The 42,266-nt window shown below is 70.2% G+C and carries 33 protein-coding genes and 1 tRNA gene (1 of these 34 only partly in view); 16 read left to right on the plus strand and 18 right to left on the minus strand.

The features are described 5' to 3' along the window. Nucleotides 1–96, plus strand: the 3' portion of a protein-coding gene (locus tag ACFYNP_RS34295; RefSeq protein WP_388791100.1) for a hypothetical protein. It extends 276 nt beyond the left edge of the window; the window shows 96 of its 372 coding nt (coding positions 277–372); its start codon lies off the left edge, out of view; its stop codon occupies nucleotides 94–96. A 52-nt stretch (nucleotides 97–148) separates the two neighbouring features. Here ACFYNP_RS34295 and ACFYNP_RS34300 read toward each other — a convergent pair whose 3' ends face one another. Further along, nucleotides 149–1,048 carry an acyltransferase domain-containing protein gene (locus tag ACFYNP_RS34300; RefSeq protein WP_388791102.1) on the minus strand — a complete coding sequence of 300 codons (900 nt, stop codon included), beginning with the start codon at nucleotides 1,046–1,048 and terminating at the stop codon, nucleotides 149–151. 227 nt (nucleotides 1,049–1,275) lie between these two features. On the opposite strand from ACFYNP_RS34300, the gene ACFYNP_RS34305 reads away from it, so the two are divergent. Continuing rightward, nucleotides 1,276–1,545 (plus strand): DUF6343 family protein, encoded by a 270-nt coding sequence (locus ACFYNP_RS34305; RefSeq protein WP_388791104.1) that lies wholly within the window; start codon nucleotides 1,276–1,278, stop codon nucleotides 1,543–1,545. A gap of 40 nt (nucleotides 1,546–1,585) precedes the next feature. On the opposite strand, the gene ACFYNP_RS34310 is transcribed toward ACFYNP_RS34305, so the two are convergent. The 5 genes from ACFYNP_RS34310 to rpsA form a co-directional block, all read right to left on the minus strand. Then, a complete protein-coding gene (locus tag ACFYNP_RS34310; protein WP_388415412.1) occupies nucleotides 1,586–2,011 on the minus strand; it encodes a tetratricopeptide repeat protein in 426 nt (141 codons plus the stop codon). Between the two features lie 86 nt (nucleotides 2,012–2,097). Then, a complete protein-coding gene (locus tag ACFYNP_RS34315) occupies nucleotides 2,098–2,484 on the minus strand; it encodes a DUF3592 domain-containing protein (RefSeq protein WP_388791106.1) in 387 nt (128 codons plus the stop codon). A gap of 197 nt (nucleotides 2,485–2,681) precedes the next feature. Next, a complete protein-coding gene (gene coaE / locus ACFYNP_RS34320) occupies nucleotides 2,682–3,281 on the minus strand; it encodes a dephospho-CoA kinase (RefSeq protein WP_388791108.1) in 600 nt (199 codons plus the stop codon). Between the two features lie 161 nt (nucleotides 3,282–3,442). Continuing rightward, nucleotides 3,443–4,381, minus strand: a complete 939-nt coding sequence (locus ACFYNP_RS34325) for a PAC2 family protein (RefSeq protein ID WP_161246415.1) — start codon at nucleotides 4,379–4,381, stop codon at nucleotides 3,443–3,445. A 259-nt stretch (nucleotides 4,382–4,640) separates the two neighbouring features. Then, the gene (gene rpsA, locus ACFYNP_RS34330) at nucleotides 4,641–6,140 is read right to left on the minus strand and encodes a 30S ribosomal protein S1 (RefSeq protein ID WP_100574468.1); all 1,500 of its coding nucleotides are present in this window, start codon (nucleotides 6,138–6,140) and stop codon (nucleotides 4,641–4,643) included. 374 nt (nucleotides 6,141–6,514) lie between these two features. Here rpsA and ACFYNP_RS34335 point away from each other — a divergent pair, with 374 nt between their 5' ends. Both ACFYNP_RS34335 and hrpB read left to right on the plus strand, forming a co-directional pair. Then, nucleotides 6,515–7,354, plus strand: a complete 840-nt coding sequence (locus ACFYNP_RS34335) for a class I SAM-dependent methyltransferase (protein WP_388791110.1) — start codon at nucleotides 6,515–6,517, stop codon at nucleotides 7,352–7,354. A 184-nt stretch (nucleotides 7,355–7,538) separates the two neighbouring features. Next, entirely contained in the window at nucleotides 7,539–10,034 is a 2,496-nt protein-coding gene (gene hrpB / locus ACFYNP_RS34340) for an ATP-dependent helicase HrpB (RefSeq protein WP_388791112.1), read from the plus strand. 59 nt (nucleotides 10,035–10,093) lie between these two features. On the opposite strand, the gene ACFYNP_RS34345 is transcribed toward hrpB, so the two are convergent. From ACFYNP_RS34345 to polA, 4 genes are all read right to left on the minus strand, one after another. Continuing rightward, nucleotides 10,094–11,089: a DUF3068 domain-containing protein gene (locus ACFYNP_RS34345; protein WP_388791114.1), complete on the minus strand. Its 996-nt coding sequence runs from the start codon at nucleotides 11,087–11,089 to the stop codon at nucleotides 10,094–10,096. Nucleotides 11,090–11,205: 116 nt separating this feature from the next. After that, a complete protein-coding gene (locus ACFYNP_RS34350; protein WP_107488360.1) occupies nucleotides 11,206–11,361 on the minus strand; it encodes an SPW_0924 family protein in 156 nt (51 codons plus the stop codon). Between the two features lie 136 nt (nucleotides 11,362–11,497). Next, nucleotides 11,498–13,219, minus strand: a complete 1,722-nt coding sequence (locus ACFYNP_RS34355) for a lytic transglycosylase domain-containing protein (protein ID WP_388791116.1) — start codon at nucleotides 13,217–13,219, stop codon at nucleotides 11,498–11,500. Between the two features lie 439 nt (nucleotides 13,220–13,658). Continuing rightward, on the minus strand, nucleotides 13,659–16,373 hold the full coding sequence (gene polA, locus ACFYNP_RS34360; protein ID WP_388415387.1) for a DNA polymerase I: 2,715 nt from the start codon (nucleotides 16,371–16,373) through the stop codon (nucleotides 13,659–13,661). Nucleotides 16,374–16,616: 243 nt separating this feature from the next. Between polA and ACFYNP_RS34365 the strand changes: the two genes are divergently transcribed. From ACFYNP_RS34365 to ACFYNP_RS34400, 8 genes are all read left to right on the plus strand, one after another. Next, complete coding sequence (locus ACFYNP_RS34365; protein ID WP_388791118.1) at nucleotides 16,617–18,908, plus strand: FdhF/YdeP family oxidoreductase; 2,292 nt, start codon at nucleotides 16,617–16,619, stop codon at nucleotides 18,906–18,908. 98 nt (nucleotides 18,909–19,006) lie between these two features. Next, nucleotides 19,007–19,474, plus strand: a complete 468-nt coding sequence (locus tag ACFYNP_RS34370; protein ID WP_388415600.1) for a PaaI family thioesterase — start codon at nucleotides 19,007–19,009, stop codon at nucleotides 19,472–19,474. A gap of 137 nt (nucleotides 19,475–19,611) precedes the next feature. Then, on the plus strand, nucleotides 19,612–20,076 hold the full coding sequence (locus ACFYNP_RS34375) for a hypothetical protein (RefSeq protein ID WP_388791120.1): 465 nt from the start codon (nucleotides 19,612–19,614) through the stop codon (nucleotides 20,074–20,076). A gap of 411 nt (nucleotides 20,077–20,487) precedes the next feature. After that, nucleotides 20,488–21,705: a branched-chain amino acid ABC transporter substrate-binding protein gene (locus ACFYNP_RS34380; protein ID WP_388415597.1), complete on the plus strand. Its 1,218-nt coding sequence runs from the start codon at nucleotides 20,488–20,490 to the stop codon at nucleotides 21,703–21,705. 97 nt (nucleotides 21,706–21,802) lie between these two features. Beyond that, on the plus strand, nucleotides 21,803–22,732 hold the full coding sequence (locus tag ACFYNP_RS34385) for a branched-chain amino acid ABC transporter permease (RefSeq protein ID WP_388415378.1): 930 nt from the start codon (nucleotides 21,803–21,805) through the stop codon (nucleotides 22,730–22,732). Nucleotides 22,733–22,737: 5 nt separating this feature from the next. Continuing rightward, nucleotides 22,738–24,531: a branched-chain amino acid ABC transporter permease gene (locus ACFYNP_RS34390; RefSeq protein WP_388791122.1), complete on the plus strand. Its 1,794-nt coding sequence runs from the start codon at nucleotides 22,738–22,740 to the stop codon at nucleotides 24,529–24,531. A gap of 5 nt (nucleotides 24,532–24,536) precedes the next feature. After that, nucleotides 24,537–25,397 carry an ABC transporter ATP-binding protein gene (locus ACFYNP_RS34395; RefSeq protein WP_388415591.1) on the plus strand — a complete coding sequence of 287 codons (861 nt, stop codon included), beginning with the start codon at nucleotides 24,537–24,539 and terminating at the stop codon, nucleotides 25,395–25,397. After that, entirely contained in the window at nucleotides 25,394–26,110 is a 717-nt protein-coding gene (locus ACFYNP_RS34400; RefSeq protein ID WP_388415375.1) for an ABC transporter ATP-binding protein, read from the plus strand. The genes ACFYNP_RS34395 and ACFYNP_RS34400 overlap by 4 nt, the downstream gene beginning before the upstream one ends. A 74-nt stretch (nucleotides 26,111–26,184) precedes the next feature. Here the strand turns inward: ACFYNP_RS34400 and ACFYNP_RS34405 are convergent, their stop codons facing one another. Then, nucleotides 26,185–26,838 carry an ANTAR domain-containing response regulator gene (locus ACFYNP_RS34405; RefSeq protein WP_382588970.1) on the minus strand — a complete coding sequence of 218 codons (654 nt, stop codon included), beginning with the start codon at nucleotides 26,836–26,838 and terminating at the stop codon, nucleotides 26,185–26,187. 100 nt (nucleotides 26,839–26,938) lie between these two features. Here ACFYNP_RS34405 and ACFYNP_RS34410 point away from each other — a divergent pair. Beyond that, nucleotides 26,939–27,013, plus strand: a tRNA-Leu gene (locus tag ACFYNP_RS34410). Between the two features lie 107 nt (nucleotides 27,014–27,120). Then, nucleotides 27,121–27,912, plus strand: coding sequence for a helix-turn-helix domain-containing protein (locus ACFYNP_RS34415; protein ID WP_388791124.1), 792 nt, complete (start codon nucleotides 27,121–27,123; stop codon nucleotides 27,910–27,912). 55 nt (nucleotides 27,913–27,967) lie between these two features. On the opposite strand, the gene pyk is transcribed toward ACFYNP_RS34415, so the two are convergent. Both pyk and ACFYNP_RS34425 read right to left on the minus strand, forming a co-directional pair. Next, the gene (pyk, locus tag ACFYNP_RS34420) at nucleotides 27,968–29,404 is read right to left on the minus strand and encodes a pyruvate kinase (protein ID WP_388415370.1); all 1,437 of its coding nucleotides are present in this window, start codon (nucleotides 29,402–29,404) and stop codon (nucleotides 27,968–27,970) included. Between the two features lie 179 nt (nucleotides 29,405–29,583). Continuing rightward, nucleotides 29,584–30,276 carry an SIMPL domain-containing protein gene (locus ACFYNP_RS34425; RefSeq protein WP_388791126.1) on the minus strand — a complete coding sequence of 231 codons (693 nt, stop codon included), beginning with the start codon at nucleotides 30,274–30,276 and terminating at the stop codon, nucleotides 29,584–29,586. Nucleotides 30,277–30,609: 333 nt separating this feature from the next. On the opposite strand from ACFYNP_RS34425, the gene ACFYNP_RS34430 reads away from it, so the two are divergent. After that, a complete protein-coding gene (locus tag ACFYNP_RS34430; RefSeq protein ID WP_388415366.1) occupies nucleotides 30,610–32,430 on the plus strand; it encodes a bifunctional metallophosphatase/5'-nucleotidase in 1,821 nt (606 codons plus the stop codon). A 75-nt stretch (nucleotides 32,431–32,505) separates the two neighbouring features. Here ACFYNP_RS34430 and ACFYNP_RS34435 read toward each other — a convergent pair whose 3' ends face one another. The 5 genes from ACFYNP_RS34435 to ACFYNP_RS34455 form a co-directional block, all read right to left on the minus strand. Beyond that, nucleotides 32,506–33,915: a lysine N(6)-hydroxylase/L-ornithine N(5)-oxygenase family protein gene (locus ACFYNP_RS34435; RefSeq protein WP_388415364.1), complete on the minus strand. Its 1,410-nt coding sequence runs from the start codon at nucleotides 33,913–33,915 to the stop codon at nucleotides 32,506–32,508. Continuing rightward, nucleotides 33,912–35,549: a pyridoxal phosphate-dependent decarboxylase family protein gene (locus ACFYNP_RS34440; RefSeq protein WP_388791128.1), complete on the minus strand. Its 1,638-nt coding sequence runs from the start codon at nucleotides 35,547–35,549 to the stop codon at nucleotides 33,912–33,914. Before ACFYNP_RS34440 ends, ACFYNP_RS34435 begins: the two co-directional genes overlap by 4 nt. Before the next feature lie 291 nt (nucleotides 35,550–35,840). Then, on the minus strand, nucleotides 35,841–38,369 hold the full coding sequence (gene pepN, locus ACFYNP_RS34445) for an aminopeptidase N (protein ID WP_388791130.1): 2,529 nt from the start codon (nucleotides 38,367–38,369) through the stop codon (nucleotides 35,841–35,843). A 426-nt stretch (nucleotides 38,370–38,795) separates the two neighbouring features. Beyond that, nucleotides 38,796–39,104, minus strand: coding sequence for a chorismate mutase (locus ACFYNP_RS34450; protein ID WP_100574485.1), 309 nt, complete (start codon nucleotides 39,102–39,104; stop codon nucleotides 38,796–38,798). 5 nt (nucleotides 39,105–39,109) lie between these two features. Next, complete coding sequence (locus tag ACFYNP_RS34455) at nucleotides 39,110–39,997, minus strand: helix-turn-helix domain-containing protein (RefSeq protein ID WP_388791144.1); 888 nt, start codon at nucleotides 39,995–39,997, stop codon at nucleotides 39,110–39,112. 127 nt (nucleotides 39,998–40,124) lie between these two features. Here ACFYNP_RS34455 and ACFYNP_RS34460 point away from each other — a divergent pair, with 127 nt between their 5' ends. Beyond that, on the plus strand, nucleotides 40,125–41,921 hold the full coding sequence (locus tag ACFYNP_RS34460; protein ID WP_388791132.1) for a beta-galactosidase family protein: 1,797 nt from the start codon (nucleotides 40,125–40,127) through the stop codon (nucleotides 41,919–41,921). Nucleotides 41,922–42,266: the final 345 nt, after the last annotated feature.

The following is a 42,266-nucleotide window of genomic DNA, read 5'->3' on the forward strand; positions in this document are numbered from 1 at the left end:
TGCACCGGCAAGGACACCGTCTACCTCGGCAGCAGGCTCGCCAACAACGTGGCCCCCAAGGCCCTGCCGTGGCGCAGCTACAGCTTCGTGCACTGAGCCGTTCCGCCTCGGTACGACGGTGAGGCGAGCCGTGTCCTGCCCGCCGTCACTACAGCTCGAACCACCCGTGGCCCACGTACCAGTGGCCGCCGTCCAGGAGGTGACGGGCGACCGCGCGCTCCAAGCCGGTGCGCTGCGGAAGCCGGTCCACGGGCAGCTCCGGGTCGCCGAAGACGAAACCGACGGGTTCACCGTCGGCCGGCTCGTCATCTCTGTAGACGGTGCGGAACAAACTCTGGAAGCGGAGAATGTTGGAGCTCTCGGGAAGATGGTCGCGCAGCTGCTCGTCGAGCAGCCAGGAGTGGCAGGAGGCCACCCGGTAGGGCTCTTCGGGGAAGTGGCGCGCGAAGAACGTACGGGCCCGCGCGATGGAATCGGCGCACGCCTCGGGCGTCAACGGGCCCCGGTAGTCCGGGATGTGCAGGTGCAGGCAGGGATCGCCGGGCCGCACGTCGAGGCCCGCTTCCCGCACGGCCAGGCTCGTGCGCTCGCCCAGCCGTGCGCGCTGGAACTGGAGCCTGCCGAGCTGGTAGATCTCCCCCCGGAAGTGCAGCCGGAGCCAGCCCGGCGCGGCCAGACCGCCGCTCCCCCTCCGCCGGTGGTGCAGCGCGATGTGCCGCCCGAGGTCGGCGAGCGTACGACGGGCGATGTCCTCGGGGATGCCGCGCTCCCGGTGGTAGGCCCGGGTGTACGGGAGGGCGGCGACGGCCGCGTACACCGGGAACCAGCGCTCCAGATCGGCGCCCGATCCCTCAGGAAGGGCAGGGAGTTCGGGGCGGATGCCGACGGTGCCGAGGTCCTGGACGAGCAGGCGCGCGGATCGCTCCAGGAGTTCACCGAGCTGCGGATCGGCGGTGAACCGGGCGGCCAGCGCGGTCAGTTCATTGATGTCCTCGTGCGGCACGGCGAGGTCGAGCAGCGTCTCGGGGAGGTCGTCGAGGAGCGGCATGCGCGCCACACTAGCCACCCCGCACACCACGCGCCGCCCCTTTCCGGACGCGCCCCGGCGCCCTCTGCGGTCTCCCCCGGCGCGAGGGCCCGGAGCGGGCGGACCGGGCACCGGGGATCCGCCACGCACATCCGGGGCCCCGCACACGTCAGGGCGCCGCGGATCCGATGCCCCTCGCGGCTTTCGCGCCCGTTCCAGGGGGTACACCCTTTATAGAGGCGATCATCATGCTGCGTACCGGTAACGAACCGATCACCGCCCGCAGCCCCCTGCGGATGCGGCTCTGGCTGAGCATCTGGGGTCTGGTCTGGACCCTGGGCGGCACCGCGGGCTTCGCGCTGGAGGGGCGGCCGGGGTGGATGGCGGCGTGCGCGGCGCTTTCGGCGGTGATCGTCGTCGACCTGGTGATGATCATCCGCCATATCCGGCAGGGCCCGCACTACCAGCCGGGCCGCGACGTCCCTCCGTACGAGCCGCCTCGCACGCGCATGCCGTGAGCCGCGACCGACGGTCTCCGCGCTTGACGTGGGGGACGCGCTACGCGCCGCCGGCGCTTCCTGCCTCATCGTCGAACCGTGCCGCCGCGAGGTACTCGGGCTTCGGGTCCAGCGCCGCCGCCAGGCGGAAGTGCCGCTTGGCCTGGTCGGGGCGGGCCTCGCGCTCGTAGGTGCGGGCCAGTGCGAAGTGGGCGAAGGCGTTGTCGGGCTCGCGTTCCAGGACGAGCTGGAACTCCAGCTCCGCGGAACGGAGTTGGGCCGCGGCGAAGAAGGCGCGGGCCCTCAGCAGACGCGCCGCCGTGTTCTCGGGGTGGGCCGCGATGACCGAGTCGAGGAGCTTCACGGCACCACGCGGGTCCCGGGCGGCCAGGAGCTGCTCGGCCGCGCGGTAGTCGATGACGTGTGTCTCGGGGGTGCTTTCGGCCACGTGCCTGTCCTTTCCCTCGCTGCGCGATGACAACGCCATGCCCAGCTCCGGTATTCCGTACGCATCCGTACGCAGACGAACGCGATCGCGCGTGGACGTGTACGCGACCGTGCCCGCCGTACGGTTCAGAGCGCGGCGGCCGCAAGGGTCAGGCCGAGCAGCACGATCGCTCCGCCCGCGGCCATGAACACCCGGTCCACGGCGGTGCGTTCACGGCCCAGGACGACGACGGTACGCGGGTCCTCGGGGTCGTAGGCCAGCCGCACGCTGCTGCCCGGCGGTAGCGGCTCGCGGCGGCTCGGCGGGACCGGCGAGGGCAGTTCGAGCACCTGGCCATCGGCTGTCTCGAACTGGAGCAGCGGACGCGCCGAACCCTGCGGCGCCGGTTTCACCAGCGCCCACGCGTGCGCTCCGGCCCGCTCGGCGCGCCGGGTCTCCCGCAGCCCGTACGCCCCGGCGAGCAGCGCCACCAGACCGCCGATCACCGTAAAACCCGCCAGTACGAAGAGCACGGTCGGATCGTATTGCGCGCCGGGCGCGTACGGCGGGCCAAGTCGGCGAAACCCAGCTTGATGAGGGAATTCCTACGGTTCGTTTACGCGCCGGGGCCGCCATTCCGGCCGGCTCTCTCCGCCCGGGGCAAAGAGGGCCGCGCTACCGGGCAGCACACCACCCAGGTCCGTGCAGACCGCAGCGCTGCGGGGTCTCCCTAGCGACCCGCCCGCTCCACCAGCTCCGCCCACACCTTGCGGACCTGCGGTTCCAGCGCTGCCAGTGGGCCGTCGTTGTCGATGACCAGGTCGGCCACGGCCAGGCGCTGCTCGCGGTCGGCCTGGGCGGCCATGCGGGCGTCCGCCTCCTGGGGCGTCATGCCGCGCAGGCGCACGAGCCGGTCGCGCTGGGTCTGCGGGGCCGCGTCGACGACCACCACCAAGTCGTACAGCGGTGCCAGACCGTTCTCCGCCAGGAGGGGGACGTCGTGGATGACGACGGAGTCGGGTCCCGCGGCCGCTTCGAGCTCGGCGGAACGGGCGCCGACCAGCGGGTGCACGATTCTGTTCAGCGTCGCCAGCTTCTCCGGGTCGGAGAAGACGACGGCACCGAGGCCGGGGCGGTCGAGGGTGCCGTCCGCGGTCAGGATGGCGGGGCCGAACGCCTCGACCACCGCCGCCAGGCCCGGAGTTCCGGGCTCGACGACCTCGCGCGCGATCTTGTCCGCGTCGATCAGTACGGCTCCGTAGGAGACGAGCAGCCGTGACACTTCGCTCTTGCCGGCGCCGATACCGCCGGTCAGGCCCACCTTCAGCATGAGCGGAAGCTTAGGCGCCCGCCGCCGCGCGGCGCCCACCCCCTCCGAAGGCCCACCCCTTCACGAAGACGGCCGGCCACTCCGAAGGCGGCCGGCCCCGCGCCCTGACGAAGGGCTCGCGCCCTTGCGAAGGGGGTGTGCCCTTATGAAGGGGGTGTGCCTTACGCGTCGCCCTCGCGCTCCGCGAGGAAGCGCTCGAACTCGCGGCCCAGCTCTTCCGCCGACGGCAGATCCGCCGGCTCGGCGACCAGGTTGCCGCGGGACTCGGCGCCCGCGACCGCGTCGTACTGGTGCTCAAGGCCCTGCACCAGGCTGACGAGTTCCTCGTCGCCCTCGCCGATCTGACGCTCGATCTCGGTCTGGGTGCGCTGCGCCTCGGTACGGAGGCCGTGCGCAACACTGGGCAGCACCAGGCCGGTTGCCGCCGTGACGGCCTCCAGGGCGGTCAGCGCCGCGTCCGGGTAGGCCGAGCGGGCCACATAGTGCGGCACGTGTGCCGCGACGCCCAGGACGTCGTGCCCCGACTCCATGAGCCGGTACTCGATCAGGGACTCGGCACTGCCGGGCACCTGCGCCTCGTCGAACGGCGAACGGTGACCGGGCATCAGGTCCGTACGGTTGCCGTGCGGGGTGATGCCTACGGGGCGGGTGTGCGGCACGCCCATGGGGATGCCGTGGAAGTTGACCGAGAGGCGCACGCCGAGCCGCTCGACGATCTGACGGACAGCGAGCGCGAAACGCTCCCATTCGACGTCGGGCTCGGGGCCCGACATCAGCAGGAAGGGCGCGCCCGTGGCGTCCTGCACCAGGCGCACCTCAAGGGCGGGCACCTCGAAGTCCGTCCAGCGGTCGCGCCGGAACGTCAGCAGGGGGCGGCGGGCGCGGTAGTCGACGAGCCGGTCGTGGTCGAAGCGGGCCACCACCTGGTGCGGCAGCGTGTCAAGCAGCTTCTCCACGATCTGCTCACCGGTCTCACCCGCGTCGATGTAGCCGTCGAAGTGGTACAGCATGACCAGGCCTGCCGACTCCTGCGCGAGCGCCATGTCGACGACGGCGAGGCCCTTCGGCTCCCATTCGTACAAACTCTGCGGATCAAGCACGATTACCGCTCCTCCTCGTGTTCACCAGGAAGAACGACCGCCGGGACGCGAGCATTCCCGGCCACGCCGCATTCACCGGAAAGCCGTGCCCGCAGCACGTTCAACCGGCATGGCCCACCAGCGGAGTTGAGGCGAACGCCGCCCCGATGCAGCCGGGCCGCCCCTAGGGGAGCGGCCCGTCGTGAAGGCATGAAGTAAGGCCCGCCCCCCATGGGGAGCGGGCCTTACTTTCAGCTATCTACCGGCTGGGGTCAGAGCGTCAGCTCTGGCCGCCCGCCAGCTTCTCGCGCAGGGCAGCCAGCGCCTCGTCCGACGCCAGGGCGCCGGAGTTGTCGTCCGACTCCGAGGAGTACGAACCGCCGGAGACGCCCGCCGGGGCACCGGCCGGGGCGGCAGCGCCCTCGGCAGCGGCGGCCTCGTCGGCCTCGCGGGACTTGATGACCTGGGCCTGGTGCTGCTCGAAGCGCGACTGCGCCTCGGCGTACTGACCCTCCCACGCCTCGCGCTGGGTCTCGTAACCCTCAAGCCAGTCGTTGGTCTCGGGGTCGAAGCCCTCGGGGTAGATGTAGTTGCCCTGGTCGTCGTAGGACGCGGCCATGCCGTACAGGGTCGGGTCGAACTCGACCGACGCCGGGTCGGCACCGAAGGACTCGTTGGCCTGCTTCAGGGACAGCGAGATCCGGCGACGCTCAAGGTCGATGTCGATGACCTTGACGAAGATCTCGTCGTTGACCTGGACGACCTGCTCCGGGATCTCCACGTGGCGCTCGGCCAGCTCGGAGATGTGGACCAGGCCCTCGATGCCCTCGTCGACGCGCACGAACGCACCGAACGGAACGAGCTTGGTGACCTTACCGGGGACAACCTGCCCGATCTGGTGCGTACGGGCGAACTGCTGCCACGGGTCTTCCTGGGTCGCCTTCAGCGACAGGGAGACGCGCTCGCGGTCCATGTCGACGTCGAGGACCTCGACGGTGACTTCCTGGCCGACCTCGACAACCTCGGACGGGTGGTCGATGTGCTTCCAGGACAGCTCGGAGACGTGGACGAGACCGTCGACGCCACCCAGGTCCACGAAGGCACCGAAGTTGACGATCGAGGAAACGACGCCGGAGCGGACCTGACCCTTCTGCAGGGTGGTGAGGAACGTCTGGCGAACCTCGGACTGGGTCTGCTCAAGCCAGGCACGGCGGGACAGGACCACGTTGTTGCGGTTCTTGTCCAGCTCGATGATCTTCGCCTCAAGCTCCTTGCCCACGTAGGGCTGGAGGTCGCGGACGCGACGCATCTCGACGAGGGAGGCCGGCAGGAAGCCGCGGAGGCCGATGTCGAGGATGAGACCACCCTTGACGACCTCGATGACGGTACCGGTGACGATGCCGTCTTCTTCCTTGATCTTCTCGATGGTGCCCCAGGCACGCTCGTACTGAGCGCGCTTCTTCGAGAGGATCAGGCGGCCTTCCTTGTCCTCCTTCTGGAGAACCAGGGCCTCGATCTCGTCGCCGACCTTGACGACCTCGTTCGGGTCGACGTCGTGCTTGATCGAGAGCTCGCGGCTCGGGATCACACCTTCGGTCTTGTAACCGATGTCGAGCAGGACCTCGTCCCGGTCGACCTTCACGATGACGCCGTCGACGATGTCGCCGTCGTTGAAGTACTTGATCGTCTCGTCGATCGCGGCGAGGAAGGCTTCCTCGTTACCGATGTCGTTGACCGCAACCTGCGGAGTGGTGGCGGTGGTCTCGGTGCTGCTCGTCATGTGGGAAAGGGCTCCGGTTACGGACAGAAAGTCGTAGGTACTGCCACGCCGAGAGCCCGTATCGCCTCTGCAGAAGCCGGACAGCCTGGGAAGCGCCGATCCGGGTCGGTCCGGATGGCGCCTCGACAACCGAGGGGACATACAACAGATGGAAGCGCGCCTGCTACGTCTGAGGTGCGCAGGCTCGCAGCGCAACTTGTAGCATACGGGGGCAGCCGGACACGGTCAATGCGCGAAGGCGCACACCCGGGGCGGATCCCCGCATTACCGGCACAACTAAGGTTCCCCGAGGCCACGATGGGCCCCGCAGACCTCTTTCGAGAACCTTCGCGAAGACGAGGTCGCGTTCCGCGCAAACTACAACGACGGACACGATGAGCCAAGAGATCCAAGCGTACGAGTCCGAGGACGGGCCCGATTTCGAGCCGCAGGCGACCCGGCGTACCGCCGACGACACGGAGAGCAGCCGCGCCAGCCGAGGCTGGTGGGACCGCAACGCCGACGAGTACCAGACCGACCACGGAGCGTTCCTCGGCGACGACCGGTTCGTCTGGGGCCCCGAGGGCCTGGACGAGGCGGACGCCCGTCTCCTCGGCCCCGCCGATTCCCTCAAGGGCCTCGACGTCCTGGAGATCGGCGCGGGCGCGGCCCAGTGCTCACGCTGGCTGGCCGCCCAGGGCGCCCGACCGGTCGCCCTCGACCTCTCGCACCGCCAGCTCCAGCACGCGCTGCGCATCGACGGCGGCACGTTCCCGCTGATCGAGGCGGACGCGGGCGCCCTGCCCTTCGCGGACGCCTCCTTCGACCTGGCGTGCTCGGCCTACGGGGCCGTCCCCTTCGTCGCGGATCCGGTGAAGGTGTTCCGCGAGGTGCGCCGGGTGCTGCGGCCCGGCGGCCGCTGGATCTTCTCGGTCACCCACCCCATCCGCTGGGCCTTCCCCGACGAGCCGGGCCCCGAGGGCCTGTCCGTCGCGGCCTCCTACTTCGACCGCACGCCCTACGTCGAGCAGGACGACAGCGGCACCGCGGTCTATGTGGAGCACCACCGCACGCTGGGCGACCGGGTGCGGGACGTGGTCGCGGGCGGCTTCCGCCTGCACGACCTGGTCGAGCCCGAGTGGCCGTCCTGGAACGCCCAGGAGTGGGGCGGCTGGTCCCCGCTGCGCGGCAACCTGATCCCCGGAACCGCGATCTTCGTGTGCGTACGGGACTGACGCACCCGCGCGAGAAGGCATACGTGTCCGAAACCGACGCGGCCGCGCGAGAAGTGCCGACGCGCCGCCCGCTCCGCGGCGGGCGGCCCGGCCGGCCGCGCGTTACCCACGGTCAGTCATACGAGCACACCGCGCCTGTGGACGGAGCGGCGCACGGCCCGGCGGGACGTACGACACTGAGCGCATGATCCGAACCGCCGCACTCGACACCCTCCCCGTACGCGAGGCCGTGCCCGAGCTGCTCGCCGCACTCGACGGGCACGGCACCGCCGTGCTGTGCGCCCCGCCCGGCACCGGCAAGACCACCCTCGTGCCGCTCGTGCTCGCGGGGCTCCTCGGAGCCGGTCCGGTGCGCCGGGTGATAGTCGCCGAGCCGCGCCGGATCGCGGCGCGGGCGGCGGCGCGCCGGATGGCGTGGCTGCTCGGGGAGCGGACGGGCGAGCGGGTCGGCTTCACCGTGCGCGGGGAACGTTCCGTCGGCGCCGGCACCGTCGTCGAGGTCGTCACGACCGGCGTACTCCTCCAACGGCTCCAGCGCGACCAGGAGTTGAGCGGAGTCGACGTGGTCGTGCTCGACGAATGCCACGAGCGCCATCTTGACGCGGACACCGTCGCCGCCTTCCTCCTCGACGTACGGGCCGCCCTGCGCCCGGAGCTGCGGCTGCTGGCCGCGTCGGCGACGACGGACGCCGAGGGCTGGGCCCGGCTGCTCGGAGACGCGCCGGTCGTCGAGGCGGCCGGGGTCGCCCACCCCGTGGAGGTGGTGTGGGCGCCGCCCAGCCAGCCGGTCCGGCCGCCGCACGGGATGCGTGTGGACCCGGCGCTGCTCTCCCATGTGGCCGCCACGGTGCGCCGCGCGCTGGCCGAGCGGGACGGCGATGTGCTGTGCTTCCTGCCCGGCGTCGGTGAAATCACCCGCGTGGCACGGCAGTTGGGCGAGCTGCCCGGCGTCGAGGTGCTCCAGGTGCACGGCCGCGCCCCCGCCGCCGTACAGGACGCGGTGCTCGCCGGCTCCGCCGACGGCCGGCGGGTGGTGCTCGCCACCGCGGTCGCCGAGTCCTCCCTGACGGTGCCCGGCGTGCGGGTGGTCGTGGACTGCGGGCTCGCCCGCGAACCACGGGTCGACCACGCCCGGGGGCTCGGCGCGCTGACGACGGTACGGGCCTCGCAGGCCGCGGCCCGCCAGCGCGCGGGCCGGGCCGGACGCGAGGCACCGGGCGCGGTCTACCGCTGCTGGACCGAGGCGGAGCACCTCCGCCTGACCCGCTTCCCGGCACCCGAGATCAAGGTCGCCGACCTGGCCGCCTTCGCCCTTCAGGCCGCCTGCTGGGGTGACCCGTCGGCGGAAGGACTCGCCCTGCTCGACGCCCCGCCGGGCGGCGCGATGGCCGCGGCCCGTTCCGTCCTCACGGCGATCGGCGCGGTGGACGACCGGGGCCGCGCCACCGACCGGGGCGCTCGCATGGCCCGCCTCGGCCTGCACCCCCGGCTCGCCCGGGCGCTGCTCGACGGCGCGGCGGAGGTCGGCGGCCGCCGGGCCGCGGAAGTGGTGGCCCTGCTCAGCGAGGAGCCACCACGGGAGTACGGGGACGACTTGGCGGCGGCCTGGCGCACCGCGCGCCGGGGCGGCGACGGGTATGCGGCCCGCTGGCTCCAGGAGGTCCGGCGTCTGGCCTCCTCCGCCGGAAACCATCCCGAGCGCGGCTCCGACGAGTCCGCCGCCGGACTCGTCGCGGCGCTCGCGTTCCCGGAACGGGTGGCACGGGCCCGCGGCGGCGGCTCCTTCCTGATGGCGTCCGGCACCGGTGCCGAGGTGGCGCAGGGCTCGGGGCTCGCCACGGCCACCTGGCTGGCGGTGGCCGTCGCCGACCGGCCCGTGCAGGCTGCCTCGGCCCGGGTCCGGCTCGCCGCCGTCATCGACGAACAGACCGCCCGGCTCGCGGCGGGGCACCCGCCGGCGGAGGGCGAGGAGGTGCACTGGGAGGACGGTGACGTCGTCGCCCGGCGCGTGGCGAGGCTCGGCGCGATCGAGCTGTCCGTACGCCCGCTGAAGCACCCGGACGCGACGCTCGTACGGGACGCGCTGCTCGACGGCCTGGCGCGGGACGGCCTGGGCCTGCTGCGCTGGACTCGTGACGCACAGGGGCTGCGGGAGCGGCTCGCGTTCCTGCACCGGGTGCTCGGGGAGCCCTGGCCCGATGTCGCCGACGCGGCGCTGCTCGCCCGGCCCGACGCGTGGCTGGAGCCCGAGCTGTCACGGGCCCGGCGCCGGGCCGACCTCGGCCGGATCGAGGCGGGAGCGGCGCTCAACCGGCTGCTGCCGTGGGCGACCGGGGAGGCGACCCGGCTCGACGAGCTGGCCCCCGAGCGCATCCAGGTGCCGAGCGGGTCACGGATACGGGTGGAGTACGGGGGTGAACAGCCGGTCCTCGCCGTCAAGTTGCAGGAGATGTTCGGCCTGGACGGCACGCCGACGGTGGCCGGTGTGCCGGTGCTCGTCCATCTGCTCTCCCCCGCCGGCCGGCCCGCCGCCGTCACCGCCGACCTCGCGAACTTCTGGCGCGACGGCTACCGGGCGGTCCGTGCCGAGCTGCGCGGCCGCTATCCCAAGCATCCCTGGCCGGAGGATCCGACGGCGGCGGAGCCGACGCGCTTCACGAAGGCGCGGCTCAGTCGGTGAGGGGCGGCCCGGGATGAACCGGCGAGGAATCCAGGGACCGGCCCGTCCGGGGGCCCGGCTCAGGCGATGACGGGATCGAGCCGCTCGGTGACCGCGGGCGGCGGGTCGCTGGGGCGGCGGCTGCGCGCCTCCAGCCAGAGCGAGAGGGCGAGCAGCACCAGGGCGAGTCCGAGGAATCCCCAAGGGAGATAGGAGGTGAGCAGCAGGACCAGGACCCGGTTCTTCTTGACCAGGTCGACGGTGTAGTTGACGTAGTCGTCGCGCATCTTGACGTCGCCGGCGAACACGGTGACCTTGTCGCGGCCCCCGAGGAGGGTGCCGCCGCGCATCTCCTCCTGGTTGATCTCCTCACCGTTGACCGGGGCGCCGGTGACGGGGTCGATCCAGAACTTGCGGGTGGTGGTGTACCAGAGGGAGGTTCCGGTGGTCTTCTCCAGGGTGCTGGAGTCGATGCCCGGCAGCGGCATCTTCTTCGGGTACGGGACCTTGGTCCACGGGACGGTCTGCTCGAAGTAGTACACGTCGAGGCCGTGGAACTTCTGGGTGCCCTTGTAGTGGATGGGTGCGGAGGTGCGGGCCTGGAAGTCGAAGTACTCGTAGTCGCGCTTCTCGGTCAGGAAGGGCCACTTGAACTCGATGCCCTTGCGCTGCACGGGGTCGCCGTCGACCATCTCGCCGGTGGCGTGCACGGGCGCCTGGCTGTGGGCGTCGAAGATGTAGCGCTCGGGGATCTGGGAGACCATCTTGCCGTCGGGGCCCTGCACGTAGGAGAGGGTGTCCCACACCACGACGTCCTTGCCGGCGCTCTTCCCGATCTCCTTGGCCGCCTCGACGTTGCCCTTGAGCGTCTGGACGACGGTCACCTTGGGGACCGTTTTGGACTGCATGGTGGCGTAGTCGATGAGGGTGGCGTTCTTCGCTTCGAGGACCGCCTCCTGGTACTGGCTCGGCGGGATCTTCGCCAGACGCGGGAAGGCGTACCAGCGCAGCAGCGGTGACAGGGCGCCGAAGAACACGGCGAGGGCGAGCAGGACGAGACTGGCTTTGCGTCGCATGGACCTGCTCTCCTTCTGTCTGCGTCGACGGCTGCCCGCGTCGACGAGCTGTCCGCATCGACGAGCTGTCCGAGTCGGCGGGCCGCGTGGGGCGGCGGGCTGTGTGGGGCGCGGCTCTACTTGGTCTGGGTGATCTTCCCGGGGGCGCTGGGCACCGTGGTCAGCAGGGGCTTCGGCGAGGTCTTGCCCTCGGGAGCGCCGATGGCCGAGACCGTCAGGACGATGGCGAGGGCGGCGGCCAGCCCGATCGCGGCGGCTATCAGGGCACGCATGCTCGGCCTCCGGGAGCTGATGGGGCGTCAGGAGTGGGCACCGTAGCAACGCCGGGCCGAGATGAGAACACGTCGAACAGCCCCTCTGCCGTCGGACGGCGAAGGGGCTGCTGGGGGACGCGGGACCGGCGGGCGCCTAGGAGGCGGCGGCCACCTTCAGTTCGAGGGTGAGCGTGGCGCCGCCCTCGGTCGTGAGGCGGAGCAGGAACGTGCCGGTCTGGGCGTCCGCGTACATCTTCGGCAGGACCAGGAGGCCGTTGGCGTCGGTCTTCAGGTCCTTCAGTTCGCGGACCGGGTTGCCCTTGGCGTCCTTGAAGTACGGGCCCTTGTCGTTGACCTTGGGGACCTGGGGCGCGGCCTTCGGGTCGGCGTCGGCGGCCGGGGACACGATCATGGCCGCCGAGGCCGCCACACCGGAGGCGACGCCGGTCTTGTAGGTCGCCTTGACCGAGACCTGGTTGGCGAACTCGCCGGACGGCGTGGCCGTCAGTGCCTTGGCGTCGGCGCGGACCAGCCGGTCGGCCTGCCGGGCGACGACCGTCGCCTTCCACTCGACGGCGGCCAGCGTGGAGGTGGCCAGCGTGGCCCGCACGGTGAACGTGCCGGTCTTCTCGCCCGCCTTCAGGGCCGGGGCCGCGGCCGTGCCGTCGGCCGCGGTGGGCACCGTGACGGAGGTGGCGCCGCCGGCGAAGCGGGTGTCGGTGTCGCCGACGATCTCGAACTTCACCGGGACCTTCGCCATCGCCTTGCCGGACGCGTCCTTCACCCGTGCCGTCGGCCGGCCGCCGAAGGGACCGCCCGCGAACGCGGTGAGCTCGTCGGCGCCGGTGTTCTCGAACGTCGTCGCCCGCGGCACGGGCGGCGTGCTGGGGTCGCCGCCGGGCTTGGTGGGCGGCACGGGCGGTTTGACCGGCGGGACGGGCGGCTTCGGCTTGGGGGCCGGAGGCGTGGGGTCCGGCTTGGTGCTGGGCGGCGATACCGGCGGGAGAGGCGTCTGCCTGGCGGGGGTGCGACCACCGGTCGTCCGGTCACTGCGGTGGCCGGGCAGCGTGCCCGTGCCGTCGGGGACCTCGTGGGTGCCGCGCCGGTAGAAGTCGAACCAGTTGGTGACCGTGGTCAGGTACTCCTGCGACTGGTTGTAGCTCAGGATCGCCTTGTCCAGGTCGGCCTTCACCGCGACGTCGCGGCCGTTGCCGCACAGGTAGAACCCGGCCGCGAGCGCCGCGTCGTAGACGTTGTTGGGGTCCTTGACTCCGTCGCCGTTGCCGTCCTTGCCCGAGGACGCCCAGGTGGACGGGATGAACTGCATCGGGCCGACCGCACGGTCGTGCACCTTGTCGCCGTCGTAGACGCCGCCGTCGGTGTCGGTGATGTTCGCGAACCCGGCGCCGTTGAGCACCGGGCCGAGGATCGGGGTGAGCGTGGTGCCGTTGACGCTGACGCGGCCGCCGTTGGCGTGCCCGGACTCGACCTTGCCGATGCCGCCGAGGAGTTCCCAGGGCAGGTGGCAGTTCGGCCGGTCCGTGGCGAGCGTGGCCGCCGCCTTCTTGTACGCGTCGAGGACGGTGGCGGGTATCCCCTGCTGGTCACCGGTGGGCAGCGTGCCCGTCGACGCGTTCGGCGGCGGCGTCGGCGACACCAGCGGCGGAAGGTCGGTGTAGTACGGGGAGTTGCCGGAGGCCGGGGCTTCCGGGGTGGGAGTGGGCGTCGGCGTCGCGTCGGAGGCCGTCTGGTCGGTGGGGGTGCTCGCGTGCACGATCCCCGGCGCCTGCGACGCGGAAAGCGCCGCGACCGCCAACGCGGCCACCGCCGTGGTGCCCGCTCCCTTGCGCAGTCGTCGGCCCATGTGCGGTGCCATACGTCAAGTCCCTCCCCGTACTCGGCTGTCCGCGCTCCCCAGCGCGAGACTCACGTGACACTACGGCAACCAATGGCGCCATGACACCGTGGGCTGACCGGTTTTCACTGATTCGCCACCAGCGCGTCGCCGACGGGTGGGGAGGGGGCGGGCTCCGAATACCGAACGCCGTTGGTCGCTGGCGCACAAGTGCCGGACGCCAGCCGAAAGTTGAAATCGGTCATCTGTCATCCCACACCCCCCGGCTAACGCACCGCTAACGGCCACCCCGCCCCGCGTACGTCATGAGTCCGCCCCGCATACGCCCCACCCCGCACGCCCCCCACCCCGCATACACCCCACCCGGCCCGGGGACCCCCGCCCCCGGGCCGGCACAACCGGCGTACAAGGTGAGCCAAGTAGGACCAGGAGACCCCATGTGTCCAGGGGCCCAGTGGCCCTAGTGGGCCGCCGACTCCCAGTCGTGGCCCGCGCCCACCGACACGTCCAGCGGGGCGCGCAGTTCCACCGCACCCGCCATCTCGTGGCGGACCAGCGCCTCGACCTGCTCGCGCTCGCCCGGCGCGACCTCCAGGACGATTTCGTCGTGGACCTGGAGCAGCAGCCGTGAGGTGAGGCCCGCGTCGGTCAGCGCGCGGTCCACGTTCAGCATCGCGACCTTGACGATGTCGGCGGCCGTGCCCTGGATGGGGGCGTTGAGCGCCATGCGCTCGGCCATCTCGCGGCGCTGGCGGTTGTCGCTGTTGAGGTCCGGCAGGTAGCGGCGGCGGCCCAGCATCGTCTCCGTGTAGCCGGTCGCGCGGGCCTCTTCGACGGCGCGCTGGAGATAGTCGCGTACGCCGCCGAAGCGCTCGAAGAAGGTGTCCATCAGACCGCGGGCCTCGCCCGCTTCGATGTTGAGCTGCTGCGAGAGGCCGAAGGCGGACAGGCCGTAGGCCAGGCCGTAGGACATCGCCTTGATCTTGCGGCGCATCTCCGGGTCGACCTGGGTCTTGTCGACGCCGAAGACCTGGGAGGCGACCGTGGTGTGGAGGTCCTCGCCGGAGGTGAACGCCTCGATGAGGCCCGCGTCCTCGGACAGGTGGGCCATCACGCGCAGTTCGATCTGGCTGTAGTCCGCGGTGAGCAGCGATTCGTAGCCCTCGCCGACGACGAAGCCCCGCCGGATGGCGCGGCCTTCGTCGGTGCGTACCGGAATGTTCTGGAGGTTGGGGTCGGTGGAGGACAGGCGGCCGGTCGCGGCGACGGTCTGGTTGAACGTGGTGTGGATGCGGCCGTCCGTCGCGATGGTCTTGATGAGGCCTTCGACGGTGACGCGCAGTTTGGCCTGTTCGCGGTGGCGCAGCATGAGGACGGGCAGTTCGTGCTCGGTCTGGGCGGCGAGCCAGGCGAGAGCGTCGGCGTCCGTGGTGTAGCCGGTCTTGGTCTTCTTCGTCTTGGGCAGGGCCAGTTCGCCGAAGAGGACTTCCTGGAGCTGCTTGGGCGAGCCGAGGTTGAACTCGTGGCCGACCGAGGCGTGCGCCTCCTTCACGGCCTGCTGCACGGCGCCGGCGAACTGCTGCTCCATGGCTTCCAGGTGGGCGCGGTCGGCGGCGATGCCGTTGCGTTCCATGCGGGCGAGGAGCAGGGAGGTGGGGAGCTCGACGTCGGTGAGCAGTTCGGCGGCGCCGACTTCCTTGAGGCGTTCGGTGAACGCGGCGCCGAGGTCGAGGACGGCTCGGGCCTGGGTCATGAGGGCGGCGGCTTCGGCTTCGTCGTCCGCGCCGAAGGCGAGCTGGCCGTCGGCGGCGCCGGCCGGGGTGAGTTCGCGCCCCAGGTATTCGACGGACAGGGCGTCGAGGGCGAAGGAGCGGCGGCCGGGCTTGACGAGGTAGGCGGCGAGCGCGGTGTCCATGGTGACGCCGGCGATGGTCCAGCCGTGTTCGGGGAAGACCCGCATGGCGGCCTTGGCGTTGTGCATGACCTTGGGCCGCTCGGCGTCGGCGATCCAGGCGGCGAAGGCCCGCTCGTCGGCTTCGTCGATCTGGGCCGGGTCGAACCAGCCGGCCGCGCCGCCGGCGGCGGCCAGGGCGATCTCGGTGACGCTGCCGGAGCCGAGGGCCCAGGTGTCGACGGTGGCGACGCCCAGGATCTGGGTGGCGTGCTCGGCGAGCCAGGGGGCGAGCTCGCCCGCGCCAAGGACGGTGCCGTCGACCTCGACGCCGGCGGCGGGCGCCGGGGCGGTCTCGGCGTCGGCGGCGCCGGGGTCGACGGCGAGCAGGCGCTCGCGCAGCGAGGGGTTGCGGATCTCCAGGACGTCCAGGACGCCGGTGACCGCACCGCGGTCGTAGGGGGCGCGTTCCAGTTCGGCCGGGCCCTTGGGCAGCTCGACGTCCTTGACCATCTCGGTGAGGCGGCGGTTGAGCTTCACCGCGTCGAGGTGCTCGCGGAAGTTCTGTCCGGCCTTGCCCTTGACCTCCTCGGCGCGCTCGACGAGCGAGGCGAACGAACCGAACTGGTTGATCCACTTGGCGGCGGTCTTCTCGCCGACGCCGGGGATGCCGGGCAGGTTGTCCGAGGGGTCGCCGCGCAGGGCCGCGAAGTCGGGGTACTGCTGCGGGGTGAGGCCGTACTTCTCCTCGACCTTCTCGGGGGTGAAGCGGGTCAGCTCGGAGACGCCCTTGGTGGGGTAGAGGACGGTGACGTTCTCGGAGACGAGCTGGAAGGAGTCGCGGTCGCCGGTGACGATGAGGACTTCGAAGCCGGCCGCCTCGGCCTGGGTGGCGAGGGTGGCGATGATGTCGTCGGCCTCGAAGCCGTCGGTGGCGAAGCGGTCGACGTGCATCGCGTCGAGGAGCTCGCCGATCAGCTCGACCTGGCCCTTGAACTCGTCGGGGGTCTTCGACCGGTTCGCCTTGTAGTCGGGGAACTCGGTGGAGCGCCACGTCTTGCGCGAGACGTCGAACGCCACCGCGAAGTGGGTGGGCGCCTCGTCACGCAGGGTGTTCGCGAGCATGGACATGAAGCCGTAGACCGCGTTGGTGGGCTGGCCCGTCGCGGTGGTGAAGTTCTCCGCGGGCAGCGCGAAGAACGCCCGGTACGCCAGGGAGTGCCCGTCCATGAGGAGCAGGCGCGGTCGGTTGTCCGGGGTCTTCTTCGATGCTGTCTCAGCCATGCCCACGATCCTGCCACGCCCCACTGACAATCCTGGCCAGTCCCGCCCCCGGCCGCCCGGCCCGGACGCGGTGCGACCTGCCGGGCGCGGCTGTCGGTGGCGCGTGGCAGGATCGGTGGTGTACGCATCCCGCGGCCGCCTGGCTGCCCGCGGGTGCCCGCACCACAGGTCCGCACGCCGTGCCCGCCCGCCGTTCCGGTCGGCACAGCCGCACGACGTGTTCGCTCGAAGGGGAGCAGCGCCATGGCCAGCAAGCCGCCCACAGGTGATCCGGTCCAGGACGCGCCGCAGGTCGAGGCGCCCAAGCACGCGGCGGCCGGGCTGCCCGCGATCGGGCACACGCTCTTGATGGCGCAGCAGCAGATGGGGGTGCGGCGCACCGCGCAGACCTTGTTGAAGGTCAACCAGAAGAACGGCTTCGACTGTCCGGGCTGTGCGTGGCCGGAGGGCGACAAGCGGCATACGGCGGAGTTCTGTGAGAACGGCGCGAAGGCGGTGGCGGAGGAGGCGACGCTGCGCCGGGTGACGCCGGACTTCTTCGCGGCGCATCCGCTGTCGGACCTCGCCGCCCGCAGTGGGTACTGGCTGGGTCAGCAGGGCCGTATCACGCAGCCGATGTATCTGCCGGAGGGTGCCGACCGGTACGAGGCCATCACGTGGGAGCGGGCTTTCGAGATCATCGCCGAGGAGCTGACCGCGCTCGACTCCCCCGACGAGGCGCTCTTCTACACCTCGGGGCGTACCAGCAACGAGGCGGCGTTCCTGCTCCAGTTGTTCGCCCGCGAGTTCGGCACGAACAATCTGCCCGACTGTTCCAACATGTGTCACGAGTCGTCGGGTTCGGCGCTGACGGAGACCATTGGCATCGGCAAGGGCAGTGTGTCCCTGGAGGATCTGCACCGGGCCGATCTGATCGTGATCGCCGGCCAGAATCCGGGGACCAACCATCCCCGGATGCTGTCGGCGCTGGAGAAGGCGAAGTCGGCGGGCGCGAAGATCATTTCGGTGAATCCGCTGCCGGAGGCGGGACTGGAGAAGTTCAAGAACCCGCAGACACCGCAGGGCATGCTCAAGGGCGCCGCCCTCACCGACCTGTTCCTGCAGATCCGCATCGGCGGCGACCAGGCCCTGTTCCGTCTCCTCAACAAGCTGATCGTCGAGACGGAGGGCGCCGTCGACGAGCTGTTCGTGCGCGAACACACCCATGGCTTCGAGGAGTTCGAGGCCGCGGCCAAGGAGGCCGACTGGGACGCGACGCTCAAGGCGACGGGCCTGACCCGTCCCGAGATCGAGCAGACGCTCACGATGGTCCTCGCCTCGCGGCGCACCATCGTGTGCTGGGCGATGGGCCTGACCCAGCACAAGCACTCGGTGCCGACGATCCGCGAGGTCGTCAACTTCCTTCTGCTGCGCGGCAACATCGGGCGTCCCGGCGCCGGGGTGTGTCCGGTGCGCGGCCATTCCAATGTGCAGGGCGACCGCACGATGGGCATCTTCGAGCGCCCCGCGCCCGCCTTCCTGGACGCGCTGGAGAAGGAGTTCGGCTTCGCCCCGCCCCGCCATCACGGCTATGACGTCGTACGGTCCATCGAGGCGCTGCGCGACGGCAGGGCGAAGGTGTTCTTCGCGATGGGCGGCAACTTCGTGGCGGCCACGCCCGACACCGACGTCACCGAGGCCGCGATGCGCCGGGCCTCGCTCACGGTGCATGTCTCCACCAAGCTGAACCGTTCGCACGCGGTCACCGGCCGCCGGGCGCTGATCCTGCCGACGCTCGGCCGCACGGACAAGGACGTGCAGAAGAGCGGCCGCCAGTTCGTGACCGTCGAGGATTCGATGGGCATGGTGCACGCCTCCCGCGGCAACCTCACCCCGGCCAGCCCCCATCTGCTGTCGGAGCCGGCCATCGTGGCGCGGATGGCACGGGCCACGCTCGGCGCCGAATCGGCCGTCGACTGGGCGGAGTTCGAGCGGGACTACGCCGCGATCCGCGACCGCATCGCCCGGGTGGTGCCGGGGTTCGCGGACTTCAACGCCAAGGTCGCCCACCCCGGCGGCTTCCAGCTCCCGCACGCCCCGCGCGACGAGCGGCGCTTCCCGACGGCCACCGGCAAGGCCAATTTCACCGCCGCCGCGGTGGAGGCGCCCGAGCTGCCCGAGGGCCGGCTGCTCCTTCAGACACTGCGCTCGCACGACCAGTACAACACCACCATCTACGGTCTGGACGACCGCTACCGGGGCATCAAGGGCGGCCGCCGGGTCGTCCTCGTCAACCCGCACGACGCCCGTCAACTGGGCCTGGCGGACGGCTCGTACACGGATCTGGTGAGCGAGTGGAAGGACGGGGTGGAGCGGCGGGCGCCGGGCTTCCGCGTGGTGCACTATCCGACGGCGCGGGGCTGCGCCGCCGCCTACTACCCGGAGACCAATGTGCTGGTGCCGCTGGGTTCGACGGCCGACGTCAGCAACACTCCGGCGAGCAAGTCGGTGGTCGTGCGGTTCGAGCGGGCGGCCGGGGCGGGGAATGAGAGCTGAGCCCTAAGCGTTTGCTCAGTCATCTGGTATGACGGTGCGGACACAGCCGTGACGGGTGTGGACACAGCACAGTGACGCAGATGAACGGAGCCGGGCCCATGGGCGAGCAGCACAGCGTGAAGTTTCCGCAGGAAGTCGTCGAGGAGTACGCGGCCCTCGGCGTCGATCTGCCCGCCATGTTCTCCGCCGGGGACCTGGGCACCCGCATGGGCGTGCAGATCGTGGAGGCCTCCGCCGAGAAGGTCGTGGGCACCATGCCCGTCGAGGGCAACACCCAGCCGTACGGGCTGCTGCACGGCGGCGCCTCGGCGGTGCTCGCCGAGACGCTCGGCTCGGTCGGCTCGATGCTGCACGGCGGCATCTCCAAGATCGCCGTCGGGGTGGACCTGAACTGCACCCACCACCGCGGGGCGCGCAGCGGCCTGGTCACCGGGGTCGCCACTCCCGTGCACCGCGGGCGCTCCACGGCGACGTACGAGATCGTCATCACCGACGAGCAGGACAAGCGGGTGTGCACGGCCCGGCTGACCTGCCTGCTGCGGGACGCGGAGGGCCTCAAGGGCTGACCCCCGGGGCGGGGCACCGCCGCGCCACGCAGTGGTCAAGTCCCTTGGGTGGCGGGCGGGTTGAGCATGGGCATGGCCGGCGAGTCGGGCACTCGCCGGCCATTGTCACGTCGTGGGGCGCGTTCTAACGTCGAGTCATGACGAGCCGAGCGCGGCCCCGGGCACGAGTACGGATCGCATGGGCGTGCGCGACGCTCGCCGCGGCGGGAGGCCTCGCGGGATGCTCGTCCTCCGGCGACACCACCCCGCACGGCGCCCCCGCCCCGGCCGCGTCGCCCCTCAACTCGCCGTCACCGCACGCCACTTCACCGGCCGAGCTGTGCACGCATCTGATCACGTACTGGGCCAAGCAGGAGCTGGACGAGGGGCAGGGCTCGGGCCTCGACTACCAGGAGAAGGGCCTGTCCGACGGGCAGAACGCCATCCTCTTGACCACGCTGGCCGCGGCCCGCACCGAGCGCGCGGCCCACGGCGCGGCCGCCGGTGACCGGCTCATCGAGCAGCGGGCGCAGCGGGGTTGCGCCGAGCGCTATCGCAACGGGACGCCCACGACCGACCCCTGGGCGCAGACGAAGCTGCCCACCCCCTCCGGCTCGCCGTAACACAGCGTAACGATCATCGGGGTCTCGACAGGCGGGAACCGGCCCGGGGACAGCGCTCTCCCGACCAGCGCCCGACTTCCGGACGCACACCGGCCTGTCAGCAGCATGATCCCCTCAAGCCCCTTAGCGGAACTGGGTGTTCTCATCATGCGAGAAATCCCGCCTCCCCCAAATGTCCACATTGCCCGCACTGCACCGCCAAGGTTTGGCCTTGGCATAACAAGAAAGTCACATCCTGTCCCGGCTGCTCCCCACCCCCCTCGGCTGCGCTTAGAGTCACGGCCAGTCACCGCGCCGCCGGGTGCGACTGCTGCACGGCCCTTACCGATCAGTACGGCCCGGCGACCGACACGGCACCTCACTCACGAGGAGGCCGCGCCAGGGAAAGGACCCATCGTGCGACACCGTTCCTTGCTCATCCTCACTACAGTGCTCACCACAGGCGCACTCACGCTCACCGCCTGTGGTTCGCGCGACAAAAGCGGCGGCGACGACAGCAGCGGCAAGAAGCAGACCGTCGTCATCGGCGTAGACGCACCCCTCACGGGTGACCTGTCCGCCCTCGGCCTCGGCATCAAGAACTCCGCCGACCTCGCCGCCCAGACGGCGAACAAGCAGAACCTCGTCCCCGGCGTCGAGTTCAAGACCCAGCCGCTCGACGACCAGGCCCAGCCGTCCGTCGGCCAGCAGAACGCCACCAAGTTCATCGGCGACAAGACCGTCGTCGGCGTCGTCGGCCCCCTGAACTCCAGCGTCTCGCAGTCCATGCAGAAGCCGCTGAACGACGCCGGGCTCACCCAGATATCCCCCGCCAACACGGGCACCGAGCTGACCCAGGGCGACGGCTGGAAGACCGGCAACAAGGTCCGCCCCTACAAGACCTTCTTCCGCACCGCCACCACCGACCAGGTCCAGGGCGCCTTCGCCGCCAACTACCTGTTCAAGAACGCCAAGATCGACACGGTCTACCTCATCGACGACCAGAAGACCTACGGCGCCGGCCTCGCCGCGTCCTTCAAGGACACCTTCACCAAGCTCGGCGGCAAGATCGTCGGCTCCGACCACGTCAACCCCGACGACCGCGACTTCAACGCCATCGTCGCCAAGGTCAAGACCACCGGAGCCAAGGCCCTCTACTACGGCGGCGAATACCCCGCCGCCGGCCCCCTGAGCCAGCAGCTCAAGGACAGCGGCACCAACATCCCGCTCATGGGCGGCGACGGCATCTACAGCGCCGACTTCATCAAGCTCAACAAGAAGGCCAACGGCGACCTCGCCACCTCCGTCGGCAAGCCCGTCGAGCAGCTCGACTCCGCCAAGAGCTTCATCGCCAACTACAAGGCGGCCGGCTACAAGGACGCCTACGAGGCCTACGGGGGCGGCACCTACGACGCCACCTGGGCCATCATCCAGGCCGTCAAGGACGTGGTCACCGCCAACAGCGGCAAGCTCCCCAGCGGCGACCTGCGCGCCAAGGTCCTCGACGCCGTCGGCAAGGTCAAGTTCGACGGAGTCACCGGCCCCGTCTCCTTCGACCAGTACGGCGACACCACCAACACCATGATGACCGCCTACAAGGTCACCGACGGCGCCTGGAAGCCCGAGCTCAGCGAGGCCTACAAGCCGTAACCCGGCGGCATCCCGCCACACGCACACAGGACCGCGCGGGAGCGCCACCAGCGCTCCCGCGCGGTGCCATATCCGATCACTTCACGGAGGCCCCGCGGTGCACGAACTGCCGCAACAGCTGGCCAATGGACTCATCCTCGGCGCGATGTACGGACTGATCGCGATCGGGTACACGATGGTCTACGGCATTGTCCAGCTCATCAACTTCGCCCACGGCGAGATATTCATGGTCGGGGGCTTCGGGGCTCTCACCGTCTTCCTCGCACTCCCCTCAGGCTTCTCCCTCCTCGCCGCCATCCCCCTCATGATCATCGGCGGCGTCATCGTCTCCGTACTCGTCGCCACCGCCGCCGAACGCTTCGCCTACCGGCCCCTGCGCAACGCGCCCCGCCTGGCCCCCCTCATCACCGCCATCGGCCTCTCCCTCGCCCTCCAGCAGGCCGTATGGAAGTGGTACCCCGAAGCCAAGAAGGACCGTTCCTTCCCCCAGTTCAACGGCGATCCCTTCCACGTCCTCGGCGCCAACATCCAACGCGGCGACCTCTTCATCCTCATCGCCGCCCCCGTCTGCATGATCGCCCTCGGGTTCTACGTCACCAAAACCCGCACCGGCCGCGGCATGCAAGCCACCGCCCAGGACCCCGACACCGCCAAGCTCATGGGCATCAACACCGACCGCATCATCGTCATGGCCTTCGCCATCGGCGCCGCGTTCGCCGCCATCGCCGCCGTCGGCTACGGCCTCCACAACGGCCAAGTCGGCTTCCGCATGGGCTTCATCATGGGCCTCAAAGCCTTCACCGCAGCCGTACTCGGCGGCATCGGCAACATCTACGGAGCCATGCTCGGCGGCATCGTCCTCGGCCTCGCCGAAGCCCTCGCCGTCGGCTACGTCGGCAACATCCCCAGCATGGAACTCTTCGGCGGCGGCGCCTGGAAGGACGTATGGGCCTTCGTCCTCCTCATCGTCGTCCTCCTCGTGCGCCCCCAAGGGCTGCTCGGCGAACGCGTCGCGGACAGGGCGTGAACACCATGACCACCAACACCACCCACCGCGACAGCGGCACCCCGCTCATCCCGCTGCCCACCAGCCTCGCCCGGCACACCGTCACCGCCGGCGCCGCCATCGCCCTCATCGGCACCTTCATGGCCTGGACCTGGACCAGCGACTTCCCCGGCGACCTCACCGTCGACGGCTACCCCGGCGGCCTCCAGCTCCTCACCCTCACCGCCGCCGCCCTCACCCTCCTCTTCGCCCTCTCCACCTACGGCATCCCAGGACTGCGCTGGCTCACCCCCGCCGGCACCAACGCCCCCCTGCGCCTCCTCGCCCTCGCCACCTTCGGCACCACCGGCTACACCCTCGGCGCCATATCCGACGAACTCGGCGGCATCGTCAACCTCGAACCCGGCGCCTACGTCTCCGGCATCGGCGCCCTCATCGCCCTCATCGCCGCCTTCGCCCTCCCCGGCGACACCCCCGGCACCGACACCACCGGCGACAACCCCTGGCGACGCATCCGCCACACCCTCGCCGCCCCCAGCCCCCGCCCCGCCCAACCCCTCCCCGACTGGGCCGGCATCCTCATCATCGTCGCCGCCTTCGCCATCGGCCTCTACGTCTTCGCGTACGGCATCGACACCGCCTACACCGAACTGTTCATCGGCTTCCTCATCACCGCCGGCTTCACGTTCGCGGCCCTCACCCAAGCAGGCCTCCTCGCCCGCCTCGCCGCACTCACCGCACAACACCGCACCATCACCCTCAGCGCCGCCTTCGTCGCCGCGATCTGCTTCCCCTTCACCCAGTCCAGCGACGAATACGCCCTCATCGGCGCCAACATCCTCATCTTCGCCACCGTCGCCCTCGGCCTCAACGTCGTCGTCGGCCTCGCCGGCCTCCTCGACCTCGGCTACGTCGCCTTCCTCGGCGTCGGCGCCTACGCCGCAGCCCTCGTCTCCGGCGCAAGCCAATCCAGTCTCGGCGTCCACTTCCCCTTCTGGGCCGCCATCCTCGTCGGCGCCGGCGCATCCCTCGTCTTCGGCGTCCTCATCGGCGCCCCCACCCTGCGCCTGCGCGGCGACTACCTCGCCATCGTCACCCTCGGCTTCGGCGAGATCTTCCGCATCACCATGAACAACCTCAACGGGAACAGCGGACCCAACGTCACCAACGGCTCCCGCGGCATCCCCGCCATCCCCGACATCACCATCTTCGGATACGACCTCGGCATCAGCCACGACGTCGCCGGCTTCACCCTCGGCAAACCCGGCAACTACTACCTCCTGATGCTCGTCATCACCCTCGTCGTCGTCACCGTCTTCCGCCGCAGCGCCGACTCCCGCATCGGCCGCGCCTGGGTCGCCATCCGCGAAGACGAAACCGCCGCCACCGCCATGGGCATCAACGGCTTCCGCGTCAAACTCATCGCCTTCGCACTCGGCGCCACCCTCGCCGGACTCGCCGGCACCGTACAGGGCCACCTCACCAGCACCGTCACCCCCGAGCAGTACCAATTCGCCGGCTCCGTACCCCCCAACTCCGCCTTCCTCCTCGCCGCCGTCATCCTCGGCGGCATGGGAACCATGAGCGGACCCCTCATCGGCGCGGCCCTGCTCTACCTCATCCCGGCCAAACTCCAATTCATGCAGGACTACCAGCTCCTCCTCTTCGGAGTAGCCCTCATCGTCCTCATGCGCCTGCGCCCCGAAGGCATCATCGCCGACCGCAGGAAGAAGCTCGAATTCCACGAGACCGGCCAACTCGACACACCAGAAATCAGCATCACCGACACACCCGTCGGCGTCACCAAGGCGGGGGCGTGACCAGCATGACCACCACACCCAACACCGTCCTCCACGCCAGCGGCGTCACCATGCGATTCGGCGGCCTCACCGCCGTCCGAAACGTCGACCTCACCGTCAACAGCGGCGAAATCATCGGCCTCATCGGACCCAACGGCGCCGGAAAAACCACCTTCTTCAACTGCCTCACCGGCCTCTACGTCCCCACCGAAGGAAAAGTGACCTACAAAGGCACCCTCCTTCCCCCCAAACCCCACCTCGTCACCCAGGCCGGCGTCGCCCGCACCTTCCAGAACATCCGGCTCTTCCCCAACATGACCGTCCTGGAAAACGTCCTCGTCGGCCGCCACACCCGAACCAAAGAAGGCCTCTGGTCCGCCCTCCTGCGCCTCCCCGGATTCACCAGAGCGGAAAACGCATCCCGCGAACGCGCCATGGAACTCCTGGAATTCACCGGCCTCGCAGAAAAAGCCGACCACCTCTCCCGCAACCTCCCCTACGGCGAACAACGCAAGCTCGAAATCGCCCGCGCCCTCGCCAGCGAACCCGGACTCCTCCTCCTCGACGAGCCCACCGCCGGCATGAACCCCCAGGAAACCCGCGCCGCCGAAGAACTCATCTTCGCCATCCGCGACCAAGGCATCGCCGTCCTCGTCATCGAGCACGACATGCGCTTCATCATGAACCTCTGCGACCGCGTCTCCGTCCTCGTCCAAGGCGAAAAACTCGTCGAAGGCACCCCCGACATCGTCCAGGCCGACGAACGCGTCATCGCCGCCTACCTCGGCACCCCCTTCGAAGGCGCACCCGGAGACGAGGAACTCGCCGAAGTAGAAGCCGCCGAAACGGCGCAGAGCACCACCAGCACCGAGGGAGACACCCAGTGACCGCACTCCTCGAAGTCGAGGACCTCCGGGTCGCCTACGGCAAAATCGAAGCCGTAAAAGGCATCTCCTTCAGCGTCGAAGCAGGACAAGTCGTCACCCTCATCGGCACCAACGGCGCCGGGAAAACCACCACCCTGCGCACCCTCTCCGGCCTCCTCGAACCCCTCGCCGGAAACATCACCTTCGACGGAAAACCCCTCAAGAACGTCCCCGCACACAAAATCGTCGCCCTCGGAATGGCCCACTCCCCCGAAGGCCGCCACATCTTCCCCCGCATGACCATCGAGGACAACCTCCGCCTCGGCGCCTACCTCCGCGACGACAAAACAGGAATAGAAAAAGACATCCAGCGCGCCTACGACCTCTTCCCCATCCTCGGAGAACGCCGCAAACAAGCAGCCGGCACCCTCTCCGGCGGCGAACAACAAATGCTCGCCATGGGCCGCGCACTGATGTCCCAGCCCAAACTCCTCATGCTCGACGAACCCTCCATGGGCCTCTCCCCGATCATGATGCAGAAGATCATGGCCACCATCACCGAACTCAAAGCCCAAGGCACCACCATCCTGCTCGTCGAACAGAACGCCCAAGCCGCGCTCTCCCTCGCCGACCAGGGCCACGTCATGGAAATCGGCAAGATCGTCCTCTCCGGAACCGGACAGGACCTCCTCCACGACGAATCGGTCCGCAAGGCCTACCTCGGCGAAGACTGAACCCAGCGCCGCACGCAAAGGGCCCGCACCCGGAACTGCCACCGGATGCGGGCCCTTTGCATGCGCGTCGGGAACTACTCCCCCTTCGCCGCCTTCTTCTCCTCGGCGTCCTCGATAACCGCCTCGGCCACCTGCTGCATCGACATCCGCCGATCCATCGACGTCTTCTGAATCCAACGGAACGCCGCCGGCTCCGACAACCCGTACTGCGTCTGCAACACCGACTTCGCCCGGTCCACGAGCTTGCGCGTCTCCAGGCGCTGCGAAAGGTCCGCGACCTCCCGCTCCAGCGCCTTCAACTCCGTGAACCGCGACACCGCCATCTCGATCGCCGGCACCACGTCGCTCTTCGAGAACGGCTTCACCAGATACGCCATCGCGCCGGCGTCCCGGGCCCGCTCCACCAGGTCCCGCTGACTGAACGCCGTCAGCATCAGCACGGGGGCGATCGACTCCTTCGCGATCAGCTCCGCCGCGGAGATCCCGTCCAGGACCGGCATCTTCACATCCAGGATCACCAGGTCCGGCTGGTGCTCCCGGGCCAGCTCGACGGCCTTCTGCCCGTCACCGGCCTCGCCCACGACCGCGTAGCCCTCTTCTTCGAGCATCTCTTTGAGATCGAGACGAATGAGGGCCTCGTCCTCGGCGATGACGACGCGCGTCGTCATCGGCGGGACGTGCGTCGCGTCGTCGTCTGCGGTGGGCTGGGGCGACTCGGGGGCGGTCACGGGGGCTCCTCGGTTTAAGGCAGGTGCAGCTCGCCATGAGCCTACCTAGCTGCGGTATGGTGGACGCGCAACGGGTCAAGGGTAACCTTTGATTCGGTGGGCCCCGGTAGCCCAATTGGCAGCAGGCAATGGATTCAAAACCCATACAGTGTCGGTTCGAGTCCGACTCGGGGCACTTTTCCTTCGATTCGAAGGTCACGGCGTAACAAGCGGAGCTTCACGTTCGCGTGAAGCTCCGCTTTTTGCTACGTGGAGCAACACGCCGTCACACAAAGTGCCCGCATGAGCGTTTACGGCACAGAGGTTCGGCAGAGGGCGCTTACCTTGCTGCGTGAGGGCGCGAGGAACGCCGACGTGGCTCGGCAGCTCGACGTACCGGTCGGCACGATCGGGAGCTGGTGGCACTACGACCGCGCCAGACGCGGCGTGTGTCCGGGGGCAAAGCCAGAGATCAAGTGTCCGCGCTGTGACGGCGCGCCTCTGGCAGCCTCCGCGTACGCCTACCTGTTGGGTCTCTATCTGGGCGACGGGCACATCTGCCAGTACATCAAGCACCGCGTTCCCAGCCTGAGGATCACCTGCGCCGACTCATGGCCAGGGTTGATGGCGGAGTGCGAACGCGCTCTCCGCACGGTCTTCCCCCACAATTCGGTGTGCCGGGCCCGGAAGGACGGGTGCCATGACGTCAAGGTGACGTCACGTCACTTGTACTGCCTGTTCCCGCAGCACGGCGCCGGCAAGAAGCACGATCGCCCCATAGTTCTGGCTTCCTGGCAGGAAACGATCGTGCGCGACCACACCTGGCCGTTCATCAGAGGGCTGATCCACTCCGACGGCTGTCGCATCACCAACTGGACCGAGAAGGTCATCGGCGGTGAACGCAAGCGCTACGAGTACGTCCGGTACTTCTTCACCAACACGTCCACGGACATCCTGGGCCTCTTCACCGATGCCCTGGACCGAGTCGGCGTGGAGTGGCGCCCTGCGAACCAGGCCAGGCGCGCCCAGAACATATCCGTCGCCAAGCGGAACTCGGTCGCCCTGATGGACCACCACATAGGCCCCAAGTACTGAACACCGAACCCAGGGGCCCCCTGCGAGGGGTGGGGCAAGGGGCCGTGGCCCAGGGTTACTTGGGGCTGTCGTCCTCGCCGATGTGGTGGACGCGGACCAGGTTCGTGGAGCCCGCGACGCCCGGAGGGGAGCCTGCCGTGATCACGACGACGTCGCCCTTCTGACAGCGGCCGACCTTCAGGAGCATCTCGTCGACCTGCGCCACCATCTCGTCGGTGGATTCGACGTGAGGTCCGAGGAACGTTTCCACACCCCACGTGAGGTTGAGCTGGGAGCGGGTGGCCGGCACGGGGGTGAAGGCGAGCAGCGGGATCGGGGAGCGGTAGCGGGAGAGGCGTTTGACGGTGTCGCCGGACTGGGTGAAGGCGACGAGGAACTTCGCGCCGAGGAAGTCGCCCATTTCGGCGGCGGCTCGGGCGACGGCGCCGCCTTGGGTGCGGGGCTTGTTGCGGTCGGTGAGGGGCGGGAGTCCCTTGGCGAGGACGTCTTCCTCGGCCGCTTCGACGATGCGGCCCATCGTCTTGACCGTCTCGATGGGGTATTTGCCGACGCTGGTTTCGCCGGAGAGCATGACCGCGTCCGTGCCGTCGATTACGGCGTTGGCGACGTCGCTGGCTTCGGCCCTGGTGGGGCGGGAGTTGTCGATCATCGAGTCGAGCATCTGGGTGGCGACGATGACCGGTTTGGCGTTGCGCTTGGCGAGTTTGATGGCGCGCTTCTGGACGATGGGGACTTGTTCGAGGGGCATTTCGACGCCGAGGTCGCCGCGGGCGACCATGATGCCGTCGAAGGCGGCGACGATGTCGTCGATGTTGTCGACGGCCTGGGGTTTTTCGATTTTGGCGATGACGGGGAGGCGTCGGCCCTCTTCGTCCATGATGCGGTGGACGTCGTGGATGTCGCGGCCGCTGCGGACGAAGGAGAGGGCGATGATGTCGGCGCCGGTGCGCAGGGCCCAGCGGAGGTCTTCTTCGTCCTTGTCGGAGAGGGCGGGGACGGAGACGGCCACGCCGGGGAGGTTGAGGCCCTTGTGGTCGGAGACCATGCCTCCTTCGATGACGAGGGTGTGGACGCGGGGGCCGTCGACGCTGGTGACTTGGAGGGTCACTTTGCCGTCGTCGACGAGGATGCGTTCGCCGGTGGTGACGTCGGCGGCGAGGCCTTGGTAGGTGGTGCCGCAGTGGTGTCGGTCGCCTTGTGTGTCGGGTTCGACGGTGATGGTGAATTCGTCGCCGCGTTCAAGGAGTACGGGGCCTTCGGTGAAGCGGCCGAGGCGGATCTTCGGGCCTTGAAGGTCGGCGAGGATGCCGATGTTGTGGCCGGTCTCTTCGGAGGCTTTGCGGACGTGGTGGTAGCGCTGTTCGTGCTCGGCGTAGGTGCCGTGGCTGAGGTTGAAGCGGGCTACGTCCATTCCGGCTTCGACCAGGGCTTTGATCTGGTCGTATGTGTCGGTGGCGGGGCCCAGGGTGCAGACGATTTTGGCTCGGCGCATGGTTCGAGCCTAGGGCTTACCGGTGGGTAGAGATTTGGACTGGGGTTACTGCTCAACAACCTTTGCGTGAAGGGTGGTTGACAAGTGTTGAATTGTGCGCGGGGGCGCTCCGATGAGCATGTCGGGGCGCCCGGCGCGGGTGGGCGTCACGGGCTGTGTTCGGGTGCTCTGTTCGGTGGTTACAGCTTGGGCGGGGTCATGAGGAAGCGGGCGTTGACGCGGGCGTGGACGGACTGGCGTTGGGGTTCGAGGTCGAGGGTGGGGGCGGGTTCGGCGGCGCCGGGGGCGGCGGCGCGGAAGGCCATGCCGCCTGCGGCGGGGAGGCCGTAGGGGGTGGGGTTTTCGGCGCCGGGGTCGGAGAGTTCGACGAGGGCGGCGAGGGTGGCGCCGAGGGCGTCGGCGTATTCGCGGGCGCGTGCGACGGCTTGGTGGACGGCGCGGCGGCGTACTTCGCTGTGGGCGGGTGAGTCGGGGCGCAGGGACCACCAGGGGCCGTCGACGCGGGTGAGTTCGAGGTCGGCTAGGCGGGTGGTGAGTTCGCCGAGGGTGGTGAAGTCGGTGAGTTCGGTGGTGATGTGGACGGTGCCGTGGTAGGTGCGGACGCGTTCGCCGCGGCCGTGGCGGGTGAGTTCGGGGGTGAGGGTGAAGGCGCCGGTTTCGAGTTTTTCGATGGCGTCTCCGTAGCTTTTGATGAGGTCGATGACGTGGGTGTTGCGGCGGGTGAGGTCGTCGAGGGTGGCGCGGCGGTCGGTGCCGCGGGTGGCGATGGTGATGGTGATGCCGGCGATTTCGGGGTCGACTTCGAGGTGGGCTTCGCCGTGGACGGCGAGGCGTGGCTGTTCGGGGGTGCCGTAGGGCTGGGCGTCGGTCATGGGTCCACTGTGGCACCGGTGGGTGTGGTCGGGTGGGGGCTTGCCGTCGGGGGTTTGGCAGCGGGGCTTGCCGGCGGGGTCCGGCGGCGGGGCTTGCCGGCGGGGTCCGGCGGCGGGGCTTGCCGGCGGGGTCCGGCGGCGGGGCTGGCCGGCGGGTCCGGCGGGGCGGCTTTCCGTCGGGGCCCGCAGTGGCGCTTTGGTCGGGGGCCGGTCATCAGATCGCAACCTGCGGGGGGTGTTGCGGGTGGCCGGTTCTGGGTCAGAATCCCTGGGTCTACGCGCGTCACCGTCCGCACAACTTCCGCGCGCGTCATACGACTTCAGGGAGAGAGCATGCCGCTGAACCGCAGGACGTTCCTGGGCACTACGGCCGCCGCCGGGGCCGGTGTGGCCGTGGCGGGGGGTGTGGTGTCGCCCGCCGAGGCGGCGCCCCGGACGCAGGATCTGGGCCATGGGCACGGGCGTGAGCCGAAGCGGTACGCGTTCTCGGTGATGGGCACGACGGATCTGCACGGTCATGTCTTCAACTGGGACTACTTCACGGACGCGGAGTACGACGACGCGGCGCACAACGACGTGGGTCTGGCGAAGATCTCGACGCTGGTGGATCAGGTCCGTAAGGAGAAGGGCCGCCACAACACGCTGTTGATCGACGCGGGTGACATCATCCAGGGCACGCAGCTGTCGTACTACTACGCGCGGGTCGAGCCGATCACGGGTTCGGGCGGCAAGCGGGGTCCTGAGCATCCGATGGCGCTGGCGATGAACCACATGCGCTACGACGCGGCGGCGCTCGGCAACCACGAGTTCAACTACGGCATTCCGACGCTTCGGGCGTTCCAGGACCAGCTGGACTTCCCGCTCCTCGGCGCGAACGCGCTGGACGCGAAGACGTTGAAGCCGGCTTTCCCTCCGTACACGGTGCGGCGTCTGAAGGTGCCGCACGGGCCGGATGTGAAGGTGGGGATCCTGGGGTTGACGAATCCTGGGATCGCGATCTGGGACAAGGCGAACGTGCAGGGGAAGATGACGTTCCCGGGTCTGGTGGAGCAGGCGAAGATCTACGTGCCGAAGCTGCGGGCGCTGGGTTGTGACGTGGTGATCTGTACGGACCATTCGGGTCTGGACGGGGGCACGTCGTACGGGGACGCGCTGCCGTATCCGGAGAACGCGTCGTCGCTGGTGGCGGAGCAGGTGCCGGGGATCGACGCGATTCTGGTGGGTCACACGCACAAGGAGGTGGCGTCGCGGACGGTGGTGAACAAGGAGACCGGCAAGTCCGTGGTGCTGTCGGAGCCGTACATGTGGGGCATGCGGCTGAGTGTTTTCGACTTCGCGCTGGAGTTCGCGCGGGGCCGCTGGCAGGTGACGTCGGTGACGGCGGATGTGCGCAATGCGAACGCGGTGGCCGAGGATCCGGTGGTGAGGCGTCTGGTGAAGGCGGAGCACGACAAGGTCGTGGCGTATGTGAACCAGGTGGTGGGCACGAACGCGGCGGAGATGCGGTCGGCGGAGGCCCCGTACAAGGATGTGCCGATCATCGATCTGATCAACCGCATTCAGACGGACACGGTGAAGGCGGCGCTGGCGTCGTCGGAGTACGCCTCGTTGCCGGTGCTTTCGCAGGCGGCGTGTTTCTCGCGGACCGCGGTGATTCCTGCGGGGAAGGTCACGATCAAGGACGTCGCGGGTCTGTACGTGTACGAGAACACGCTGGAAGCACGGCTTCTGACGGGTGCTCAGATTCGGGCGTATCTGGAGTTCTCGGCGAACTACTACGTGCAGACGACGGGCCCGGTCGACCCCGCCAAGATCACCAACGCGAACAGCACGCCGGACTACAACTATGACGTGGTGAGCGGCGTCTCGTACGAGGTCGACATCGCGAAGCCGGCCGGTTCGCGGGTGTCGAAGGTGATGTTCGACGGGAAGCCGTTGGACGACAAGGCGCAGTTCGTGCTGGCGGTGAACAACTACCGGGCCAATGGTGGCGGCAACTTCCCGGGGGTGGCGACCGCCAAGCAGGTGTGGGCGAACTCCGATGAGATCCGCAACACGATGATCGCGTGGGTGAAGGCGAAGGGTGTCATCGATCAGGCGGAGTTCGCTTCGGTGGACTGGAAGCTGACACAGAACGGCGTGGCCGTGTTCTGAGCCGTGTTCTGAGCCGCTTTCTGAGCCCCGCCCTGGGCCTCTCCCGGGCCTCCTGGAAGGGGTTCTGACGGTGTGTCACGGCTGTTCGACGAGTGGGATCAGGCCCTCCGGTTGGTGTGGGACCGGGCGGGCCTGATTTTTTTTGTCGAGGCCGAAGGTGGTGAAGGCGGTGCGGGCCGGCTGGGGGTAGGGCTCCTTTCCGGTGAGGGAGTTGAGGATGGTGGCGCTGCGCCAGGCGGCGAGGCCGAGGTCGGGGGCGCCGACGCCGTGGGTGTGCCGTTCGGCGTTCTGGACGTAGACGTTGCCGGTGACGGAGGCGTCCAGGACCAGTTTGAACTCGGCGTCGATGCGGGGGCGTTCGGCGCTGTCGTAGCGCATGTAGGGGTCGAGTCCGGCGAGCATGCGGCCGAGGGGGCGTTCGCGGTAGCCGGTGGCGAGGACGACGGCGTCGGTGGTGATGCGGTCGCGTACGCCCTGCTGGGTGTGTTCGAGGTGGAGTTCGACCTTGGTGGTGGCGACGCGTCCGGCGGTGCGTACGGAGACTCCGGGGGTCATGGTGATGTCGGGCCAGCCGCCGTGCTGGGTGCGGCGGTAGAGCTCGTCGTGGATGGCGGCCATGGTGTCGGCGTCGATGCCCTTGTGGAGCTGCCATTGGCGGGGCAGGAGCTGGTCGCGTACGGGTTCGGTGAGGGCGTGGAAGTAGCGGGTGTAGTCGGGGGTGAAGTGTTCGAGGCCGAGCTTGGAGTACTCCATGGGCGCGAACGCCTCGGTGCGGGTGAGCCAGGCGATCTTCTCGGCGCCCGCGGGCCGGTTGCGCAGGAGGTCGAGGAAGACTTCGGCGCCGGACTGGCCGGAGCCGATGACGGTGATGTGCTCGGCGGCGAGCAGCCGGGCGCGGTGGTCGAGGTAGTCGGCGGAGTGGATGACGGGGACGGTGGGGGCGTCGGCGAGGGGTTTGAGGGGTTCGGGGACGTGGGGTTGGGTGCCGACGCCGACGGCGAGGTGGCGGGTGTAGGAGCGGCCGAGTGCTTCGGCTTCGCCGTGGAGGTCGAGCTGGGTGAAGTCGATCTCGAACAGGCCGCGTTCGGGGTTCCAGCGGACGGCGTCGACCTGGTGGGAGAAGTGCAGGTCGGTGAGGTTTTCGCTGACCCAGCGGCAGTAGGCGTCGTATTCGGTGCGCTGGATGTGGAACTTTTCGGCGAAGTAGAACGGGAAGAGCCGTTCGCGGTGCTTGAGGTAGTTGAGGAAGGTCCAGGGGTTGGCGGGGTCGGCGAGGGTGACGAGGTCGGCGAGGAAGGGGACTTGGAGGGAGGCGCCTTCGATGAGGAGACCGGGGTGCCAGTGGAAGGCGGGGCGCTGTTCGTAGAAGGCGGTGTCGAGTCCGCCGGGTACGCCGTGGGCCAGGGCGGCGAGGGAGAGGTTGAAGGGGCCGATGCCGATGCCGACGAGGTCGTGGGGTTGGTCTTCGGGGGTGTGGGTGGTCATCGGTGGGTGCCTTCCGTGGGGGGTGGGGTGGTGGCGGGGCGGGCGCCGACGGCGCGGAGTGTGGTGTCGAGGAGGGTGTGCAGGTCGTGGGGGGTGAGGTGGGGGTTGAGGAGGGTCGCTTTGAGCCACAGGCGTCCCTCGGCGTGGGCGCGGCCGAGGACGGCGGTGCCGTGGTGGAGCAGGGTGCGGCGGATGTCGGCGACGGTGGTGTCGTCGGCGCCGTACGGACGGAAGAGGACGGTGGAGATGGCGGGAGCCGCGTAGAGCTCCAACTGCGGGTGCTGGTCGATGAGTTGGGCCAGTCGCGCGGCGTGGTCGCAGACGCGGTCGACGAGGTGGGCGAGGCCGTCACGGCCGAGGGCTCGTAGGGTGACGGCGATTTTGAGGGCGTCGGGGCGGCGGGTGGTGCGCAGGGAGCGGCCGAGGAGGTCGGGCAGGCCCGCTTCGGTGTCGTCGTCGGCGTTGAGGTAGTCGGCGCGGTGCCCGAGGGGGGTGAGGCGGCTGGGGTCGGCGACGGCGATGAGGCCTGCGGCGACGGGTTGCCAGCCGAGTTTGTGCAGGTCGAGGGTGACGGTGTGGGCGCGTTCGAGGCCGCCGAGCCGGGGGCGGTGACGGTCACTGAACAGGAGGGGCCCGCCGTAGGCGGCGTCGATGTGGAGTTCGGCGTGGTGGGTGGCGCACAGGTCGGCGATGGCGGGCAGCGGGTCGATGGCGCCGGTGTCGGTGGTGCCTGCGGTGGCGACGACGAGGGTGGGGCGGGCGCGCAGCTCGGTGAGGGCGGCGTCGAGGGCGGCGAGGTCGGTGGTGCCGGCGGGGGCGGGGACGACGACGGGGTCGGGCAGGCCGAGGAGCCAGGCGGCGCGGTGGATGGAGTGGTGGGTGTGGGCGCCGCACACGATCTGGACGGGTCCGTGGTGTTCGCGGGCGAGCAGGAGCGCGAGCTGGTTGGACTCGGTGCCGCCGGTGGTGACGAGGGCGTCCCCGCCGTGGGGCCAGATCTCGTGGGCGATGCCGCGGGTGAGGAGGGCTTCGAGCGCGGAGGCGGCGGGGGCCTGGTCCCAGGAGTCCAGGGACGGGTTGAGCGCGCCGGCGGCGAGGTCGGCGGCCGCGGCGAGGGCGAGCGGCGGGGTGTGCAGGTGGGCCGCACAGCAGGGTTCGGCGGGGTCGGCGGAGCCTTCGGCGAGGGCGCGTACGAGGGTGGTGAGGGCCTCTTCGGCGCCGGTGCCGCGGCTGGGGAGGAGGGTGCTGAGGGCCGCCTCGGTGCGGGGGCCGGCCTGGGCGGGGCCGATGCGGGTGCCGGTGCTTGTCCCGGTGCTGGTGCCGGTGCTTGTCCCGGTGCTGATGCCGGTGCCGGTGTCAGCGCCTGTGCCGGTGCCGGTGCCGGTGTCAGCGCCTGCGCCTGTGCCCGTGCCGACGTCAGGGTCCGTGCCGGTGCCGTTACCGCTGCCGGAGGTCCGGGTGGGGAAAGTCGTCGCGGCGTTGTGGACGCGCTGGGCGACCGCTTCGGGTCCGCCGGGCGGTAGCGGGCCGCCCCGGGTCTTCGCCCCCTGGTGGAGGGCGTCGAGTACGACGTCGAGCAGGGGGCGCAGGGCCGCGGGCCCTGCGGTGCCTCCGGCGAGGGGCGGGCTGTGCATGGGGTTCCTTCGGGGGTGCGGGCAGCGACTTCACCAGCGTGATCCTGGATCGGCCGGTGAAGCCGCTGTGCACAACGATCTCAACCCGAAAGTGGTACTGCCTTGCGGTGGGGGCGAGTTGGGCAGGGTGCTTGCTGGTATGGCGTGCGGGCCGGATCCCCAACTCGCCTGCGGGCCGGATGAGTTCGGCCGGGTCCCGGCGGGCCGAGCAGGACCGTGGGGATCGATCGGGTCCCGTCGGGCTCGACCTGGTCCCGTCGGGCTCGGCCTGGTGTGCGGGAGTCTCCGTGGTCAGCTCGTGGTGCGGCCCCGTACGTGCAGGGCGCGACGCAGGTCGTCGACCTGGTCGATGAGTTTGCGGCGCAGGGCGGGCAGCAGGTCGGTGCGGGTGAGGGCGGCTTCGCCGTGGTGCAGGGCGTCGGTGTCGACGGGGCCGGGGAAGGCGTGACGGCCCACGGCGTCGGCGATGGCGGGGCCGCGGCGGTCGGCGAGCGGGGGCGCGTCCTGGTAGTAGCGGGCGGTGTAGGGCCGCAGGAGTTCTTCCTGTTCGGGTTGCCAGAAGCCTTGGGCGGTGGCGGTGAGGAGGTAGTTGGACAGGGTGTCGCCGTGGAACATGGCGTTCCAGGCGGCTTCCTTGGCGGCGGCGGTGGGCAGCGCGGCGCGGCAGCGGGCGGCGCCCTCTTCGCCGGTGGCGCTGGGGTCGGCGGCGAGGTGGGCGGCGATCTCCTGGTCGTCGGTGGCGCCGAGGACGGCGAGGCGGGTCAGGATGCGCCAGCGCAGTTCGGGGTCGAGGGCGGGCCCGCCGGGGACGTGGCCTTCTTCGAGCCAGCCGCGGATGGTGTCGGGCTGGGTGGCGGCGTCGATGAAGTGGCGTACGGCGATGAGGCGCAGGCCCGGGTTGGTGCCGTCCTCGGTGCGGCGGATGAGGTCGCGGGTGAGGTCGCTGAGCAGCGCGAGTGCGGCGGGGCGTTCGACGGGGGTGAGGTAGCGGTCGGTGATGTGGGCGGCGGCGAAGGCGAGGACGCCCTGGACGATGGCGAGGTCGGCTTCTTCGGTGAGGTGGGCGCGGGCGGTTTCGAGGTAGGCGGCGGGTTCGAGTTCGCCGTCGCGGACCATGTCGCGCAGGGAGTTCCACAGGACGGCGCGGGTGACGGCGTCGGGGATGCCGGACAGGGAGCGCAGGGCGGTCTCGGTGGAGGTGGCGTCGAGGCGGACCTTGGCGTAGGTGAGGTCCTGGTCGTTGAGGACGAGGAGTGCGGGGCGGCGGCCGGGGCGTACGGTCGTCTCGTCCTGGGGTACGTCGATGTCGATGTGTTCACGCGGGACGAGGGTGTTGCCGTGGCCCGGTGCGTGGTCGTAGGCGCCGACGGTGAGGCGGTGGGGGCGCTCGCCCTGCCGGGTGACGGTGAGGTGCCAGGCGCCGTCGGTTTCTTCGACGGTGGGGGTGAGGGTGTCGACTCCGGTGGTGCGCAGCCATTGTTCGGCCCAGGCGTGGACGTCCCGGTCGGTGGTGCGGGCGAGGGAGTCGATGAAGTCGGCGAGGGTGGCGTTGGCGAACTTGTGCCGGGCGAAGTGGGTGTTGATGCCGGCGAGGAAGTCCTTCTCGCCGAGCCAGGCGACGAGTTGGCGCAGCGCGGAGGCACCCTTGGCGTAGGAGATGCCGTCGAAGTTGAGCAGGGCGGACGCGGTGTCGGGGACGGCGTCGGCCGGGGGTGCGACGGGGTGGGTGGAGGGGCGCTGGTCGGCGTCGTAGCCCCAGGACTTGCGGGTGATGCCGAAGTAGACCCAGGTGTCGGTGCTGCTCCAGGCGGGGAGTATGCCGGAACTGGCTTGCTGTGCGGCCTCGTTGAGGGTGTGGTAGCCCATGTATTCGGCGAAGGACTCGTTCAGCCAGATGTCGTCCCACCACTGGAGGGTGACGAGGTCGCCGAACCACATGTGGGCCATTTCGTGGGCGATGACCATGGCGCGGGTCTGGCGTTCGGTGTCCGTGACGGCGGAGCGGTAGACGAACTCGTCGCGGAACGTGACGAGTCCGGGGTTCTCCATGGCGCCGGCGTTGAATTCGGGGACGAAGGCCTGGTCGTAGGAGTCGAAGGGGTAGGGCTCGTCGAACTTCTCGTGGTAGCGGTCGTAGCAGTGCCGGGTGACCTCGAAGAGTTCGTCGGCGTCGGCGTCGAGGTGGGGGGCGAGCGAGCGGCGGCAGTGCAGGCCGAAGGGGAGGCCCGCGTGTTCGGTGGTGACCGAGTGCCAGGGGCCCGCGGCGACGGCGACGAGGTAGGTGGAGATGACGGGGGTGGTGGCGGCTGTCCAGCGGCCGTCCTCCTGTTGTGCGGTGATGCCGTTGGCGAGGACGGTCCAGCCGTCGGGGGCGCGCACGGTGAGGTCGAAGACGGCTTTGAGGTCGGGCTGGTCGAAGGCGGCGTAGACGCGCTGTACGTCGTCCATGAACAGCTGGGTGTAGGTGTAGGTCTCGCCGTCGACGGGGTCGGTGAAGCGGTGCAGTCCCTCACCGGTGCGGGAGTACGCCATGTCGGCGTCGACGTGCAGTTCGTGCGGGCCTTCGGTGAGGGTCAGTGCGAGCCGGTTCTCATCGAGGGCCTCGGGGTCCAGGGGCGTTCCGTCGAGGGTGACCGAGCGCAGCGAGGCGGGCTTGAGCTCGACGAAGGTGTCCCCGGCGGTGTGCGCGGTGAAGTGGATGGCGGTGCGGGAGGTGAAGGTGTCCTCGCCGCCGGTGGTGAGGTCCAGGTCGATCGCGTACCGCTGTACGGAGAGGAGTCGGGCTCGGGTCTGCGCTTCGTCGCGCGTCAGTACGGACATGGGGCCATGCTGCCCGATGCGGCGGGGGCGGCACAGGCCGCCCGGAGGGGGCGGGGGCCTGAGGGGGTCGGGGGCCCGGGCCCCCGGCCCCTTTCGGCCTCGCACCGTGCGTGGCTGTTCGCGCAGTTCCCCGCGCCCCTGTAACTGGGCCGGCATTCCCCGGCCGCGCCCACCGCGGCGGAGCCGCGCGAACGTCACAGCCCCGCGCCCCTGTAACTGGGCCGGCATTCCCCGGCCGCGCCCACCGCGGCGGAGCCGCGCGAACGTCACAGCCCCGCGCCCCTGTAGGTGGGCCGGCATTCCCCGGTCGCGGCCACCGCGGCGGAGCCGCGCGATGGGGATGAGCTCCGTCAAGGCGTGATACGGGGTCTGGGGGCGGGGCCTCCGGGGTCGGAAGCTCCAGGGGCGCCGGGGGGGGCGGGGCCGTCAGGCGGATTTGGCGATGGTCTCGTGGTGCCTGATGACCTCGGCGATGATGAAGTTGAGGAGCTTCTCGGCGAAGGCCGGGTCGAGCTTGGCGCTCTCGGCGAGGCGGCGCAGGCGGGCGATCTGCTCGGCTTCGCGCGAGGGGTCGGCCGGGGGCAGGCTGTGTTCGGCCTTGAGGTGGCCGACCTGCTGGGTGCATTTGAAGCGCTCCGCCAGCATGTGCACGACGGCGGCGTCGATGTTGTCGATGCTGTCGCGGAGCCTGCCCAGCTCAGCCTGCACGGAGGGGTCGATCGTGGTCATGGTCATCGAGCTTACGTGGCGTGGCCCGCGATGGTCGGGGGGTGTTCAGGATCCGGGATCCGGTGGCTCCAGCCGCCGGGAACGGCCCGGCCCTGCTGGGCGCGGAAGCGTACGGGGGCGATGCCGACGCGGCGGGTGAACAGGCGGGAGAAGTAGGCGGGGTCGTCGTAGCCGACGCGGCGGGCTATGGCCGCGACCGGCAGTTCGGTGGCGGCGAGGAGTTCCTTGGCGCGGCCGAGGCGGATGCCGAGGAGGTAGTCCTTGGGGCTGCATCCGGCGGCCCGGCGCACGGCGGTGCGCAGCTCGGCGGGGGTCATGCCGTGCCGGGCTGCGTGTTCGGCCACCGACAGGGGCTGGAAGGCGTCACGGGCCAGGGCGTCGAGGACGGGGTCGCCGTCGGGGGCGACGTCGGCGCGGGCGCGGCGCAGTGCGACGAGGAGTTCGTGGACGGCGGCGGCGGTCTCGACCTCCAGGAGCGGGTTGCCGCGGCGGGCGGCTCTGGCGATGCGGCCCACGGCGGCGCGGGCGCCGACGGTGTCGCTGAGCGGCACGACGGGGTGGTCGGGGTCGATGTAGCCGAGTTCGGTGTACGTGGTGGTGGCGGGCCCGCTGAAGTCGACGAACGACTCGTCCCAGCCGGTGGCGGGGTCGGGCCCGTAGTGGTGGGGGACGCCGGGGGTGAGCCAGATCAGGGCGGGTGCGGTGACGGCCTGCCTGCGGCCGTCGGTGCCGCGGAACCAGCCGCTGCCGGCGCCGATGACGACGGCGACGTGGTGGTCGAGGGTGCGGGGTCCGACGGTGGGCAGCGTGCCGTGCTGGAGGCCCACTCCCAGGCAGACCAGGCCGAGGCGGTGGTGGGCCGGGCTGGGGGTGAAATACCGCATCCAGGTGTGATACATGCCCATGTCCGTTCTGTGCCGTCCCCCTTGCGTCCAATCAGCGCCGATCTTTGTCCATGGACCGGCAACCGCGCCAGGGGCGAGAGTGGCCGGGCACAGTGACCGAGACAGATGGGCGGGGCGGCCGGTGGGCGACTTCACCGTGGGGGACGAGGATTTTCTGCTCGACGGGCGGCCGGTGCGCCTGCTGTCGGGGGCGCTGCACTATTTCCGGGTGCACGAGTCGCAGTGGGGGCACCGGCTGGCGATGCTGCGGGCGATGGGCCTGAACTGCGTCGAGACGTACGTCCCGTGGAACCTGCACGAGCCGCGGCCGGAGGGGTACGAGGACGTGGCGGCGCTCGGCCGGTTCCTGGACGCGGCGGATGCGGCCGGGCTGTGGGCGATCGTGCGGCCGGGGCCCTACATCTGTGCCGAGTGGGAGAACGGCGGGCTTCCGCACTGGCTGACGGGCCCGCTCGGCCGGCGCGCGCGCACCGGCGACCCGGAGTATCTGGCGCACGTGGAGCGCTGGTTCGGGGTGCTGCTCCCCCAGGTCGCCGAGCGTCAGATCGACCGGGGCGGGCCGGTGCTGATGGTGCAGGTGGAGAACGAGTACGGCAGTTACGGCACCGACCGGGGCTATCTGGAGCACTTGGCGGGGCTGCTGCGCGACCGCGGCATCGCGGTGCCGCTGTTCACCTCGGACGGTCCCGAGGACCACATGCTGACCGGGGGTTCGCTGCCCGGGGTGCTCGCCACGGCGAACTTCGGCAGCGGGGCGCGCGAGGGCTTCGAGGTGCTGCGCCGCCATCAGCCGTCGGGGCCGTTGATGTGCATGGAGTTCTGGTGCGGCTGGTTCGACCACTGGGGCGCGGAGCACGTGGTGCGGGACGCGGAGGACGCGGCGGCGACGCTGCGGGAGATCCTGGAGTGCGGGGCGTCCGTCAACCTGTACATGGCGCACGGTGGCACCAACTTCGCCGGCTGGTCCGGCGCGAACCGGGCGGGCGAGCTGCATGTGGGGGCGCTGGAGCCGACGGCGACGTCGTACGACTACGACGCGCCGATCGACGAGGCGGGGCGGCCGACGGAGAAGTTCTGGCGGTTCCGGGAGGTGCTCGCCGCGTACCAGGACGGCCGTACTCTGCCCGAACTCCCGCCGCCACCGGTCGAGTTGACCGGTTCGCACGCGGTCCGTACGGACGGCTGGGCGTCCCTGCCGGACGTTCTGGACGTCCTGGGGGGAGCGGAGTGCGAGGGGCCGGTGCCGGCGACGTTCGAGGAGGTGGGTGTCGACCGGGGGCTGGTCCGCTACCGGGTCGATGTGCCCGCGCCGCGTCAGCCGTACGCGCTCGGGGTGCTCGGGCTGCGGGACGTGGCGACGGTGTACGTCGACGGCGTACGCGCCGGGGTCCTCGACACGGAGGACGCGGCGCTGCCCGAGCCGGTGCCGGGGGGTGCGGCGGTGGAGCTGTGGGTCGAGTCCCTGGGCCGGGTCAACTACGGGCCGCGCGGCGGGGAGCCGAAGGGGATCACGGGTGGGGTGCTGCACGAGCGGCAGTACTTGCACGGGGTGCGGGCGCGGGGGCTGCGCCTGGACGCCTTCTCCGCCCCCGGGGTGGCGAAGGTGCCCTTCGCCCTGGCGGGGGCGGCGGGGTCGAAGGGGGCGGCGGGGGCGGCAGGTTCCGCGGGGGCCGTCGGTCTGCACCGGGGTGCCGTGGACCTGCCGTCCGCCGGGGCCTCGTTCGCGTGGCTTCGGCTCCCCGGGTGGGGGCGGGGGTTCGTGTGGGTGAACGGGTTCTGCGTGGGGCGGTACTGGGGGGTGGGGCCGCAGCGGGGGCTGTACGTGCCGGGGGCGGTGTTGCGGGCCGGGGGCAATGAGGTGTGGGTGCTTGAGCTTGCGGGCGCGGAGGGGGCGGGGCCCGTCACCCTGGGCGCCTGACCCTTCCACCCCGGCGGGGTGAAGCGGCCGGGGCTCGGCCCCCGACCCCGCTCCTCAAACGCCGGAGGGGCTGAGTGCGGCCGCTTTCGGGTGTGGGTCGTGGGTGGCTGGTCGCGCAGTTCCCCGCGCCCCTAAAAGCCTCGGTGCTGGCCCGCATTGGGCGCTTCAGCCCGTCCGGCCGATCGGTACGGGCCCGCATCGAGGCATTTTCAGCCCGTCCGGCTGATCGGTACGGGCCGGTGGAGGCATTTTCAGCCCGTCATGGGGGTCCCCCCTGGCCCTTAAGGCCTTGGGGGAGTTTGAGGACGAGCGCCCTTAAGGCGCGATACGGGGTCCGGGGCGGAG

It is taken from the genome of Streptomyces sp. NPDC006691, assembly GCF_042869955.1.
Taxonomy (GTDB): Bacteria; Actinomycetota; Actinomycetes; order Streptomycetales; family Streptomycetaceae; genus Streptomyces.

Excerpts from the sequence above, each read along its gene's own strand:
- ACFYNP_RS34300 (WP_388791102.1), bottom strand. The coding sequence starts at position 1,048 with ATGCCGCTCCTCGACGACCTCCCCGAGACGCTGCTCGACCTCGCCGTG.
- ACFYNP_RS34305 (WP_388791104.1), top strand. The coding sequence starts at position 1,276 with ATGCTGCGTACCGGTAACGAACCGATCACCGCCCGCAGCCCCCTGCGG.
- ACFYNP_RS34310 (WP_388415412.1), bottom strand. The coding sequence starts at position 2,011 with ATGGCGTTGTCATCGCGCAGCGAGGGAAAGGACAGGCACGTGGCCGAA.
- coaE (WP_388791108.1), bottom strand. The coding sequence starts at position 3,281 with ATGCTGAAGGTGGGCCTGACCGGCGGTATCGGCGCCGGCAAGAGCGAA.
- rpsA (WP_100574468.1), bottom strand. The coding sequence starts at position 6,140 with ATGACGAGCAGCACCGAGACCACCGCCACCACTCCGCAGGTTGCGGTC.
- ACFYNP_RS34335 (WP_388791110.1), top strand. The coding sequence starts at position 6,515 with ATGAGCCAAGAGATCCAAGCGTACGAGTCCGAGGACGGGCCCGATTTC.
- hrpB (WP_388791112.1), top strand. The coding sequence starts at position 7,539 with ATGATCCGAACCGCCGCACTCGACACCCTCCCCGTACGCGAGGCCGTG.
- ACFYNP_RS34345 (WP_388791114.1), bottom strand. The coding sequence starts at position 11,089 with ATGCGACGCAAAGCCAGTCTCGTCCTGCTCGCCCTCGCCGTGTTCTTC.
- ACFYNP_RS34350 (WP_107488360.1), bottom strand. The coding sequence starts at position 11,361 with ATGCGTGCCCTGATAGCCGCCGCGATCGGGCTGGCCGCCGCCCTCGCC.
- ACFYNP_RS34355 (WP_388791116.1), bottom strand. The coding sequence starts at position 13,219 with ATGGCACCGCACATGGGCCGACGACTGCGCAAGGGAGCGGGCACCACG.
- polA (WP_388415387.1), bottom strand. The coding sequence starts at position 16,373 with ATGGCTGAGACAGCATCGAAGAAGACCCCGGACAACCGACCGCGCCTG.
- ACFYNP_RS34365 (WP_388791118.1), top strand. The coding sequence starts at position 16,617 with ATGGCCAGCAAGCCGCCCACAGGTGATCCGGTCCAGGACGCGCCGCAG.
- ACFYNP_RS34370 (WP_388415600.1), top strand. The coding sequence starts at position 19,007 with ATGGGCGAGCAGCACAGCGTGAAGTTTCCGCAGGAAGTCGTCGAGGAG.
- ACFYNP_RS34375 (WP_388791120.1), top strand. The coding sequence starts at position 19,612 with ATGACGAGCCGAGCGCGGCCCCGGGCACGAGTACGGATCGCATGGGCG.
- ACFYNP_RS34390 (WP_388791122.1), top strand. The coding sequence starts at position 22,738 with ATGACCACCAACACCACCCACCGCGACAGCGGCACCCCGCTCATCCCG.
- ACFYNP_RS34395 (WP_388415591.1), top strand. The coding sequence starts at position 24,537 with ATGACCACCACACCCAACACCGTCCTCCACGCCAGCGGCGTCACCATG.
- ACFYNP_RS34415 (WP_388791124.1), top strand. The coding sequence starts at position 27,121 with ATGAGCGTTTACGGCACAGAGGTTCGGCAGAGGGCGCTTACCTTGCTG.
- pyk (WP_388415370.1), bottom strand. The coding sequence starts at position 29,404 with ATGCGCCGAGCCAAAATCGTCTGCACCCTGGGCCCCGCCACCGACACA.
- ACFYNP_RS34425 (WP_388791126.1), bottom strand. The coding sequence starts at position 30,276 with ATGACCGACGCCCAGCCCTACGGCACCCCCGAACAGCCACGCCTCGCC.
- ACFYNP_RS34430 (WP_388415366.1), top strand. The coding sequence starts at position 30,610 with ATGCCGCTGAACCGCAGGACGTTCCTGGGCACTACGGCCGCCGCCGGG.
- ACFYNP_RS34435 (WP_388415364.1), bottom strand. The coding sequence starts at position 33,915 with ATGACCACCCACACCCCCGAAGACCAACCCCACGACCTCGTCGGCATC.
- ACFYNP_RS34440 (WP_388791128.1), bottom strand. The coding sequence starts at position 35,549 with ATGCACAGCCCGCCCCTCGCCGGAGGCACCGCAGGGCCCGCGGCCCTG.
- pepN (WP_388791130.1), bottom strand. The coding sequence starts at position 38,369 with ATGTCCGTACTGACGCGCGACGAAGCGCAGACCCGAGCCCGACTCCTC.
- ACFYNP_RS34450 (WP_100574485.1), bottom strand. The coding sequence starts at position 39,104 with ATGACCATGACCACGATCGACCCCTCCGTGCAGGCTGAGCTGGGCAGG.
- ACFYNP_RS34455 (WP_388791144.1), bottom strand. The coding sequence starts at position 39,997 with ATGTATCACACCTGGATGCGGTATTTCACCCCCAGCCCGGCCCACCAC.